The 55555-nt window shown below is 65.5% G+C and carries 59 protein-coding genes (2 of these 59 running past the window's edge); 19 read left to right on the forward strand and 40 right to left on the reverse strand.

Features of this window, described 5'->3' with window-relative positions:
• Positions 1-813 carry the start of a cytochrome c oxidase subunit I gene (ctaD, locus tag GGR00_RS06785; protein WP_055978306.1) on the reverse strand. The gene continues 837 nt to the left of window position 1, outside the view, so the window shows 813 of its 1650 coding nt (coding positions 1-813); its start codon is at positions 811-813; its stop codon lies off the left edge, out of view.
• Between the two features lie 36 nt (positions 814-849).
• Positions 850-1716, reverse strand: a complete 867-nt coding sequence (coxB, locus tag GGR00_RS06790) for a cytochrome c oxidase subunit II (RefSeq protein WP_055978305.1) — start codon at positions 1714-1716, stop codon at positions 850-852.
• Between the two features lie 381 nt (positions 1717-2097).
• Here coxB and GGR00_RS06795 point away from each other — a divergent pair, with 381 nt between their 5' ends.
• Positions 2098-2610 (forward strand): invasion associated locus B family protein, encoded by a 513-nt coding sequence (locus tag GGR00_RS06795; protein WP_184698730.1) that lies wholly within the window; start codon positions 2098-2100, stop codon positions 2608-2610.
• Between the two features lie 33 nt (positions 2611-2643).
• Here the strand turns inward: GGR00_RS06795 and GGR00_RS06800 are convergent, their stop codons facing one another.
• On the reverse strand, positions 2644-2886 hold the full coding sequence (locus tag GGR00_RS06800) for a hypothetical protein (RefSeq protein ID WP_156381306.1): 243 nt from the start codon (positions 2884-2886) through the stop codon (positions 2644-2646).
• An 89-nt stretch (positions 2887-2975) separates the two neighbouring features.
• Positions 2976-4487, reverse strand: coding sequence for a S8 family peptidase (locus tag GGR00_RS06805; protein ID WP_055978302.1), 1512 nt, complete (start codon positions 4485-4487; stop codon positions 2976-2978).
• A 199-nt stretch (positions 4488-4686) separates the two neighbouring features.
• Here GGR00_RS06805 and tldD point away from each other — a divergent pair, with 199 nt between their 5' ends.
• Positions 4687-6096 (forward strand): metalloprotease TldD, encoded by a 1410-nt coding sequence (gene tldD, locus GGR00_RS06810; protein ID WP_184698732.1) that lies wholly within the window; start codon positions 4687-4689, stop codon positions 6094-6096.
• Positions 6097-6177: 81 nt separating this feature from the next.
• Entirely contained in the window at positions 6178-7206 is a 1029-nt protein-coding gene (locus tag GGR00_RS06815) for a DUF4274 domain-containing protein (protein WP_184698734.1), read from the forward strand.
• A 19-nt stretch (positions 7207-7225) separates the two neighbouring features.
• On the opposite strand, the gene GGR00_RS06820 is transcribed toward GGR00_RS06815, so the two are convergent.
• From GGR00_RS06820 to GGR00_RS06855, 8 genes are all read right to left on the reverse strand, one after another.
• Positions 7226-8467 carry a class I SAM-dependent RNA methyltransferase gene (locus GGR00_RS06820; RefSeq protein WP_184698736.1) on the reverse strand — a complete coding sequence of 414 codons (1242 nt, stop codon included), beginning with the start codon at positions 8465-8467 and terminating at the stop codon, positions 7226-7228.
• Positions 8464-9237 carry a TlyA family RNA methyltransferase gene (locus GGR00_RS06825; protein WP_377863266.1) on the reverse strand — a complete coding sequence of 258 codons (774 nt, stop codon included), beginning with the start codon at positions 9235-9237 and terminating at the stop codon, positions 8464-8466. The genes GGR00_RS06820 and GGR00_RS06825 overlap by 4 nt, the downstream gene beginning before the upstream one ends.
• A 136-nt stretch (positions 9238-9373) precedes the next feature.
• Positions 9374-11287: a 1-deoxy-D-xylulose-5-phosphate synthase gene (gene dxs, locus GGR00_RS06830; protein WP_184698740.1), complete on the reverse strand. Its 1914-nt coding sequence runs from the start codon at positions 11285-11287 to the stop codon at positions 9374-9376.
• A gap of 107 nt (positions 11288-11394) precedes the next feature.
• Complete coding sequence (locus tag GGR00_RS06835; RefSeq protein ID WP_184698742.1) at positions 11395-12315, reverse strand: pirin family protein; 921 nt, start codon at positions 12313-12315, stop codon at positions 11395-11397.
• Between the two features lie 44 nt (positions 12316-12359).
• Positions 12360-12626: a DUF2277 domain-containing protein gene (locus GGR00_RS06840; RefSeq protein WP_055978296.1), complete on the reverse strand. Its 267-nt coding sequence runs from the start codon at positions 12624-12626 to the stop codon at positions 12360-12362.
• Between the two features lie 84 nt (positions 12627-12710).
• On the reverse strand, positions 12711-12962 hold the full coding sequence (locus GGR00_RS06845) for an exodeoxyribonuclease VII small subunit (protein WP_055978295.1): 252 nt from the start codon (positions 12960-12962) through the stop codon (positions 12711-12713).
• Positions 12963-12965: 3 nt separating this feature from the next.
• Entirely contained in the window at positions 12966-13892 is a 927-nt protein-coding gene (locus GGR00_RS06850; protein ID WP_184698744.1) for a histone deacetylase family protein, read from the reverse strand.
• Between the two features lie 144 nt (positions 13893-14036).
• On the reverse strand, positions 14037-14648 hold the full coding sequence (locus GGR00_RS06855; RefSeq protein WP_246441291.1) for a TetR/AcrR family transcriptional regulator: 612 nt from the start codon (positions 14646-14648) through the stop codon (positions 14037-14039).
• A 151-nt stretch (positions 14649-14799) separates the two neighbouring features.
• On the opposite strand from GGR00_RS06855, the gene GGR00_RS06860 reads away from it, so the two are divergent.
• The gene (locus GGR00_RS06860) at positions 14800-16020 is read left to right on the forward strand and encodes an MFS transporter (protein WP_184698746.1); all 1221 of its coding nucleotides are present in this window, start codon (positions 14800-14802) and stop codon (positions 16018-16020) included.
• Between the two features lie 105 nt (positions 16021-16125).
• Positions 16126-17340 (forward strand): MFS transporter, encoded by a 1215-nt coding sequence (locus tag GGR00_RS06865; protein WP_055978292.1) that lies wholly within the window; start codon positions 16126-16128, stop codon positions 17338-17340.
• A gap of 43 nt (positions 17341-17383) precedes the next feature.
• On the opposite strand, the gene GGR00_RS06870 is transcribed toward GGR00_RS06865, so the two are convergent.
• From GGR00_RS06870 to aroC, 3 genes are all read right to left on the reverse strand, one after another.
• A complete protein-coding gene (locus GGR00_RS06870; RefSeq protein ID WP_184698748.1) occupies positions 17384-18367 on the reverse strand; it encodes a hypothetical protein in 984 nt (327 codons plus the stop codon).
• A 78-nt stretch (positions 18368-18445) separates the two neighbouring features.
• Entirely contained in the window at positions 18446-19543 is a 1098-nt protein-coding gene (ribB, locus tag GGR00_RS06875) for a 3,4-dihydroxy-2-butanone-4-phosphate synthase (protein ID WP_055978290.1), read from the reverse strand.
• A gap of 93 nt (positions 19544-19636) precedes the next feature.
• On the reverse strand, positions 19637-20734 hold the full coding sequence (gene aroC / locus GGR00_RS06880; protein ID WP_184698750.1) for a chorismate synthase: 1098 nt from the start codon (positions 20732-20734) through the stop codon (positions 19637-19639).
• Positions 20735-21024: 290 nt separating this feature from the next.
• Here aroC and GGR00_RS06885 point away from each other — a divergent pair, with 290 nt between their 5' ends.
• The gene (locus GGR00_RS06885) at positions 21025-21273 is read left to right on the forward strand and encodes a DUF1344 domain-containing protein (RefSeq protein WP_055978286.1); all 249 of its coding nucleotides are present in this window, start codon (positions 21025-21027) and stop codon (positions 21271-21273) included.
• 18 nt (positions 21274-21291) lie between these two features.
• Here the strand turns inward: GGR00_RS06885 and GGR00_RS06890 are convergent, their stop codons facing one another.
• From GGR00_RS06890 to GGR00_RS06905, 4 genes are all read right to left on the reverse strand, one after another.
• The gene (locus GGR00_RS06890; RefSeq protein WP_055978284.1) at positions 21292-21879 is read right to left on the reverse strand and encodes a histidine phosphatase family protein; all 588 of its coding nucleotides are present in this window, start codon (positions 21877-21879) and stop codon (positions 21292-21294) included.
• A gap of 19 nt (positions 21880-21898) precedes the next feature.
• Entirely contained in the window at positions 21899-22717 is an 819-nt protein-coding gene (gene fabI / locus GGR00_RS06895) for an enoyl-ACP reductase FabI (RefSeq protein ID WP_184698752.1), read from the reverse strand.
• 108 nt (positions 22718-22825) lie between these two features.
• Entirely contained in the window at positions 22826-23767 is a 942-nt protein-coding gene (locus GGR00_RS06900) for a DnaJ C-terminal domain-containing protein (RefSeq protein ID WP_184698754.1), read from the reverse strand.
• 89 nt (positions 23768-23856) lie between these two features.
• Positions 23857-24255, reverse strand: a complete 399-nt coding sequence (locus tag GGR00_RS06905; RefSeq protein ID WP_343065525.1) for an RT0821/Lpp0805 family surface protein — start codon at positions 24253-24255, stop codon at positions 23857-23859.
• Between the two features lie 108 nt (positions 24256-24363).
• Here GGR00_RS06905 and pdxH point away from each other — a divergent pair, with 108 nt between their 5' ends.
• Complete coding sequence (gene pdxH, locus GGR00_RS06910) at positions 24364-24981, forward strand: pyridoxamine 5'-phosphate oxidase (protein WP_184698756.1); 618 nt, start codon at positions 24364-24366, stop codon at positions 24979-24981.
• A 33-nt stretch (positions 24982-25014) separates the two neighbouring features.
• On the opposite strand, the gene GGR00_RS06915 is transcribed toward pdxH, so the two are convergent.
• Both GGR00_RS06915 and GGR00_RS06920 read right to left on the reverse strand, forming a co-directional pair.
• The gene (locus tag GGR00_RS06915; RefSeq protein ID WP_184698758.1) at positions 25015-25764 is read right to left on the reverse strand and encodes a crotonase/enoyl-CoA hydratase family protein; all 750 of its coding nucleotides are present in this window, start codon (positions 25762-25764) and stop codon (positions 25015-25017) included.
• Positions 25765-25790: 26 nt separating this feature from the next.
• Positions 25791-27569 carry an acyl-CoA dehydrogenase family protein gene (locus GGR00_RS06920; protein WP_055978270.1) on the reverse strand — a complete coding sequence of 593 codons (1779 nt, stop codon included), beginning with the start codon at positions 27567-27569 and terminating at the stop codon, positions 25791-25793.
• Positions 27570-27895: 326 nt separating this feature from the next.
• Here GGR00_RS06920 and GGR00_RS06925 point away from each other — a divergent pair, with 326 nt between their 5' ends.
• On the forward strand, positions 27896-29092 hold the full coding sequence (locus GGR00_RS06925) for a glycoside hydrolase family 25 protein (protein ID WP_082496645.1): 1197 nt from the start codon (positions 27896-27898) through the stop codon (positions 29090-29092).
• A 22-nt stretch (positions 29093-29114) separates the two neighbouring features.
• Here GGR00_RS06925 and purD read toward each other — a convergent pair whose 3' ends face one another.
• The 3 genes from purD to GGR00_RS06940 form a co-directional block, all read right to left on the reverse strand.
• Positions 29115-30392: a phosphoribosylamine--glycine ligase gene (gene purD / locus GGR00_RS06930; RefSeq protein ID WP_055978269.1), complete on the reverse strand. Its 1278-nt coding sequence runs from the start codon at positions 30390-30392 to the stop codon at positions 29115-29117.
• Positions 30393-30502: 110 nt separating this feature from the next.
• On the reverse strand, positions 30503-30775 hold the full coding sequence (locus tag GGR00_RS06935) for a Txe/YoeB family addiction module toxin (RefSeq protein WP_055978267.1): 273 nt from the start codon (positions 30773-30775) through the stop codon (positions 30503-30505).
• Positions 30775-31026 (reverse strand): type II toxin-antitoxin system Phd/YefM family antitoxin, encoded by a 252-nt coding sequence (locus GGR00_RS06940; protein ID WP_055978446.1) that lies wholly within the window; start codon positions 31024-31026, stop codon positions 30775-30777. Before GGR00_RS06940 ends, GGR00_RS06935 begins: the two co-directional genes overlap by 1 nt.
• Before the next feature lie 101 nt (positions 31027-31127).
• Here GGR00_RS06940 and ubiA point away from each other — a divergent pair, with 101 nt between their 5' ends.
• Positions 31128-32111, forward strand: coding sequence for a 4-hydroxybenzoate octaprenyltransferase (gene ubiA / locus GGR00_RS06945; protein WP_055978262.1), 984 nt, complete (start codon positions 31128-31130; stop codon positions 32109-32111).
• Here ubiA and GGR00_RS06950 read toward each other — a convergent pair whose 3' ends face one another.
• From GGR00_RS06950 to GGR00_RS06960, 3 genes are all read right to left on the reverse strand, one after another.
• Positions 32112-32678, reverse strand: a complete 567-nt coding sequence (locus GGR00_RS06950; RefSeq protein WP_055978260.1) for a DUF6101 family protein — start codon at positions 32676-32678, stop codon at positions 32112-32114.
• Between the two features lie 168 nt (positions 32679-32846).
• Complete coding sequence (locus GGR00_RS06955) at positions 32847-34277, reverse strand: FAD-binding oxidoreductase (RefSeq protein ID WP_055978257.1); 1431 nt, start codon at positions 34275-34277, stop codon at positions 32847-32849.
• A gap of 15 nt (positions 34278-34292) precedes the next feature.
• Positions 34293-35231 carry an L-threonylcarbamoyladenylate synthase gene (locus GGR00_RS06960; protein ID WP_156381314.1) on the reverse strand — a complete coding sequence of 313 codons (939 nt, stop codon included), beginning with the start codon at positions 35229-35231 and terminating at the stop codon, positions 34293-34295.
• 200 nt (positions 35232-35431) lie between these two features.
• Here GGR00_RS06960 and GGR00_RS06965 point away from each other — a divergent pair, with 200 nt between their 5' ends.
• Entirely contained in the window at positions 35432-35824 is a 393-nt protein-coding gene (locus GGR00_RS06965) for a hypothetical protein (RefSeq protein ID WP_055978253.1), read from the forward strand.
• Positions 35825-35947: 123 nt separating this feature from the next.
• Here the strand turns inward: GGR00_RS06965 and glyS are convergent, their stop codons facing one another.
• The gene (gene glyS / locus GGR00_RS06970) at positions 35948-38239 is read right to left on the reverse strand and encodes a glycine--tRNA ligase subunit beta (RefSeq protein WP_184698760.1); all 2292 of its coding nucleotides are present in this window, start codon (positions 38237-38239) and stop codon (positions 35948-35950) included.
• Positions 38240-38440: 201 nt separating this feature from the next.
• Between glyS and GGR00_RS06975 the strand changes: the two genes are divergently transcribed.
• The gene (locus tag GGR00_RS06975; protein WP_156381304.1) at positions 38441-38614 is read left to right on the forward strand and encodes a hypothetical protein; all 174 of its coding nucleotides are present in this window, start codon (positions 38441-38443) and stop codon (positions 38612-38614) included.
• Positions 38615-38660: 46 nt separating this feature from the next.
• Here GGR00_RS06975 and GGR00_RS06980 read toward each other — a convergent pair whose 3' ends face one another.
• From GGR00_RS06980 to GGR00_RS06990, 3 genes are all read right to left on the reverse strand, one after another.
• Complete coding sequence (locus GGR00_RS06980) at positions 38661-39605, reverse strand: glycine--tRNA ligase subunit alpha (RefSeq protein WP_184698762.1); 945 nt, start codon at positions 39603-39605, stop codon at positions 38661-38663.
• 117 nt (positions 39606-39722) lie between these two features.
• On the reverse strand, positions 39723-41726 hold the full coding sequence (locus GGR00_RS06985) for a tetratricopeptide repeat protein (protein ID WP_055978248.1): 2004 nt from the start codon (positions 41724-41726) through the stop codon (positions 39723-39725).
• A gap of 180 nt (positions 41727-41906) precedes the next feature.
• Positions 41907-42923: a polyprenyl synthetase family protein gene (locus tag GGR00_RS06990; RefSeq protein ID WP_055978246.1), complete on the reverse strand. Its 1017-nt coding sequence runs from the start codon at positions 42921-42923 to the stop codon at positions 41907-41909.
• Positions 42924-43074: 151 nt separating this feature from the next.
• Here GGR00_RS06990 and GGR00_RS06995 point away from each other — a divergent pair, with 151 nt between their 5' ends.
• The 6 genes from GGR00_RS06995 (at position 43075) to moaB (ending at position 46741) form a co-directional block, all read left to right on the forward strand.
• Positions 43075-43299 carry a putative signal transducing protein gene (locus tag GGR00_RS06995; protein ID WP_055978242.1) on the forward strand — a complete coding sequence of 75 codons (225 nt, stop codon included), beginning with the start codon at positions 43075-43077 and terminating at the stop codon, positions 43297-43299.
• Positions 43296-44096 (forward strand): tRNA1(Val) (adenine(37)-N6)-methyltransferase, encoded by an 801-nt coding sequence (locus GGR00_RS07000; RefSeq protein WP_055978240.1) that lies wholly within the window; start codon positions 43296-43298, stop codon positions 44094-44096. The genes GGR00_RS06995 and GGR00_RS07000 overlap by 4 nt, the downstream gene beginning before the upstream one ends.
• Positions 44097-44168: 72 nt before the next feature.
• Positions 44169-45032 (forward strand): S49 family peptidase, encoded by an 864-nt coding sequence (locus GGR00_RS07005; RefSeq protein ID WP_184698764.1) that lies wholly within the window; start codon positions 44169-44171, stop codon positions 45030-45032.
• Positions 45033-45116: 84 nt separating this feature from the next.
• Complete coding sequence (locus GGR00_RS07010) at positions 45117-45302, forward strand: NfeD family protein (RefSeq protein WP_055978237.1); 186 nt, start codon at positions 45117-45119, stop codon at positions 45300-45302.
• 10 nt (positions 45303-45312) lie between these two features.
• On the forward strand, positions 45313-46179 hold the full coding sequence (locus tag GGR00_RS07015) for a 4-(cytidine 5'-diphospho)-2-C-methyl-D-erythritol kinase (RefSeq protein WP_055978235.1): 867 nt from the start codon (positions 45313-45315) through the stop codon (positions 46177-46179).
• A 10-nt stretch (positions 46180-46189) separates the two neighbouring features.
• On the forward strand, positions 46190-46741 hold the full coding sequence (gene moaB / locus GGR00_RS07020) for a molybdenum cofactor biosynthesis protein B (protein ID WP_055978233.1): 552 nt from the start codon (positions 46190-46192) through the stop codon (positions 46739-46741).
• A gap of 2 nt (positions 46742-46743) precedes the next feature.
• On the opposite strand, the gene GGR00_RS07025 is transcribed toward moaB, so the two are convergent.
• Positions 46744-47247: a glycosyltransferase family 2 protein gene (locus GGR00_RS07025; RefSeq protein WP_184698766.1), complete on the reverse strand. Its 504-nt coding sequence runs from the start codon at positions 47245-47247 to the stop codon at positions 46744-46746.
• A gap of 147 nt (positions 47248-47394) precedes the next feature.
• Between GGR00_RS07025 and GGR00_RS07030 the strand changes: the two genes are divergently transcribed.
• Both GGR00_RS07030 and GGR00_RS07035 read left to right on the forward strand, forming a co-directional pair.
• Positions 47395-48549 carry a PA0069 family radical SAM protein gene (locus GGR00_RS07030; protein ID WP_184698768.1) on the forward strand — a complete coding sequence of 385 codons (1155 nt, stop codon included), beginning with the start codon at positions 47395-47397 and terminating at the stop codon, positions 48547-48549.
• A 146-nt stretch (positions 48550-48695) separates the two neighbouring features.
• Positions 48696-49346, forward strand: coding sequence for a ribonuclease HII (locus GGR00_RS07035; protein ID WP_055978227.1), 651 nt, complete (start codon positions 48696-48698; stop codon positions 49344-49346).
• A 134-nt stretch (positions 49347-49480) separates the two neighbouring features.
• Here the strand turns inward: GGR00_RS07035 and GGR00_RS07040 are convergent, their stop codons facing one another.
• From GGR00_RS07040 to GGR00_RS07075, 8 genes are all read right to left on the reverse strand, one after another.
• Positions 49481-49960, reverse strand: a complete 480-nt coding sequence (locus GGR00_RS07040) for a F0F1 ATP synthase subunit B (RefSeq protein WP_184698770.1) — start codon at positions 49958-49960, stop codon at positions 49481-49483.
• 10 nt (positions 49961-49970) lie between these two features.
• Positions 49971-50573 carry a F0F1 ATP synthase subunit B gene (locus tag GGR00_RS07045; protein WP_055978223.1) on the reverse strand — a complete coding sequence of 201 codons (603 nt, stop codon included), beginning with the start codon at positions 50571-50573 and terminating at the stop codon, positions 49971-49973.
• 60 nt (positions 50574-50633) lie between these two features.
• Entirely contained in the window at positions 50634-50858 is a 225-nt protein-coding gene (locus tag GGR00_RS07050) for a F0F1 ATP synthase subunit C (protein WP_055978221.1), read from the reverse strand.
• Between the two features lie 71 nt (positions 50859-50929).
• Positions 50930-51679: a F0F1 ATP synthase subunit A gene (locus GGR00_RS07055; protein ID WP_184698772.1), complete on the reverse strand. Its 750-nt coding sequence runs from the start codon at positions 51677-51679 to the stop codon at positions 50930-50932.
• Between the two features lie 38 nt (positions 51680-51717).
• The gene (locus GGR00_RS07060) at positions 51718-52128 is read right to left on the reverse strand and encodes an AtpZ/AtpI family protein (protein ID WP_055978444.1); all 411 of its coding nucleotides are present in this window, start codon (positions 52126-52128) and stop codon (positions 51718-51720) included.
• Positions 52129-52368: 240 nt separating this feature from the next.
• On the reverse strand, positions 52369-53574 hold the full coding sequence (locus GGR00_RS07065; protein ID WP_184698774.1) for a cell wall hydrolase: 1206 nt from the start codon (positions 53572-53574) through the stop codon (positions 52369-52371).
• Positions 53575-53700: 126 nt separating this feature from the next.
• On the reverse strand, positions 53701-55137 hold the full coding sequence (gene der, locus GGR00_RS07070) for a ribosome biogenesis GTPase Der (protein WP_184698776.1): 1437 nt from the start codon (positions 55135-55137) through the stop codon (positions 53701-53703).
• Between the two features lie 10 nt (positions 55138-55147).
• A protein-coding gene (locus tag GGR00_RS07075; RefSeq protein WP_184698778.1) for a tetratricopeptide repeat protein crosses the window boundary here: on the reverse strand, positions 55148-55555 show its 3' portion. Its footprint extends 258 nt past the window's final position; only the last 408 of its 666 coding nucleotides appear in the window; the start codon falls outside the window, past its right edge — the gene reads right to left on this strand; it ends in the stop codon at positions 55148-55150.

Genomic DNA, 55555 nt, shown 5'->3' on the forward strand with positions numbered 1-55555 from the left:
GAACAGGTGCTGGAACAGGATCGGGTCGCCGCCGCCTTCAGGAGCGAAGAAGGCCGTGCCGAAATTGCGGTCGGTCAAGAGCATGGTGATGCCACCAGCCAGAACCGGCAGCGACAGCAGCAGCAGGAAGGCGGTGATCAGCACCGACCAGGCAAACAGCGGCATCTTGTGCAGCGTCATGCCCGGAGCGCGCATGTTGAAGATCGTGGTGATGAAGTTGATCGCACCGAGGATCGACGAGGCGCCGGCAATGTGCAGCGACAGGATCGCGAGATCCATCGCAGGCCCGGGCTGGCCCGAGGTCGAGAGCGGCGGATAGATCGTCCAGCCGCCACCCACGCCGTGAGCACCCGGCGCGCTCGGCATGAAGGCCGAGATGACGAGCAGGATGAAGGCCGGCGGAAGCAGCCAGAACGAGATGTTGTTCATGCGCGGGAACGCCATGTCAGGCGCGCCGATCATGATCGGGACCATCCAGTTGGCGAAGCCGCCGATCAGCGCCGGCATGACCATGAAGAAGATCATGACCAGGCCGTGGGCCGTGGTGAAGGCGTTGAACATGCTCTTGCCGGCATCGATCGCAGCGTCGCCTTCGACGCCGTAGACCATCGAGGCCAGGCCGTGGAAAATCTGGATACCCGGCTCAGCCAGTTCCCAGCGCATCATGACGGACAGGAAGCCGCCGACGCAGCCTGCCATGATCGCGAAGATCAGGTAGAGCGTTCCGATATCTTTGTGGTTGGTCGAGTACACCCACCGGACCCAGCCCTTCGGCTTGTGGTCGTGATGGTCGTGAGCTGCAGCGCCTGCCATGTTCCGCTCCGTTCCCTGATCCTATTTCGCCGCGGCTCAGTTGCCGGCGGCCGCGACCTTGGCCGCACCGTCCGTCTCAGCCATCAGCGCCTTGTTGGCACCCGGCAGGTCGGTCCTCGCGGCAGCCAGCCACGTCGTATACTGTGCGTCGCTGACGACGCGGATTGCGATCGGCATGTAGGCGTGGTCCTTGCCGCAAAGCTCGGAGCACTGGCCGTAATACAGGCCTTCCTTGTCAGCCTTGAACCAGGTCTCGTTGATGCGACCCGGGACGGCGTCGACCTTGATGCCGAAGGCCGGCATGGCGAAGGCGTGAATCACGTCCGATGCGGTGACCAGCACGCGAACGACCTGACCAATTGGAACGACAACTTCGTTGTCGACGGCGAGAAGGCGCGGATAGGCACCCTTGTCTTCCTTGCCGGCAGCCGCGCGGTCACCCTCGGCGAGCATCGCCGCGTTGAACGAAAGCGGCTCTTCCGTCTGGTATTCGTAATCCCAGTTCCACTGGTTGCCCGTCGCCTTGATCGTCAGCTTCGGCTCCTCGACGGGCGAATACTGCGCGGTCAGAAGCTGGAAGGACGGGATGGCCAGGAACAGCAGGATGACAACCGGACCGACGGTCCAGACGACCTCGATCAGCGTGTTGTGGCTGGTGCGCGACGGCACTGGATTGGCGCTCGCCCGGAACCTGATGATGCAATAGGCCAGCAGGATCAGGACGAAGAGCGTGATCGGAACGATGAACCACAGCGTGTAGCGCTCGAACCAGGTGATCTGCTCCATGATGCCGGTCGCGGCCGGCTGGAATGTGGTCTGCCACTCTACCGGCTGCGCCGCATAGGCCACGGCGCTGGCAAAGGAAGCAGTCGCCGCGACGGCGCTAGCAAGGATTTTTCTCATCACCCTCTGTATCTCCCATTTCCATGCGGTCTTGGCCGCAAGGACATCGTGCCGCTCCGGGACGGGAATCCCAGAGACGTTCGGAGGTTCAAACCATACTCTCTTTGTAACCGCAAGGAAGCAGAGGCGGAACTCATGCGGCATTTTTGCGCGCAGGCGGCAAGGCTGGCGCTTGGGCCCGTTTGGCGCTAGTTGATGGACGCATCAGGGTGGGCCAGCCGCCCGCAGGGTGCTGGCACGCGCTCAAAAGTCGTCGCAATTCGAGCAAAATTGAACTCGAATGTCTGGAAAACCTATGATTGCGGGATGGCGAAGGCGCCCTCTTGTTATTTACTAGCTGCCGGCACGACCTAAATTGTCGTGATTCGCAATGGAGCCGTCATGAAGTCTGGGCTTTTGAAAACCTTGGCCAAGGTGTTGGTCGCCGCTGTCTGCCTGGCCCCCATGCAGGCCGGCGCGCAGCAGAGCGGCACGGTCAAGTCCACCCATGGCGCGTGGTCGATCATCTGCGACACGCCTGCGGGCGCCACCAACGAACAATGCGTGATGATGCAGAACGTCATCGCCGAGGACCGCCCCGAGATGGGTCTCTCGGTGGTCATCCTGCGCACTGCCGACAACAAGGCCGAGATCCTGCGCGTGCTCGCGCCGCTCGGCGTGCTCCTGCCCAACGGCCTTGGCCTCAATGTCGACCAGAAGGACATCGGCCGCGCCTATTTCGTGCGCTGCTTCCAGGACGGCTGCTATGCGGAAGTGATCCTCGACAAGCCGTTGCTCGACACGCTGAAGGCCGGCAAGGCCGCCACCTTCATCGTCTTCCAGACGCCCGAGGAAGGCATCGGCATCCCGGTCGACCTCAACGGCTTTGGCGAAGGCTTCGCCGCGCTGCCCTGATGCGGAGCGGCACGGCGCTGCCGCGCCAGCGCCTCAACGTGGCTTGAACGGCGAGATCGGCTCCATCAACTGGGCCTCGGGCATCGTTTCGACTTCGAGGCCGTGCTGGCTGGCATAGCTGCGCAGAGCCTCGGTCGCCGCAGGTTCGGACACCTCGACATCGATCATCGACCGCGAGCGCGACGTCACCGAGATGCCGGGCAGGCTGTCGATCTCGCTTGCCACTTGGGCTGCGTCCTTCGCAGCCTTGCCAATGATCAGAACCAGCTTTTCCACGCGCGAGCACTCCAGCGTCACGATCGGCCTCGGATCGTCGCCCGAGGATATAGGGCGCCGCTTCGCAAGCGCAACCGGGCGGGCAGCCGTCAGATGATCATGCCGCCGCCCTCGCGGACTGCGCCAAACCCATGCTTGCGAAGGCTGGCGAACGCCAGTTGCCTCATGGCCTGGTGGCGAGCCCTGTTGCCCGGCATCGCAAGGATGGCGGGGTTGGCCGACAACATCCGCGCAATCGCACCCGTCATTGCCGGACATGCCATCGACGTACCGCTCATCGGCGCATATCGGTCGCCCGGCACGGTGGAAACCACGCCTGCCCCCGGCCCGATCAGGTCTATCCTCGTCGGCGCATGCCCCTCGTTGGAAAAGCTGGCGAAGAAATCGTCGCGATCGGGGTCTCCGCGGTCGCTCGACAACGTCCAGCGGTCATATGCATTGGCGGGCATGCCGGGCTCCCAGCCAAGCGCCGAAACGGCAATGGCATCCCGGTGCCGTGCCGGAAACGCCACGAAGCGCCGGAAGTCGTTGCCGGCCGCGGCAACGACGAGGACGCCCTGCTCTGCCGCATTCTCGATTGCCAGCGACAGCACGCGATCGTCCTGGCTCGGATTGGCGTCCCGCTCGAACTTCAGGCTGAGGTTGATGACATGGCATCCGTCCGCAACGGCCTGCTCGATCGCCCGGTGGATCTCGAAATTCCTGGCGATACCTGTGTCCGGGTCATCGAACACCCGGTAGCTGCGAATGCGCGCGCCCGGCGCAACACCGCCGTACCCGTTCGCGCCATTGCCGGCGATGATGCCTGCGACATGCGTGCCGTGGCCGATCGACGAATCTTCGTCGCCATCCACGTTGGGCAGGTCCACATGTCGATCGACACCGCTGTCCACGACCCCGACCACCACGCCTTTGCCGCTGCCTGCAGGTCCGGGCGGAAGAAAATGCCGGAGGCTGTCGGCTGCGCTCGTCAGATCGATTGGATCCAGCACGATGACGCTGCCCGACGGCAGGTCCGCCTTTCGCCGAAAATGTCCCCAATGTCCGGCAAAGCCAGGCTCGACGGCAAGCATCGCGTCCATCACCGCCGGTGCCCTCAGGCCGAATCTCACGATGCCGGCGCTGTCCGAAACGGCCGTCAGCTGCTGGCCGCCGTTCTTCAGCCCCAATGTCGCAACCGCATTGCTGACGGGATTGCCGTTACCGGCCGACTGGAGAGCGATGCTGAAGAACTCGGCCCCGGACGGACCGAGGCTTCCGGTCAGGCGAAGACGACCGACACGAACATCCGCCACGGCCATCGTGTAGTTCACCACGGGATGGAAGGTTCCACCCACGGCGGCCGGCGCCGGTCCCACGATCGATGTCCTGACCAGCGTGACGCCGCTTTGCGGAACGACTTCCAGAACCTCCAAGCCACGTGTCGTCAGCTCATCGGCCACGGGCATGGGCCTGACGGTTACCGGCAGTGCGAAACCTATGCCTCCGGCCGGAGCCGCCAGAAAATCCAGTTCCGTATCAATGGCCACCACCTTCTCCAGCGCGACCACCACATCCTCGCCGCTGGAGCGCTGATCGGGAATAAAGACGTACTCTTCCATTTGCTCCCCCATTTGGCGCGATCTGATTGAGCGCAGCGGCCAGAATACTCTTATTGATTGTATTTCTCAATTTACACATCTCTAGCTTGTAGGCCTGGATACGAGGCATGGCGTCCCTCGCCACTCCGCATCAGGCTAACGATTGCGATGACGGCCAAGCCGCCCTACATCAGGTTCAAACCTCTCCGGGATCCCTGCCATGAACCTCGTCAGCCAGTTCGACATCACCGAAGACCGCGTGCGCAAGCTCGTCGCCGATACGATCGAGGGCGCCGACGATGGCGAGCTGTTCCTCGAATACCGCGAGGGCGAGGCGCTGATGTTCGACAATGGCCGGCTGAAGACGGCCAGCTTCAACACCGACCAGGGTTTTGGCCTGCGCGCGGTCGCCGGCGAGGCCACCGGCTATGCCCATTCCAGCGAGCTGTCCGAAGCGGCCCTGCTGCGTGCCTCCGACGCCGTCTCCGCGGTCAAGGGCGGCTATTCCGGCACGCTCGCCGCCGCCCCTGCACGCACCAACCGCCATCTCTACGGCGAGGAAAACCCGATCTCCTCCCCCTCGTTCGAGGCCAAGGCCAAGCTCTTGCAGGAAATTGACGCCTGGCTGCGCGACAAGGATCCGCGCGTCCGCCAGGTCACGGCGTCGCTTGCCTCGTCGTGGCAGCATGTCGAGATCCTGCGCGGCGACGGCCAGGTGGTACGTGATATCCGTCCGCTGGTGCGCATGAACGTTGCCGTGGTCGTCGGCGACGGCGACCGCCAGGAAAGCGGTTCTTATGGTGCTGGCGGACGCAAGAGCTTCGATGAATTCCTGACCGAGGACAGCTGGCAGACCGCCGCCTCGGAAGCCCTGCGCCAGGCGCTGGTCAATCTCGAGGCGATCCCCGCCCCTGCCGGCACCTTCGACGTCGTGCTGTCGTCCGGCTGGCCCGGCGTCATGCTGCACGAGGCCGTCGGCCACGGTCTCGAAGGCGACTTCAACCGCAAGAAGACCTCGGCCTTCGCCGGCCTGATGGGCCAGCAGGTCGCTGCCAAGGGCGTGACCGTCGTCGACGACGGTACCATCGCTGAGCGCCGCGGCTCGATCACCGTCGACGACGAGGGCACGCCGAGCGGCCGCAACGTGCTGATCGAGGACGGCAAGCTGGTCGGCTACATGCAGGACCGCCAGAACGCCCGCCTGATGGGCATGAAGGCGACCGGCAACGGCCGCCGCGAATCCTACGCGCACCAGCCGATGCCGCGCATGACCAACACTTACATGACCTCGGGCGACATGACCCCGGAAGAGATCATCGCCTCGGTCAAGAACGGCATCTACGCCGTCTCCTTCGGCGGCGGCCAGGTCGACATCACCTCGGGCAAGTTCGTGTTCGGCTGCACCGAGGCCTACATGATCGAGGACGGCAAGGTGACCCAGCCGATCAAGGGCGCGATGCTGATCGGCAACGGCCCGGACGCGATGCACCGCGTCACCATGGTCGGCAACGACATGAAGCTCGACACCGGCATCGGCATGTGCGGCAAGGCCGGACAGGGCGTGCCGGTCGGCGTCGGCCAGCCGCATCTCAGGATGAACCAGATGACGGTCGGCGGCACGCGCGTCTAGTCAGGCACCTTGCCAGGCTAAACGAGTATTCAATGATTGAATGATAGCAACGGCGGCATCACAGCCGCCGGAGCTTGCCGAATGCTTGACAGCTTGCCGATCGAATTCTGGTATGCTGTCGTTGCTGTTAGCACGGCGATGTTGGTTCACCGGGCATATCGCCGGCGCAAGACCAATACCTCGCTGGCAGCGCTTCCCGAAGCCTTTCGGCGCGGCGCCACCATGCTCGCAGGATCGCCGCAGGCAGCAGACGCAGCAGCACGCGCGGACTTCCTCATCCCCTGGGCGATCCAGCAGGTGCGTGGCAATGACGAGCCGGTCGATCCGACTGCCCTGACGAGCCGGGAACTGCGCCTGGCGGAACTGGTTCATGCAGCGCTCGTTCTGGACGAACCGGCCTTCAAGGCGGCTTGCGGCCAGGTGTCGGCAATCGAAAGCAAGATCCTCGAATCGGTGCGCGGAATGGCGGCCCAGGAGCCACGCGTGACGCTGGAGCAATTCAAGGGCGACAGGCTGCAGGAAAGAGTTCGAAAGGCGCTGGCGCCGCGGCCGCCCTTGCCCACGGCATCGGCGGCGGCGGAACGCGGCGAGGCCCCTCCCCGCCGTTTCAAGCAGGTGTCGGAATTGCTGGACTGGCTGCCGGACAACAGCGCCCCCGATCTCTGGCATCTGCTGGTTGCCAACCTGAACTACGACTACGAAGACACGCTCAAGGTCGTGCATTGGATCGTCAGCCAGCCCGACTGCGATCGGGCGACGGCGGCGCTGGCCCTCTTCCTGATCAATGCCGATGCCTATATCGGTTACGAGACCCTCGAAGCCTGCGACGGCTGGGATCGCCACTACTGGTCGATAGCACGGACGATCTGCGAACGATCGGAAGCAGGCCTCTATCCCCGGTCGCGCTTCAACCTGACCTGTGTGAACGTCGACAACGACCAGACCGGCACGTTGGACATGTTGCTGCGCTGCGCGAGAGATCTGGTCGAGCGCGGCAAGAGGGTGCCATGGCCGATGCCGGTCAGGCTCCTGTCGCAACCGTTCGAAGGGCGCGATGCCATGTCGGCGACCTATCTGGTCAACGACGACACGCTTTACCACCGCGCCTAGGCGTTCGCATCGAGCGGGCTCAGCGCCGCTTCTTCGGCTTCTCCAGCAGCGCCACCGCCTCGACGTGGTGCGACCAGAGGAACTGGTCGATCGGCGTCACGCTCTTCAATGCGTAACCGCCGTCGATGAGGATGCGGAGATCCCGCGCCAGCGTCGCCGGGTTGCACGACACCGCAGCCACATAAGGCACGTCGGAGCGGGCGATCTGCTTGCACTGGTCCTCGGCGCCGGCGCGCGGCGGGTCGAAGGCGACGCCGTCGAAGGCGTTGAGTTCCTTGAAGGTCAGCGGCCGGCGATCGAGGTCGCGGCGCTCGACGGTCACGCGCTTCAGGCCCGACGCGAAGCGGAAACCACGATCCAGAGCCGCCAATGCCGGCGCGTCGCCCTCGACGGCATGAACCTCCGAATTTGCCGCCAGCCGCAGCGAAAAGGTGCCGCTGCCGGAGTACAGGTCGGCGACCTTCTTGGCCTTGCGCAGATGGCCGGTGACGAGCGAGGCCATCGCCTGCTCGGCTTCGCCGACAGCCTGGACGAAACCGCCGGTCGGCGGCGTCACCGTGGCTGTGCCGAAGGTCAGCATCGGCTTGACCGGCTCGACGATGATCTCGCCGTCGATCGAAAGCCTGGCGATCTTCGACTTGATGACAAAATCGGTGGCGGCGCGGCGGATCGCCTCGGTCGGCTTGCCGCAATCGCTGGCGGCCACGTCGAAGCCGGATTCGGTCGCGGTGACCAGGAACCTGAAGGGTTTCGACGTGTTGGAGATGATGCCGGCGAGGTGGCGCAGGGTGCCCGCCGCCTCGACGATGGCCGGCAGCAGCACCGGGCACTCCTCGATATCGACGAGGGTGTGGGAAAACGCCTTGTTGTAGCCGAGATGCATCCCGGTCTCGGTGTTGCGGGCGGTAAAGGCGGCGCGCCTGCGGCTGTGCGGCGGACAGGCGACGAGCTCGCCGACCGCAGTTTCGATGCCCCTCGCCTTCAGCGCATGCGCCACCAGCCCGCGCTTCCAGTCGCGATAGGCCCGGTCCTCGAGATGCTGGATGGCGCAGCCGCCGCATTCGGTGAAATGGCGGCAGGCGGGCTCGATCCGCTGTGGCGAGGCCTCGATCACGGCGAGCAATTGCGCGCGATCCTTTTCACGCGCAGCGGTCACCGTCTCGCCAGGCAGCGCAAAGGGAATGAAGATGTGGCCGCCATTGGCATCGACAACGCCGTCGCCATGCGCGCCCAGCCGCGCAATCTCGAACCGTGCAGTCATCGATCTTTCACTCCAGCGAGCAGGTATTCACGATTGCCGTCGGCGCCTTCGAGCGGCGACGGGCAGATGCCGAGCGCCCGCCAGCCCGGAATGGCGTCGAGCCAGATGCGCAATTCGTCGGCAATGCGCGGGCCGTCGTCGGCATTCCTCAGCAGGCCGCCCTTGCCGATCGCATCGCGCCCGGCCTCGAACTGCGGCTTGACCAGAAAAACACCCCTTGCGCCCGGCGCTGCCAGGTCGAGCGCGTTGGGCAGCGCCAGACGCAGCGAAATGAAGCTCACGTCAGAGACGAGAAAGTCCGGCTGCCTTCCGCCGAGGTCGTCAGCGGCCAGGTGACGCGCATTGAGGCCTTCGAGGCAGGTGACGCGCGGGTCCCACCTCAGCTTCTCGTCCATCTGGCCGTATCCGACGTCGATTGCCACGACATGGGCCGCACCGCGCTCCAGCAGCACCTGCGTGAAGCCACCCGTCGAGGCGCCGATGTCCAGTGCCGTGCTGGCAGCCGGATCGAAGCCGAAATGATCGAGCCCGGCGATCAGCTTCAGCGCGGCGCGGGAAACATAGGCCTGCGCCGGATCGTCGACCTCGATGGCAACACCGACCGCAACCGTTTGTCCGGGCTTCTTCGCCGGCTGGCCGTCGACCGTCACGGCGCCGCGCCCCACCGCGTCGCGGGCGCGCGAGCGGCTGGCAAAAAAACCGCGGCTGACGAGCAATTCGTCGAGCCGCAGGCTGGCTCCGGAGCGCTGCGCGTCCGATTGGACGCGCACTGGTGCTCCAACTTCCTGAACCTGCGTATCGTGCTTTCCGGAAATCGATTCCGATTTCCGGGCCGATGCGCGGCCTTGCCTCGAGGTTTCCATGGCTTTCAATGGCGAATGCGCGCCCCGAAGGCAAGCGCCCCGATCAGGCGCGCGCCGCTTGGGCCGACTTGCCGAGTGCGGCAAAGACCGCACGCACGATGCCGGCCGAATCGAGGCCCGCATCGACATACATCTTGTCGGGATTGGCATGGTCGACGAAGCTGTCGGGCAGCGTCAGCGGACGCACCTTGAGGCCGTTGTCCAGCAGGCCGTTGCGGGCGAGGAAATCGAGCACCTGGCTGGAGAAACCGCCAACCGACCCCTCCTCGACCATGACCAGCACCTCGTGCGAGCGCGCCAGGCGGCGGATCAGGTCCTCGTCGAGCGGCTTGGCGAAGCGCGCATCGGCCACCGTCGTCGACAGGCCGGCAGCGCCCAGCTCTTCGGCCGCGAGCAGGCAATCCTTGAGGCGCGTGCCGAAGGACAGCAGCGCCACCTTGGTGCCTTCCCTGACGATCCGGCCCTTGCCGATCTCCAGGACTTGCCCGCGCTCGGGCATGTCGACGCCGACGCCATTGCCCCGGGGGTAGCGGAACGAGATCGGACCTTCGTCGAACTCGGCCGCGGTGCGCACCATGTGGCGCAGCTCGGCCTCGTCGGCGGCCGCCATGACGACGAAATCGGGCAGCGACGCGAGATAGGCGGTGTCGAAGGCGCCGCAATGGGTCGGGCCGTCGGCACCGACGAAGCCGGCGCGGTCGATGGGGAAACGAACCGGCAGTTTCTGGATGGCGACGTCGTGGACGACCTGGTCGTAGGCGCGCTGCAGGAATGTCGAATAAATAGCCACGAACGGCCGCATGCCTTCGGTGGCGAGACCTGCGGCGAAGGTCACCGCATGCTGCTCGGCGATGCCGACGTCGAAGGTGCGCGAGGGAAACGCCTCGCCGAACAGGTCGAGGCCGGTGCCCGACGGCATGGCGGCGGTGACGGCGACGATCCTGTCGTCCTCGCGGGCCTCCTGGACCAGGCTCTCGGCAAACACCTTGGTGTAGCTCGGGGCATTCGCCGGCGCCTTGGCCTGGGCGCCGGTGATGACGTCGAACTTGTTGACGCCGTGATACTTGTCGGCGGCTGCTTCCGCCGGGGCGTAGCCCTTGCCCTTCTGGGTCACGACATGGATCAGCACGGGGCCGGTTCCGTTGTCGCGGACATTCTTCAGCACCGGGATCAGGTGCTCGAGATTGTGTCCGTCGATCGGGCCGATGTGGAAGAAGCCCATCTCCTCGAACAGCGTTCCGCCGGTGACGAAGCCGCGAGCATGCTCGACGGCGCGGGTGATGGCGCGGTCGACGCGGCGGCCGAGATAGGAGGTCAGCTTCTTGCCGAGCTCGCGCACGCCGGCATAGGTGCGGCCCGAGGCGAGGCGCGCCAGATAGGCGCTCATCGCGCCTGCAGGCGGGGCGATCGACATGTCGTTGTCATTGAGGATGACGATCAGCCGGGCGTCGAGCGCACCGGCATTGTTCATCGCCTCATAGGCCATGCCCGCCGACATCGCTCCGTCGCCGATGACGGCGATGACGTTGTTCCTGCCGCCGTTGAGATCGCGCGCCACGGCCATGCCGAGGCCGGCCGAGATCGAGGTCGAGGAGTGCGCGGCGCCGAAAGGATCGTATTCGCTCTCGGCACGCTTCGTGAAGCCGGAAAGCCCGTTCTCCTGCCGCAACGTGCGGATGCGGTCGCGGCGGCCGGTCAGGATCTTGTGCGGGTAGGCCTGGTGGCCGACGTCCCAGATGATGCGGTCGTCGGGCGTGTCGAAGACGTAGTGCAGCGCGACCGTGAGCTCGACCACGCCGAGGCCGGCGCCGAGATGCCCGCCCGTCTGGGACACGGCGTCGACCAGCTCGGCCCGGAGTTCGCTGGCCAGCTGCGGCAGCTGGGCCTCGTCGAGCGCGCGCAGTTCGGCCGGTAGCCGGACCTTGTCGAGAAGGGGAGTTTCAGGTTTTGCGTTCATCAAACAGCACTAACATCCATTAACCCACGGCAGATACGACCGCCGACCCGGAAAGTAAATGCGCGGCGGTGACGCGGCCGGGCCAGGATCGTGCTTCCAAGGCGATCCTACCCCTCGGGCAGCGGGATGAATTCTTCTTCATCACCGGGAACGATATCGAAGCGGCCGGTCTTCCATTCGTTCTTGGCCTGCTCGATGCGCTCCTTCGACGACGAAACGAAGTTCCACCAGATGTAGCGCTTGGAACCGAGCGACGCGCCGCCGAAGAGCATGAAATGTGCGCCGGTCTCGGACGAAATGACGATCTCGTCGCCCGACTTGAACACCAGCAGGCGCTCGATCGGGAAGCGGTCGCCCAGGATGTCGATCTCGCCGCCCAGCGTGTAGATGGCGCGTTCCTCGGCATCGGCCGGAATCTTGATCCTGGCCCCCGGCGCAAGCGAGATGTCGGCGTAAAGCGTATCGGAGGCGGCCCGGACCGGCGAGCGCAGGCCCTTGAAATCGCCGATGATGAGCCGTCCGCTGACACCGTCGGCGGCAAATTCCGGCAGGTCGGCGCTGACGGTGTTCTCGAACAGCGGCGCCACCTCCTCCTTGCCGTCGGGCAGCGCCAGCCATGTCTGCAGGCCCGACACCGACATCGGCGCGCCGCGCAGCTCCTCGGGCGTACGCTCGGAGTGGACGATGCCGCGGCCGGCGGTCATCAGGTTCACGTCACCCGGCGCGATCACCATTTCGGTGCCGAGCGAATCCCGGTGCCTGATCTTGCCGTCGAACAGGTAGGTCACGGTCGCAAGCCCGATATGCGGATGCGGCCGCACGTCCAGGGCATGGCCGGCGCGCAGGATCGCGGGGCCCATGCGGTCGAAGAAGATGAACGGCCCGACCAGCCGGCGCTTGGCCGTCGGCAGCGCGCGACGGACCTCGAAGCCGTCGATGTCCTTTGCATTGGGCACGACCATCAGTTCGATCTGGTCGCAGGAAAAGGCGTCACCCGGGGTCGGATCGGCGGCTGGGAAGAAGCTCATGACGGTATCCTAGAGTTACGGGAGCGCTGCTGTCACCACTGGTGTCAGGCAAATCTCAGCGCCGAACGTGCCTTTGCCTTGGCGGCCTCTTCCTCGCGGTTGCGCGGATGCTGGTGGGTTTCCATCTCATGCAGCATGTCGTGCGCAGCTTCCGCGATCCTGTCGACCGCCCGCGTGAAAGCCTCCTCGTTCTTCTTCGACGGCTTGGTCGAACCGCTCAGCTTGCGGACAAACTGCAGGGCGGCGTCGCGGATCTCGTCATGCGTCGCCGGCGGCTCGAAATTGAACAATGTCTTGATGTTGCGGCACATCGCCTGCTCCCGGGTTCTATCAACCGTGTGGGTTCCCCATAACTGGGCGCAACGTGCCGCAAGGTCAAGCCATTCGGCCGCCGATCACTCCGCGTCGAGCGGCTCGGTGCCGACCGGCTTGCCGTCGCGCGACAGGCGGATCTTCTCGACCTTGTCCTCGGCCGCCTTGAGCAGACGGTCGCAATGCGCCTTCAGCGCCTCGCCGCGTTCGTAGATCTTGATCGACTGGTCGAGCGGCACATCGCCACGCTCGAGGTCATCGACGATCTTCTCCAGGGCGGCCAGCGCCTGCTCGAAGCTCATCGCCTTGATTTCGTCATTGGGCTCAGCGGCCATGGTTCATCCTTTCATGAGGCGGGTCACGTGGGCGGCGACCGAGAAGGCCAGCCCTTGAAGGTCATAGCCGCCCTCGAGCAGGCTGACGAGGCGGTTCGACGAATGCCGCGCGGCACGGTCCATCAGTTGGCCCGTCGCCCAGTCGAAATCGGCTTCGGTAAGGTTGATCTCGGCCAGCGGGTCGCGATGATGCGCGTCGAACCCGGCCGAGATGATGATCAGGTCCGGCGCGAAATTGTCGAGCGCCGGCAGCACGCGCGAGCGGATGGCGTCGCGGAAATGGTCGCTGCCGGTGTCGGGCGACAGCGGCGCGTTGACGATGTTGCCGACGCCGGTCTCGCCCTTGGCGCCGGTGCCCGGAAACAGCGGCATCTGGTGGGTCGAGCAGTAGAGAACGCTCGGGTCGTCCCAGAAGATGTCCTGGGTGCCGTTGCCGTGGTGCACGTCCCAGTCGACGATGGCGACACGCTCGGCGCCATGCTTCTTCTGGGCGTAGCGCGCGGCAATGGCCGCGTTGTTGAACAGGCAGAAGCCCATCGCCGTGGTCTTCTCGGCATGGTGCCCAGGCGGGCGCGAAGCGACGAAGACGTTGTCGGCCTTCTTGGAGAAGACGTCGTCGACCGCCGCGTTGGCGGCACCGATCGCCGTCAGCGCCGCCTGCCAGCTCTTGGGGCTCAGCACGGTGTCGCCATCGATCCGTTCCATCCCCTCTTCCGGCACCTGCCGGCGGATGCCCTCGACGAAAGGCTCGGGATGGACGTAGAGAATCGTCTGCTCGTCGCCTTCGGGCGCCTCGACGCGGTCGAGCCTTTCGAACGGTTCGTCGTCGAGCACGCGCTGGATGGCGCGCAGCCTGTCGGGCCGCTCGGGGTGGCCGGCGGGCGTCAGGTGTTCGAGATAGATCGGATGGGTGTAGAGCCGCGTGGTCATCGCCCCACCTTATCAGCTATGGCCGGCCAGACCACGTGATTGCCGACGAAGCCTGGGGAAAAATAGGCGGGCTTCAACGCACCCTGACACCGCGACGCAATCCCGGTGCCGACGCAGGGGCGCACGTGGACCGGGATGCAGGCATCAGCCGGGGCACTTGTTGTCCACCAGCAGTCCCTCCATCAGCGCGCGAAACGCCTTCACCGCCTTTTTCGACGTCGCGCCAGGGTCATCGGAGTTGGCGATCCACTGCGCCGCATAAAGCGAAGCGCCACTGATCAGCCGCGCCATGGCCTCCGGGTCGATATCGCGGATGACCCCCTCTTCCTTCAGCGCGGCGAGGTTGGTGGTTATCGACATGATACAGGCGTTGGCGTTGGGCCATTGCGCCGGATCGCCGAGGACTCCGGGACCGTCGCGCAGCATGATGCGCTGGATTTCCGGCTCCAGCGCCATTTCGACGTAAGCGATGTTTTCGTCGACGAAACCCTGCCAGCGCGTCGTGGCCTTGGCCGAGATGACGTTGAGACGCACCGACATCTCCCGGTCGATCTGGGCCACGACGGCCTCGAACAGACCCTTCTTGTCGCCGAAGTGGTGATAGAGCGCGCCGCGGGTGAGCCCGGCATCGGCGGTGAAATCATCCATCGATGCGTTGGCGTAGCCCACCGTGGCAAAGGCCCGGCGTGCGGCCGCCGTCAGCTTGGCACGCGTTTCGGCAACCATCTCGCTTCGCGGCTTGTGCGCAGTCTTCATCGCCACTTCCTTGCCGGCCTCTCACATACGTTGCGTATATTTATTCGCATACGCGACGTATATTAATTGACATACGCGGCGTATGCAATTATTTCGTTCACATACGCCGCGTATGTAAGTGGCGCATCCTCGCATTTCCAGGAGTGCTCCAATGCACAATCCGTATGGTGAAATCTTCAGTGTCCCGGGGGCCAAGGGCTTCGCGGCGGCTGCCTTCTTCGCCCGCCTGCCGATCGCCATGGCGCCCATCGGCATCGTCGCGATGCTGTCGCAGACGCACGGCGAGTATTGGCTGGCAGGCGCGGTCTCCGCCACCTTCGCCTTGGCCAATGCCTTTGCCGCCCCCCAGATCTCGCGCCTGATCGACCGGCGCGGCCAGACTGCCGTGGCCGTGCCCGCCACGGTCATCTCGGTCCTCGCCTTCGCCACCTTGCTCCTTGCGACGCGCCATGACTGGCCAAGCTGGACGCTGTTCGTCTCGGCCTTCCTCGCCGCGGCCATGCCAAGCGTGCCGGCCATGGTGCGGGCCCGTTGGACCGAGATCTTCCGCGACCGACCCGAGCTCAACACCGCCTTCGCCTTTGAATCGGTCGCCGACGAAATGGTCTATATCGCCGGCGCTTCGATTTCCGTCGGCCTGAGCGTCGCCCTGTTCCCGGAAGCCGGCATGGTGGTCAGCACGCTGCTGCTGGCCTTCGGCATGGCAGCCTTCATCCTGCAACGCTCCAGCGAACCCAGGGTCAGGGCGCCCGAACTTGCGAGCGGCGGCTCGGCGATCATGCTGCGCCCTGTCCAGATCATCACGCTGGCGCTCATCTTCGTCGGTTCGATCTTCGCCACCGCCGAGATCAGCGCCGTGGCGATCACCAAGGAACTCGGCCAACCCACCGCCGCCAGCCTCGTCATCGGCGTCTACGCTGCCGGTTCCCTCGTCGTCGGACTTATCGTCGGCGCCCTGAACCTCAAGGCACCGAAGCAACGCCTGCTCGCCATGGCGATCGCCGTCGTCGCGCTGACGACGCTGCCCTTGCTGGTCGCCGACACGGTTCCCCTGCTCGCGCTCGCCATCTTCGCCAGCGGCATTGCGATCTCGCCCACCTTCATCATGGCCTTCGGCCTGATCGAACGGCGGGTGCCCGAGGCCATGCTGACCGAAGGCATCACCTGGGTGATGACGGGCATTGGCATCGGCATGGCTCTGGGCGCCTTCGTGGCCGGCTGGGTCGTCGACAATTTCGGCGCGCAGAACGGCTTCTGGGTTTCCGTGGCCGCCGGCACGATCTCGTTCGCAGTCGTCCTGCTGGGTCAGAAAGCACTCGCGGACGAGCACGAAGTAGAGTTGCCGCGTGCTGCTCCACAAGCAGCGGAATGAGCCAACATTTTCTCAGGCATGCCCTTCCGGCTGCACCAACGAGTCGCCATATCAGGCGGCTCGACTGGCTTTGAAATCTCAGTTATCTCCGCCCCGGTGACATCAATGCGCAATCCATACTCTGAAATCTTCAAGGCACCGGGGGCCAAGGCGTTCTCCGCCGCCGGCTTCGTCGCGCGCCTGCCCATGTCCATGGTCACGCTCGGCATCGTGACCATGCTGTCGGAAACCCACGGCGAATACTGGCTGGCCGGCGCCGTGGCCGCCGCCTTCGCCCTGTCGAGCGCGGTCATTGCGCCGCAGGTCGCCAGGCTGATCGATCGCTACGGCCAGGTCCGCATCCTGCTGCCGAGTGCTGCCCTGGCTGTGGCAGCACTGTCGGGACTGATGCTCGCGACGCGCTACGGCGCGCCCAACTGGGTGCTCTTTGCCTTCGCCATTGCCGCAGGCGTCACGCCGATCATGGGCGCGATGGTGCGCGCGCGCTGGACCGAGATCTACCGTGACACACCCCAGTTGCACACCGCCTTCGCCTTCGAATCGATCGTGGACGAGGTGATCTTCATGGCCGGCCCGATCGTCGCCATCGGCCTCAGCGTCGGCTTCTTCCCGGAGGCAGGCCCTCTCGTTGCGACCGTTTTGCTGGCCCTGGGCAGCCTGCTGTTTGCCGCGCAGCGCTCGACCGAGCCGCCCGTGCATGCGCAGGACCGCAGCGACGGCAAATCCGTGATCTGGCTCGGCCCGGTCCAGATCCTGGTGCTGACCCTGATCGCCATCGGCGCCATCTTCGGCACCGCCGAAGTCACAGCCGTGGCCTTCGCCGAGGCCCAGGGCAACAAGGCGTCCGCAGGCTTTGCGCTGTCCGCCTATGCCGCCGGCTCGCTCATCTCCGGCCTCGTCTTCGGCGCCATGAAGCTCAAGATGCCGCTCGCCCGGCAGCTCCTGATCGCGATCGCGCTTGCCGCCCTGACGACGCTGCCGCTGATGGCCGTCGACAACGTCACGATGCTTTCCGTCGTCCTGTTCCTCGCTGGCGTTGCAGTGTCGCCGACCATTATCCTGACGATGGCGCTGGTCGAGAAGATCGTGCCGTCGACGAAGCTCACCGAGGGAATGACCTGGGCCGTTACCGGCATCAGCATCGGCATGGCCGCGGGCTCGTCGGCGTCGGGCTGGATGATCGACAATCTCGGGCCCAACAGCGGCTTCATGGTGTCGCTGGTGGCGGGCTTCATCGCGCTGGTGATCACCTTCCTCGGACAGCGTCCGCTGCGGCAATCGGTGCGCATGGCACCGGCAATCACCCAGCCGGCGGAATAGAAGCGGCGCGGTCCGCGCGCCTTGGCGCGCGGACCGGTCTCTATCAGGTGCTCTTCGGCGTGCCGTCCCAGCGCGACGCCTCGCCCGAACCGAAGGCCTTTTCCTTCAGCTCCCGGAACTTCGAAGACGTCTCCTCCAGCTTGCGATCCCATTCCGGGTTGGGCACCTGGCCCTCGATGACCCTGAAATAGACCTGCATCAGCGAGGCCACGGCGAAAGGCTCGATCAGCGCCGACTTGAACGCCCAGGCAAAGACGATCGCCAGCACGAAGGCCCAGCCGCCAAGCTGCCCCGGCATGAAGTAGAGGATGGCACCTGCCGGCGCGAGCATGAACAGGAAGATCAGCAGCGACACGACCCAGACGACCAGCGACAGCCAGACGGCGTTCTTGACCATGGTCTTGCCGTTCTGCGCGTAGAGCACCACGCCCTGGCGCGCGCTCTGCCATGGCGAGGTGCTGCCGATGCGGATGTTGTAGCCGAGGATGATCTCGTCGACATAGGTCAGCGACATGCGGATTACGGTGTTGATGAACCTGACCACCCCGTCGAGACCCGGGATCGGCAGGAAGGCGGCGATGCCGCCGATCAGGCCGGTGATGGTGCGGATCACGCCCTTCACCAACTGGTCGAGCACGAACAGGATGCTTGCCTCGCTGAAGCGCTCGTTGACGACTTCGCGGGCGTAGGCGATCTGGTTCCGGCCGCCGGGGATGTCGCGCCCGTCGATGAGATGGACCATCACGGCGATGTGCCCGGCCTTGACGATGTAGAGGATGTATTCGCGGATCCAGTAGACCGCGACCGACACCACGCCGAAGCCGGCGATGCCGCCCCACAGGGCGAACGAGACCGGGCCTTCGGGGTCGGTCGCGATGTGGCCGACGCCGTAGCCGACGCCGGCGCCCGCCCCCATCGCCACGATGTAGGCGAGCGTGATGCCGAAATAGACGACCATGCGCAGCACGATGAACGGCCAGGTGCGCGCCATGATGGCCAGGCTTTGGCCTATGCTGAAATCCCACATACCCGACTCTCCCCCAAGAGAGGTCAAAAGAATGCGCCGCGGCGAGCGGAAGTCAATCACCTCCGGAAGGGGTGAAAATCAGCGGATTTCGGTCTTGGCGATACGGATGCCGAAGCCTTCGAGACCGACATAATGGCGCTCGCGCGAGGCCACCAGGTTGATCGACGAGATGCCGAGATCCTTGAGGATCTGGGCACCGAGGCCGATCTGGCGCCATTCGTCTTCACGATGGCGGGCTTCTTCATGATCCTCGCGCTCGGCCGAAGGCCGGTTGCGGCCGAGGTTGGAAACGCCGACCGATCCTTCGCGCAGGTAGACGATGACGCCGCGCTTGCATTCGCCGAAGGTCTTCATGATGTCGCCAAGGCGGTTGCTGGTGCCGAACACGTCGGTCACCACGTCCTCGGTGTGCAGGCGCACCGGCACTTCCTCGCCGTCGCGGATGTCGCCGAAGACGATGGCGAGATGGTGCATGACGTCCCACGGCAGCGTGTAGGTGATGGCCTTCGCGGTGCCGGCGGGGGTCTCGATGTCGAAGGTGTCGACGCGCTCGATCAGCGTCTCCTGGCGCTGGCGATAGGCGATCAGGTCGGCGACGGAAACCTGCTTCAGCGCGTTCTTCTCGGCGAAGGCCTGGACCTGCGGACCGCGCATGACGGTACCGTCATCGTTCATCAGTTCGGAAATCACGCCGACCGGCGGCAGGCCGGCAAGCTTGCACAGGTCGACCGCCGCCTCGGTATGGCCCGAGCGCATCAGCACCCCGCCCTCGCGCGCGATCAGCGGGAAGATGTGGCCCGGCCGGACGAAGTCGGCGCCGCCGACATTGCCGTTGGCGAGGTTGCGCACGGTCAGAGTGCGGTCCTCGGCCGAGATGCCGGTCGAGGTGCCGTGCTTGAAATCGACGCTGACGGTGAAGGCCGTCGTGTGGGCGGAATCGTTGTCGGCGACCATCGGTGCGAGGTTGAGCCGGCGGGCGTCTTCCTTGAGCATCGGCGCACAGACGATGCCGGAGGTGTGGCGCACGATGAAGGCCATCTTCTCGGCCGTGCAATGGACGGCGGCGACGATCAGGTCGCCCTCGTTCTCGCGCCCGTCGTCGTCCATGACGACCACGATCTCACCGCGCTCGAAGGCTCTCAGCGCTTCGACAATCTTCTTCTGGTCGTATGGCATGGTTGCTCGCTTCGCTCGTTCCGGCGAATGGGGAATGGTGAGTAGCGAATAGAGGCAAACGGCACCATTCGCTACTCACTATTCGCTATTCGCTCATCTTCCCGTCTGTCCTCGATGGCGCAGATAGTGGTCGGCAATGGCGCAGGCGACCATCGCCTCGCCGATGGGCACGGCACGGATGCCGACGCAGGGGTCGTGCCTGCCCTTGGTCATCACGTCGACCTCCTTGCCATCCTTGTCGATCGACTTGCGCGGCGTCAGGATCGACGAGGTCGGCTTGACCGCGAAGCGCGCGATCACCGCCTGCCCCGTCGAGATGCCGCCCAGTATACCGCCGGCGTGGTTGGACAGGAATATGGGCTGGCCGTCATTGCCCATGCGCATCTCGTCGGCATTCTCCTCGCCGGTGATGCGCGCGGCTTCGAAGCCGTTGCCGATCTCGACGCCCTTGACGGCGTTGATCGACATCAGGTTCGAGGCGATGTCCTGGTCGAGCTTGCCGTAGATCGGCGCACCGAGCCCCGCAGGCACGCCCTCGGCGACGACCTCGATCACCGCGCCGACCGACGAGCCCGACTTGCGGATGCCGTCGAGATAGTCGGCGAAAGGCTGGACCGAAGAGGCATCGGGCGTGAAGAACGGGTTCTCGGCGCTGCCGATGAAATCCCAGTCCCAGTTGGCCCGGTCGATCGACCTGGTGCCCATCGACACCAGCGCGCCGCGCACCACGAGACCCGGCACGATCTTGCGGGCGATGGCACCGGCAGCGACGCGGGCGGCCGTTTCGCGCGCCGAAGAGCGTCCGCCGCCGCGATGGTCGCGCAGGCCGTATTTGACGTCGTAGGTGTAATCGGCATGGCCCGGGCGATATTGCCGGGCAATATCGCCATAATCCTTGGAACGCTGGTCGACATTCTCGATCATCATCGAGATCGGCGTGCCGGTGGAAATCAGCGTCTCGCCATCGTCGTCCAGGATCACGCCCGACAGCACCTTGACCTCGTCGGGCTCGCGGCGCTGGGTAACGAAACGCGACTGGCCCGGCTTGCGCTTGTCGAGCTCGTCCTGGATGTCCTTCAGCGTGAAACGAATGCCGGGCGGGCAGCCGTCGACGACGCAGCCAAGTGCGGGCCCATGGCTCTCGCCCCAGGTGGTGACGCGGAACAGATGGCCAAAGGTATTGTGCGACATGGACAGGCCCTTTCCGGCGGCTTGCCGGGGTATGGGGCCTTCTAGCGCATGGCCCCGAAAAGTAAAATTCCTTTTCGGAAAGGACCGTGCGCCAACCCGCGGGGATGGCGCGTCCTTGCGCCTCCGCAACGACGTGCGGGGTGCGATCGTCTTTTTAGTGGTGGTCAAACCGTGATCGTGGGCGATTTAGTTTTGACACATTCGGTTGGTTTCTGCTTCCCTCCGACCGCCCGTAAATCGTCGCCTTTCGGGGGAGAGGCGTGAATGAACGTGAAAGAAAGAGGACGATAATGCGTACCCTTATTGGCGCAGTTACCGCCGTTCTGATGATCTCCGGCGCCGCGCTGGCCGCAGAGGCCGAAGGTCAGGTCAAGTCGGTCGACAAGGACAAGTCGGTCATCACGCTCGACAACGGCAAGTCATACAAGCTTCCGGGCGAATTCGACGTCGACAACATCAAGCCCGGCATGGAAATCCTTCTGGCCTACGATGTGGTCGAGGGCGAGAACCTGATCACCGACATGGAACTGCCGCAGTAGGCACCGAAATCGCGGCTGCTAGATCCAATCCAGCCGGCCGCCTTCGAGTTTCAGCACGCGGTCCTGGGGAACCTCCAGGGCCGCGGCTCTGTTTTTGGGCAGATCTTCGACAAGGCGGAAGATGGCGCGGATGACGCCGCCATGGGTGACGCACACGGTCGGCTGCACGACCTCCTCCAGCCACGGACGGATACGGGCCGTCAACATCTCATAGCTCTCAGCATCCTTGCCGGGCGGCACGAAGTCCCACTTGTCGTGCAGGCGCGCTGTGCTGGCGCCGGGCTGGCGGATTTCGAGCTCGGGAAAGGTAAAGCCCTGCCAGTCGCCGAAGTTCACTTCGACCAGGCGGCTGTCGGTGCGATAGGCCGAGGGATCGAGCCCCATTGCCTTGCGCACGCGCTCCATCGTCTCGCGGGTTCGCCGCATCGGGCTCGCCACGAAATCGAAAGCCTCGGGATCGCCGACGAACTCGGCCAGGCGACGGCCGTTGCCGTCGGCCTGTTCGCGGCCGATCGCATTGATGTCGGTGTCCGCCTGCCCCTGCAGGCGCTGCTCGGCATTCCAGGGCGTCTGGCCGTGGCGCACGAAATAGGTGAGCGGGGTCATGTCAGGCTGGTACTGTATGTCAGTCCTTGACGGTCGCGATGTCGGGCGCATCGACCGCCTTCATGCCGACGACATGATAGCCGGAATCGACGTGATGCACCTCGCCGGTGACACCGCGCGACAGGTCCGACAGGAAGTACAGCCCGGAATCGCCGACTTCCTCGATGGAGACCGTACGGCGCAGCGGTGCATTGTACTCGTTCCACTTCAGGATGTAGCGGAAGTCGTCGATGCCGGAAGCGGCAAGCGTCTTGATCGGGCCGGCGGAGATCGCGTTGACGCGGATCTTCTTCGGGCCGAGGTCGACGGCGAGATACTTCACGCTCGCCTCGAGCGCTGCCTTGGCGACGCCCATGACGTTGTAGTTCGGCATCACCTTCTCGGCGCCGTAATAGGTCATGGTCAACAGCGAGCCGCCATCGGTCATCAGCTTCTCGGCGCGCTGGGCGACAGCCGTGAAGGAGTAGACCGAGATGTCCATGGTGCGCAGGAAGTTGGCGTGGCTGGTGTCGACGTAGCGGCCGGTCAGTTCATCCTTGTCGGAGAAGCCGATGGCGTGGACGACGAAGTCGAGCTTGCCCCACTTCTTCTCCAACGTCTCGAAGCAGGCGTCGATGGTCGCCATGTCGGTGACATCGCAATGGCCGCAGACGAAGGCGCCGATTTCGGCGGCCAGCGGCTCGACACGCTTCTTCAGGGCATCGCCCTGATAGGTGAAGGCCAGCTCGGCGCCCTGGTCGGCGCACGCCTTGGCAATGCCCCAGGCGATCGATCTGTTGTTGGCGACGCCGAGAATAAGGCCGCGCTTGCCGGCCATCAGGCCCTGTCCACCCGCCATATGAGCGCTCTCCGATGCAAGAATTGTTTCGCAGAGCCTATCGCATAGGCAACTCATGCCTTCAAGCTTTGATACGCCGATGGCCGGCGACGTCGCGCCGGCCGGCTGTCAGCCGTTGGACTTGCGCATCAGCTCTTCGAGCGCAGCATCGCCAGCCTCGGGCAGCATGACGCGGACATGGACATAGAGATCGGCCTTGCCGCCGGTCTTCTCGGGCAAGCCACGCCCCTTGATGCGCAGGACCTTGTCCGAGCTCGACCAGGCCGGAACGTTGACGGCAAGGCGCCCGGTCGGGGTTTCCACGGCAAGCTTGGCGCCGAGCACGGCATCGCGCAACGGGACCGGCAGGTCGGCGTGAAGATCCCTGCCCTCGACGCGATAGCGCGGATGGCGGCGGAACCTGATCTTGACGAGCGCGTCACCCGCGCCGCCCAGACCCTGCTCGCCCTGGCCCTTGAGCCTGATGGTCTGGCCGTCCTCGACATATTCCGGCAGCTTGACCGCCATCTTGCGTCCGTCGGGAAACATCGCCGTGACCTTTGGCGCGGTCGCGGCTTCCTCGATCGTCACGTCGAGCGTGACGTTGACGTCGCCGCCCGGCTGGGCGCGCTGGCCACCGCCCATGCCGGCGCCCGCACCCGCTCCCGAGCCACGCTGGCTGAAGGAATCACCGAAGATCTGGCTGAATATGTCGCCGGCATCGAAGGACGCGCCGCCGGGGCCACCGGAACGGAACTCGAAGCGCGAGCCGCCAGGCCCGGCCTGCTGGCGGCGAAAGCCGCCGAACGGATCGCCGCCCGCGGCACCTTCGAAGCCATGGAAGCGCTGCTTGCCCTCGGCATCGATCTCGCCGCGGTCGAACGCGGCCTTCTTCTTCTCGTCGCCGAGAATCTCGTAGGCCTGGTTGGCGGCGGCAAAACGTTCCTTCGCCTTCGGATCATCCGGATTCTGGTCCGGATGATGCTTCTTGGCGAGCTTGCGAAAGGCCGCTTTGATGTCCTTGGCCGAGGCGTTCTTGGCAACGCCCAGCACCTCATAGGGGTCGCGCATGCGCAATTCCACAACAGAGAAGAGGGTTGGTTTCCTCCTATATGCGCTCGGCTAGGAAGAAATTCCAGAGGCAGGCTTGCCGCAAAGCGTCAGGCCGGCTCGAAAGCCACCATTTGCCAGGCGCCGGCACCGGCGGCACACACCTCGCCCTTGTACAGGCCGACGCCATCGAAGCTTTCGCGCGAGGCGGCGAATTGCCGGCACAAGACGCCACGTCCGGTGCTTTCCACCAGCGCGCTGATCGCACCGCGCGATCCGGTCTCGGCATTGGCCCAGGGAATTGCCTGTCCCTGCAGGCCTTCGACGTCGGCGGAAGAGACCGCGTTGCGGATCGTCGCCTCGTCGGACAGGCGATTCGCATCGTTGCTGCGGCTGGCATCGTCCGGCACCTTGCTGGTCAGAAGCGTGCGGTCGACCTCGGCCTTCTCCAGGCTGAAGCCGCCAACGCCACAGGCGCTGATCGTCGTCAGGCTCAGCAGCAGCAGCACCTTGAAGGATCGGAACCCGAATTGTGGGAGGCAATGGCCCTCAAAGGCTTGCGCGAAGCGCGACAATAGGCATTCTCCCGGTCGTAAATGGCAGGTCGAGTAAGAGCTATGACGGACACAGAGTTAAAAAGCGGTGACTTCACCGAGAGCGCGGAGCCTTATCGGCTGTTTGCAGCGTGGCTGAAGGACGCTACCACCAGCGAACCGAACGATCCCAACGCGGTGGCGCTGGCAACCGTCGACACCGACGGACTGCCCGACGTTCGCATGGTGCTGCTCAAGGGCTTCGATGAACAGGGCTTCGTCTTCTACACCAATTTCGAGAGCGCCAAGGGCCGCGAGATCCTGGCGACGATGAAGGCCGCCATGTGCTTCCACTGGAAATCGCTGCGCCGCCAGGTGCGGGTGCGCGGCCCCGTGGAGATCGTCACCGACGCCGAGGCAGACGCCTATTTCGCCTCGCGCCCGCGCGGCAGCCGCATCGGCGCCTGGGCCTCGAAGCAGTCGCGCCCGCTCGAAAGCCGTTTCGCACTGGAGAAGGCGGTCGCCGAGTACACCGCGCGCCACGCCATCGGCGAGATTCCGCGGCCCGCCCACTGGTCCGGCTTCCGCATCCGGCCGAGCCAGATCGAGTTCTGGCACGACCGTCCGTTCCGGCTGCACGACCGCATCGTGTTCACCGCCAACGCCAAGGGCGAGTGGGACAAGGACCGGCTCTATCCCTGAGTTTCTGCTCTCCCCCGTCCGGGCGGGACAAACTCACTTCTTGCGCGTCATGAAGGCGACGAGTGCGGCGCGTGCCTCGTCCGACTTGAGCCGGGCGCGGAAGTGCTCGCCTTCCACCTTGATGCGGGCAAAAAGCTCCGAGCGGTCGCCGCGCATCAGGTCGCGGGCGATCTTCAGCGCTTCCGGCGGCTTGGCGGCGATGTCGCGGGCCGCCGCCAGCGTTGCCGCCTCCAACTCGTCTTCCGCCACGACCTTGTAGATCAGCCCGGCAGCGAGCGCCCGTTCTGCCGCGAACCCCTCGCCCAGGCCGAGCAGCGCAAAAGCGCCCTGGCGCCCAAGCACCTGCGGCGCGAGCAGGCTCGACCCCGCCTCCGGCACCAGGCCGAGATCGACGAAGGGCGTGCGAAACACCGTGCGCGGCGTGGCGAAGGTCAGGTCGCAATGCAGGTTGATGGTCGTGCCGATGCCGACGGCGATGCCGTCGACGCCCGAAACCACCGGCTTTTCGGTCCTGGCCAGGGCGAGCAGGAAATCCCACACCTCGCCGCCGCCTTCGCCACCGGTGGCGATCGTCATGAAGTCGGCCAGGTCGTTGCCGGCCGAGAACGCGCCGGGCACGCCGAGAAAGACGTGGACGCGCACGGCCTTGTCGGCATCGCCGGCGGCAAGTGCCGACGCCATCTCGGCATACATGGCGCGGGTGATCGCGTTCTTCTTGTCCGGGCGGTTCATCCGGATGATCTGCACGGCATCCTGCCGTTCGATGACTATATGGTCGCTCACGTCAGACTGTTCCTCGTCCCAAAATCTTATGCCGAAACCAGCGCCTTGGCGGCTTCGCGCAGGCTCGCCGCGCCGCCGGTGACGCGATCCTTGAGTGCGGCGGTCTCGCCGAGCAGGTTCTCGGCGAAGAACCGGCACAGCGCGATGCGCCCGGCATCGCCCTCGGCAAGGGCGGCGCGTGCCAGGTAGGCGCCGCCGGCAGCCAGCGCGAACAGCCTCAGATAGGGCGTGGCGCCGGCCAGGGCGTCGTCGGAGCGGCCGTCCTCGAGCAGCTTCTGCAGGAAACGCGTCGTCTGCTGCAGGTCGTCGAGCGCCTGCTCCAGGCAGATGGCGCTGCGGCCGTAGTCGTCGCTGTTCAGTGCCGCAACCGCATTGGCGACCGCGTCGAGCTCGCCGACATAGTCGAAGACATGGTCGCCATTGCCGAGCGGCAGCTTGCGGGTGACGAGGTCGATCGCCTGGATGCCGTTGGTGCCCTCGTAGATCGGGGCGATGCGGGCATCGCGCAGCAGCCGCGCCGCGCCCGTCTCCTCGATGAAACCCATGCCGCCATGGACCTGGACGCCGAGCGAGGCGACGTCGACGCCGACATCGGTGGCAAAGGCCTTGGCGACCGGGGTCAACAGATTGGCCCGGTCCTGCCAGTGCGCCTTGGCTGTGCCTTCCGAGACGCTCGCCATGTCGATGGCATGGGCGCAGGAATAGGCGATGGCGCGCGCGCTCTGGGTCAGTGCCTTCATGGTCAACAGGTTGCGCTGCACGTCGGGGTGATGGACGATCGGCGCCATGCCTTCGCCGCTGTAGCCCGAGGCCTTGCCCTGGCGGCGGTCATTGGCATAGGCGAGCGCCTTCTGGAACGCCGCCTCCGCCACCGCCACGCCCTGCATGCCGACGGCGAGGCGGGCATTGTTCATCATCGTGAACATGCAGGCGAGGCCACGGTGCTCCTCGCCGATGAGCCAGCCGACAGCGCCGGGCTCGCGGTCCTTTGCGAAACCGTCGCCATAGATCATGGTGCAGGTCGGCGAGGCATGGATGCCGAGCTTCTCCTCGAGCCCGGAACAGAACACATCGTTGCGCGCGCCTGGCCTGCCGTCGTCGTCGAGCAGGTATTTCGGCACCAGAAACAGCGAGATGCCGCGCGTGCCGGCGGGTGCGTCGGGCAGCCTGGCCAACACCAGGTGGACGATGTTGCCGGTCAGGTCGTGCTCGCCATAGGTGATGAAGATCTTCTGGCCGAAGATGCGGTAGCTGCCGTCGCCGGCACGCTCGGCGCGGGTGCGCAGCGCGGCAAGGTCAGAGCCCGCCTGTGGCTCTGTCAGGTTCATGGTGCCCATCCATTCGCCGGAGACGAGCTTTTCGAGATAGGCCGCCTTCAGGTCCTCCGAGGCGTGCTTGTCGAGCGCCTCGACCGCGCCCATGGTCAGCGTCGGGCCGAGGCCGAAGGCCATCGAGGCTGAATTCCACATCTCAAGCGTCGCGACGCCGAGCATCGTCGGCAGGCCCTGGCCGCCGAATTCCTCGGGACCGTTGAGGCCGTTCCAGCCGCCTTCGATCCAGTGCCGGTAGGCCTCCTTCCAGCCGGGCGGCATGGTCACCGCCGCGTCCTTGAGCCTGGCACCGGCCTTGTCGCCGACCTCGTGAAGCGGCGCCACCTCGTCGGTGGCGAAGCGGCCAGCCTCGCCCAGGATGGCGTCGACAAGGTCCTCGCCGAGGTCGCCGAAGCTTCCTGCATCGAGCGCGGCCTTCAGCCCCGCGACATGCTTCAGCGCAAAGGCAATCTCTTCCACCGGGGCGCGGTACATGACACTTCCTCCTGGTCATCCGGCGCGGCCCGCCGGCCGCCTTGCGCGACACACTATCCGCCTTCTTCCGCCGAGGGGAAGTGACTTTTTACGTAAACGTCAATTTTTTGTGCAGCTTTGAACTAAAGTCTGGCGCTGCCAAGGGCGGTGCAACAATCCGATTCAGCAGTGCTCGCCGGCGCGCTACCGCAAGCGCGAGGCAGACGGCAATCCGCCGAGCCCACCCGCGCCGGATCCGTCCTCCCGCAGGCAACCCCGTCCAACGAGGGCAAATAGCCGCCATTGCAACCGCTGGGCGGTGGAGCTTCATCAGCTTTTCCTTAACCATGACGGTTCACGATCGGCTATCGGTCATCGGGGATCGCCGCTTGAGGGGATTGGCGTCTAGATTTCGCAGGCTCGCGCTTTCAGCGATTGCCGCCGCGTGCGCCACGTTCCCGGTAACGACCCACGCCTCCGACTTCTCCGAACCTTGGAAGAAGGTCGACCGGGCGCTGGTCATCGACGCCTACGAATACAACTCCATCGACTGGCAGAAGCTCGCCGGCGACAAGCGCATTGTCGGCTTCATCAACAAGGCCTCCGACGGGTTGCCGCCACCCTACTCCTGCTCCGGCGAGGAAACCGCCTACAGGCTGTGCAAGGCGCTGTGGAAACGCCATGCGGTGGCGCGCGAACTGTTCCACACCCGCAGGACCGTTGCCAAGGCGCTCGGCCTCAAATGGGGCGCCTACCACCTCGCCCGCCCCGGCAATCCGATCGAGCAGGCTGAGAACTTCCTCGACTTCGCCGAGCCCGGTCCCGACGATTTGATGGCGCTCGACATCGAGGAGAACGACCCGACGAAATGGATCTCGCTGGAAGATGCGGAAATCTTCGTCCGCCACATCTTCCTGCGCACCGGCCGCTATCCGATCCTCTACACCAACGGCACGACCTCGCGGTACATCGCCGACAACCGCTACCGCTACCGGCTGCTGTCGCGACTGCCGCTCTGGTATGCCCGCTACAAGCCCGAGATCGGCATCCATTTCCCGAAGGGCAACTGGCAGACCTACACGCTGTGGCAGTTCTCGGCACAGGCCAATTGCGGCATCCGCCGCTGCCCCTATCGGGTCGCCGGCACGCCCAACGACATCGACGTCAATGTCGCGCCGATGAATGCCGAAAGCCTGCGAAAAGCCTGGCCGTTCGGCAAGCTGATCGAAGCGACCGACGAGTTCGTCGCATCGGTGCCGGTGCCGATCGCCCGCGAAAAGGGTCTCAAGGGCGAAAGCCGCATCACCTACGCCTCGGTCGCCTACCCGGTGCGCCTCGATCTTCTGGCGGAAGCGCTGCGCTCAAGCTGGGACAGGGCAGTTCTCGGTGCCGTGCCGGCTATCCAGCCGCCCGCACGCCGTTATGCCCACGGTATGGCCGAATATATCGCCGCCAGGCTCGACACCCGCCCCGATGTCGGCCGCAAGATCGACTTCGACCCGGTTTCCACCGCCTCGACCGAGATGGACAGCGCCGGGCGTTAGCCCAAGGGACGGAATCAGTCGCCTAATTGCCCTGTTCGCGGGCCACCGCGAGCCAGCCGATGTCGCGGCGGCAGAAACCGTCCGGCCAGTCGACCAGGTCGACGGCGGCATAGGCTTTGGCCTGCGCCTCGCTGACCGTGCGGCCGGTCGCCGTGACGTTCAGCACGCGGCCGCCATTGGCCACGATGTCGGCGCCCTGCACGGCGGTGCCGGCATGGAACACACGGGCGCCGGAAGCTTCGGCCTTGTCGATGCCGGCGATGACCGAGCCCTTTTCCGGCGTGCCGGGATAACCCTTCGCCGCCATGACGACGGTCAGGGCGGCCTCGTCGCGCCACCGCGCCGAGACATGGGCGAGCTGGCCATCGGCGGCGGCATTGAGCAGCACCAGCAGATCTTCCTTCAGCCGCAGCATCAGCACCTGGCATTCGGGATCGCCGAAGCGGGTGTTGTATTCGATCAGCCTCGGCCCCTTGTCGGTCAGCATCAGGCCGGCGAACAGCACGCCGGCAAAGGGCGCGCCCATCTCGGCCATGCCGCGCATCGTCGGCTCGACGATCTCGCGCATCGTCTGGTCGATCAGTTCGGGTGTCATCACGGGAGCCGGCGAATAGGCGCCCATGCCGCCGGTGTTGGGGCCGACGTCGCCGTCGCCGACGCGCTTGTGGTCCTGGGCGGTGCCAAAGGGCAGCGCGGTCTTGCCGTCGCAGAGGCAGAAGAAGCTCGCCTCCTCACCGGTCATGAACTCTTCCACGACCACCGATGCACCGGCGCCGCCGAAGGCGCCGTCGAAGCAGCCGTCCACGGCGGCCAGCGCTTCGTCCAGCGTCATTGCAACCGTCACGCCCTTGCCGGCGGCAAGCCCGTCGGCCTTGATGACGATCGGCGCGCCCATCTTCTCGACATAGGCGCGGGCGTCGGCGGCATTGTCGAAGCGGCCATAGGCGGCGGTCGGAATGCCGTAGCGGGCGCAGAGGTCCTTGGTGAAACCCTTGGAACCCTCGAGCTGGGCCGCAGCCCTGGACGGGCCGAACACCCGGATGCCAGCGGCGCGCAGGTCATCGCCGATGCCGGCGACCAGCGGGCCCTCGGGGCCGACGACGACGAGGCCGATGGCCTTGTCCTTGCAGAGGGCAGCGACCGCGGCATGGTCGGCGATATCCAGCGCCACCAGTTCCGCCTCCTGGGCGATGCCGGGATTGCCAGGCGCGGCATAAAGCTTGGTCAGCATCGGCGATGCCGCGATCTTCCAGGCGAGTGCGTGCTCGCGACCACCGGAACCGATGAGCAGGACATTCATGCGCTTGACCTCTTGCCGATGCGGAATTTGATGCACCCGCTAGTGGCCGAGAGAGACGAGGTCAAGGAGAGAACGCGTTTCGCCCGCCATCAACCAAGAGTCAGGACCGGCTACCGGTCATAATGGTAGCGGCAGGCGGCGATCTCCAAGGCCTGCGCATCGCCCTTGCCTGTCACCCGATAGACGAGTCGATGTTCCCGCGTGATGCGGCGCGACCAGAAACCGGAATAGTTGCCGGAAAGCGGTTCCGGCTTGCCGATGCCGACGAAGGGCGAGCGCCTGGCATCCTTGATGAGCTCATTGATACGGTCGCAAACGGCTTTGTCTGCCTGCTGCCAAAACAAATAGTCAGACCAGGATGCTTCCGAAAAAATGATGCGCATCACTCGATGAGATCGCGTTCGACGCCGGAACCGGCATTGAGTTCATCAATGGAGCGCTGGAGATGTTCGGCGTTGGCGCGAGAGCTCAGCAAATGCAGTGTTTCGCGCAACCCTTCAAGCTCAGACAGGGCCATGACCACCACAGGCTCGTGATTCTGCCTGGTCACCACCAGTTCGATCCGGTCCGCCTCGACCTTGTCGAGATACTTGGCCATGTTGGCGCGCAGTTCGGTAAGCGTTACATGGGTCATATCGGCCTCCTCGATCACTTCTGTACATATATACGTACAGAAGGCCAACAACAAGTTCGACGCGACTTGACGCAGGATTTGACGCCTGCCACTCCATTTTTATGGAAACCATTCAGTCAAAAGCCGGCCAGGGCCGGGTCGCCGACGCCCCCAGCGGACATTGGGTTTACCGCGCCCTGCCGCGAGGCCTCTGGCCCTATGCGCAGCTGGCGCGCTGGGACCGGCCGATCGGCTGGGTGCTGTTGCTCTGGCCGTGCTGGTGGTCGGCGGCGATGGCGGCAAGCGCCTATGCCCGCCCCGGCGACAGCCTGATGTCGCTGCTGCCCTCGCCGTGGTTCCTCGTCCTGTTCCTCGTCGGCGCCGTCGCCATGCGCGGCGCTGGCTGCACCTACAATGACATCGTCGACGAAGGCATCGACGCGCAGGTCGAGCGCACCCGCTCGCGGCCCCTGCCCTCCGGCCAGGTCACCCGCCGCCAGGCCTGGACGTTCCTCGTGCTGCAGGCGCTGGCCGGCCTGGTCGTGCTGCTGCAGTTCAACAGCTTCGCCATCCTGCTCGGCATCTCGTCGCTGGTGATCGTGGCGATCTACCCGTTCATGAAGCGCATCACCAACTGGCCGCAATTCGTGCTTGGCCTCGCCTTCTCCTGGGGCGCGCTGATGGGCTGGGCGGCCGAGTTCGGCGACCTCGACGCCCCGGCGGTGCTGCTCTATTTCGGATCGATCATGTGGGTGATCGGCTACGACACGATCTACGCCCACCAGGACAAGGAAGACGACGCGCTCGTCGGCGTGAAGTCGACGGCCCGCTTCTTTGGCGAAAACACCAAGTCGTGGCTGGTCGGCCTCTATGCCGGGGCGCTGATGCTGTTCGCCACGGCCTTTGCCATCGCGCAGGTGCCGATGCCGGCGCTGGCAGGACTGGTTGCCGCCGGCATACATATGGCGAGGCAGATCACTTCGCTCGACATAGACGATCCGGACCAGTGCCTGCGGCTGTTCAGGTCGAACGGCCAGGTCGGCTGGATCATCTTCATCGGCCTGCTCTGCGGCGGCGCCTGGGTGGCGCTGAAGCCGCTGATCTGATCACGCCCGGGCGATGATTTCTTCGCCGTCGATGACGAGGCGCACACCGAGCGTGCCCGACTTGCGACGGGCGAGGAAACGTGGCCGGCGCATGCGCGACACGCGGCCCTTGCGGCGGTCCTGCGGCGGCATGGTCTTGATCGCCGCACCAAGCGACTCCTCGAGCGTGCGGGCAACGCCGTCCGCCTCGATCAGAAGCATCGGCAGGTTGTAGAAGTCGGCCCAGGCGCGCCAGTCGGCGGCAACGTCGTCGAGGTCGTGGGCAACCAGCAGGGGCACCGACAGCATCGGGTCGTTGTGCAGCAGTTCGAGCGTCACCGTGACGTTGAGGTTCTCGTCCTCCATGGCACGCGCGGCGACACCGCGGAAGGCGCGGGCCGGCAGTGCGATGATGGCGGGGAGCCCGCTCTGCGCCAGCACCCGGCGAATGACGGCGCCGCGGTGGTCGATGGTGAAGGTGACGTCGCCAAGGTCGTCACGCGTGGCGTAGCTGACCATCTGCGGCAAGCGGAACGGGTCGAGGCGCATGTTGCGTCCCGCCCAGACTGGCTTCAGTCCGGTGTTCATATTGTGCCTTCCTGTTATCTCCTGAGAGCCGGTTTCCGGTCTCTCCGGACCAGTTTTCCCGGTCTCGTTGGGAAGGACACTAGCGGGGCCTCCTTACCGCCCCGCTTAAGAAATTCGGTTAAATTTTGCTGATCGCGGCGATGGTTATCGGAATGCCACCAGAGACGTTCAAATCGTCTTGCCGGGGTTCATGATGCCGGCAGGATCGAACGCCGACTTGACCCTGCGCATCAGCTCGATGGCGTGCGGCGGAGCGGTGGCGATCAACTCGTCGCGCTTGAGCTGGCCGATGCCGTGCTCGGCCGAGATCGAGCCGTTCATGCTGCGCACCACGTCGTGCACGGCCTTGTTCATGTCCCGGTACAAAGCGAGGAACGCCGCAGCTTCCATGCCCGCCGGCTGCGAGATGTTGTAGTGCAGGTTGCCGTCGCCCATGTGGCCGAAGCAGACCACACGCGCCTCGGCGCACACTCCGGCCACGACCACCGCAGCCCGTTCGATGAAAGCCGGGATGCTGGCGATGGGCACCGATATGTCGTGCTTGATCGAGGCGCCTTCCGGCTTCTGCGATTCCGGCAGCATCTCGCGCAGGCGCCAGAACTCGTTCGCCTGGCCGAGGCTCGCGGCAATGACCGCATCGCCGACCTGGTCCGCCTCGAAGCCGGCCGACAGGATGTCCTCCATCAGCGTGCGCGCATCCTCGGCCGAACGGCCGGACGAGATCTCCATCAGCACTTCCCAGGCCCAGTCGCCCGAGAGCGGTGGCCGCGCATCGGGGATGTGGCGCATGGCAAAGCTCATCGGGGTGCGGCCGATGAGCTCGAAGGCGGTGAGCGCGCCGCCTCCAAGCTCCTGCGCGGTGTTGAACAGCGCCAGCGCTGCCTCGGCCGACGGCAGGCCGACCCAGGCGACTTCGCGCCCCTTCGGCTTCGGATAGAGCTTCAGCACGGCGGCGGTGATGACCCCGAGCGTGCCTTCCGCGCCGACGAACAGGTTCTTCAGGTCGTAGCCGGTGTTGTCCTTCTTCAGCTTGCGCAGGTCGTCGAACACCTCGCCGGTGGGCAGCACCACCTCGACGCCGAGGCAGAGCTCGCGCGCATTGCCATAGGCAACCACGCCGGTGCCGCCGGCATTGGACGACAAATTGCCACCGATCTGGCAGGAGCCTTGCGACGCCAGCGACAGCGGGTAGAGCCGGTCGACCTCGTCGGCCGCCTTGTGCAGCACATCGAGCACGACACCGGCTTCGGCGATCACCGTGTTGGAAACAGGATCGATCTCCCTGATGCGGTTGAGCCGCGACAGCGACAGCACGACCTGGCCGCCCGATCGGTCTGGAACCTGGCCGCCGACGAGCCCGGTGTTGCCGCCCTGCGGCACGATCGGCGTGCGCGTCTCCGAGGCAAGTTTCATGATCGCGCTCACCTCCGCGACGCTGCCTGGCCTGAGCACCAGCGACGTCACACCGGCAAACAGGCCGCGCGGCTCGTGCACATAGGGCTCGATATCGGCCTCGGCGCGAACGGCGTAGCGTGCGCCAACGATGGCTGCGAAGCGCTCAGCGAGCGCGGGATCGAGGCCGGGAAGATCTTGCGTCATCTCTTGAAGCTAAATTCAGACGTGGAGATTGTCACGCGGTGCCGCCGCGCGCGCCAGCCGATCGTTGATCGCTTCGCCAAGCTCGTCGGACGGCACGGGCTCGACGGCGATCGATGCGGCACCGCTGCGGTCTAGCGCCTGAAGGTGGGCGAAGAGGTTCGTCGCCGCCTCGCGCAGGTCGCCCGTCTCGGACAGGTTGAGGAAGGCACGCGCCTGCTGCCAGCCTTCGGCGCGCTCCGGGCCGAAACCGAGCAACGCCTCGCCTGCCCCGACCTTGCCGACATTCAGCCGCAGCGCCGCACCCGGCGCATAATGCGAGGCGAGCATTCCCGGCGCTTCGATGCCGGCGGTGGCACCGCGCAGCAACGGCGCGCCGGCCAGCGCCTCGATTTCGCTGGCCGCGACACCGCCCGGGCGCAGCATGCGTACCTTGCCGTCCTCGACCTTGACGATCGTCGACTCCAGCCCGACCGGCGTTGAGCCGCCATCGACGACAAGCGGGATGCGGCCGCCGAGGTCGCTCGCCACGGCCTCGCCGCTGGTCGAACTGATCTTGCCCGAGGTGTTGGCGCTCGGGGCCGCCAGCGGCCTGCCGAGCCTTGCGATCAGCTTGCCGCCGAAGCCCATCGGCATCCTGAGCGCGATGGTGTCGAGCCCTGCGGTGACCAGCGGATGGATGCCCGCTTCGGGCCGCAATGGCACGACCAGCGTCAGCGGCCCGGGCCAGAATTTCTCGGCCAGATTTCGCGACAGCGGATCGAACACGCCGATGCGCTCGGCCATGGCCATGTCGGCGACATGGGCGATCAGCGGGTTGAAGCGCGGCCGGCCCTTGGCCTCGAAGATGCGGGCGACCGCCTCGCCATTGGTGGCGTCGCCGGCAAGGCCATAGACTGTCTCGGTCGGGATGGCGACGACTTCGCCCGCGCTGAGCAAGGCCAGCGCCGCGTCCATCGCCTTGTCCGCTGCGATCAGTTCCGCCACGTCATAGCTTCCAGTTGAATGCCCCGGTCCCTAGCCCGCATCAGGCCGAGCGACAAGGCCGAGGTCCAAGATTTCAGCCATTGCCTAAAATGCGCGGCATCTTCGCAAGCCGGCTGCAACCGCCGGCGAGATAGATTGCCCTCAAAGGTTGATTCAAGTCTGAGGGCTAAATGCGCCTGTTTGCTGCGTTTCTTGTTGCCGCCGTTTCCGGGTCGGCCCATGCGTCGTCGATCGTCACCGTCAGAGGCGATGCGGCCAGCCCGTCCTCGATCTCGGTCGGACTGCCGCAATCGGCGTCCCGCTCGATTGTCGCGATCGGCATGCCGGACATCGATACAGGCAAGGTCGCGGCGGTCGACGCCAAAAGCTCCGGCCCGCAACTGGCCCCCGAACTGATGGTCATTCGCGGTGGCGAAGTCGGCAGCGCTTCACCGGAGCCGGCACTGGCCTCGCCAGATGCCGCCACGCCAGCGCAGCAGGCGGCCGCCGGAGACCAGGCTGCCGTTCCGGCCTCGCCCGATGCAGCAGTCGATCCAGCGACTGTGCCCGCAGAAACGCAGTAGCCCGGCCCGACACCTCCCAGTCGACGCGCAGCACCATCCTGCACGGCGATCAGTTGATCGAGGCCCACCGCAACAGCGTCAAGGTCCCCCTGCGCGACGGAGGGCGGCCTGCGCCGCCCTGCCTCAGCCGGCGATCTTGGAGAAGTCGGCGACCTGGTCGGTCGCCGCGCGGATGCGGGCGAGCAGCGCCAGGCGATTTGCCCGCACGGCCAGATCCTCGTCATTGACGAGAACCTTCTCGAAGAACGCATCCACCGGTTCGCGCAGCACGCTCAGCGCGCGCATGGCGCCGGAAAAGTCTTCATTCCGTATGGCTTGGCCGGCTTCGCTGATGGCCTGATTCATCGGCGCGAACAGCGCCTTCTCCGCGTCCTCGCGGAACAGGCCGGGGTCGACGGCATCGGCGACGGCCGTGCCCTTCTTCTCTTCGGCGGCCAAGATGTTGGCCGCACGCTTGGTGCCGGCCAGCAGGTTCTTGCCGTCTTCGGTGTCGAGGAACTGCCCGAGCGCCTCGACCCGGCGGGTGACGGCCAGGAGGTCGTCCGCCTCGGGCGTGATCACCGCGTCGATCAGGTCGTGGCGGGCGCCGAGCTCGCGAAGATAGACCTTGAGGCGGTCATGGAAGAACGCCAGCAGGTCGGCCTTGAGCGCGCCGGCAGCCGCGATGACGTCCCGGCGCAGCTCGGCCTCGTAGGCGGCGAGCGCGTTGTCGACGTCCTGCTCGCCATCGACGTCGCCGCTGTCGATCGCCGCCTGCGAGGCTTCGAACGCCGCCAGCCGGCGCTGGACCGAGCCTTCCTCGAGCTGCGCAAGGGCCGCGTCGAACAGACCCTGCAACGGCAGGCTGCCGCGTGCCGACAGGATGATCCTGACGATGCCCAGTGCTGCGCGGCGCAGCGCGTAGGGGTCCTTCGAACCCGTCGGCTTCTCATCGATGGTCCAGAAGCCGACCAGCGTGTCGAGCTTGTCGGCCAGCGCCACCGACACCGAAACCGGGTCGGCCGGCACCCGGTCGGAGGGGCCCTGCGGCTTGTAGTGCTCCTCGAGGGCGGCTGCGACCGACGGGCTCTCGCCCTGCAGCAACGCATATTTGCGGCCCATGGCGCCCTGCAATTCGGGGAACTCGCCGACGACCTCTGTCTGCAGGTCGGCCTTGGCGAGCACGGCGGCGCGGTCTGCCAGCTTCGGCTCGGCGCCGACCAGCGGCGCGATGGCGCGGGCCAGCTCGCGGATGCGCTGGACGCGCTGGCCTTGCGTGCCGAGCTTGGCGTGGAATGTCACGCCGAGATGGTCGAGGCGGGCCATGCGCTGGTCGAGCGGCTTGTTGAGATCCAGGCCGAAGGCTTCGGCCGACGATTTCAGCGTATCGAGGTCGGGCAGGTCGCCCTGGTCGGTGTTCCAGAAATAGAGCGCATCCGACAGGCGTGCGCGCACGACCTTGCCGTTGCCATGGGCGATTTCCTTGCCGCCATCGGTGGCCTCGATGTTCGAGGTCAGGATGAAGTGGTTGGAGAGCGCATCCTCCTGGCCCTGCGGCCGCGTCACGAAGCACTTCTGGTTGGCGCGGATGGTCAGGCGGATGACCTCGGCGGGGATTTCGAGGAAGGCGTCCTCGAAGGTGCCCATCAGCACCACCGGCCATTCGACCAGGCCCGAAACCTCTTCCAGCAGCCCCTCGTCCTCGACCAGTTCGAGCCCGCTGGCAAAGGCAAGGTTGCGCGCGTCGGCGACGATCATCTCCTTGCGGCGGTCGGCGTCGATGACCACCTTGGCCGCCTCCAGCTTTGCCGCGTAATCGTCGAAGCGGCGCACCGTGATCGCGCCAGGCGCGTGGAAGCGATGACCGTATGTGACGTTGCCGGAGCGGATGCCGTCGACCTCGAAGTCGATCACCACAGGCTCTTCAGTCTCGGGGCCGAAGGTGCAGACGATCGACTGCAGCGGGCGCACCCAGCGCAGGCTGCCCGGCTTGGCCGAGGCCGGGCCCCAGCGCATCGACTTCGGCCAGGGGAAGCTCTTGACGATCGCCGGCATCAGCTCGGCGACGATTTCTTCGGCCGCACGGCCTGGCTTGGAGATGTGGGCGACGTAGAAATCGCCCTTCTTGGGATCGCTATGGACATGCGCCTCCGAGATCGAAGCCAGTCCGGCGCTGCGCAGAAACCCCTGGATCGCGGCTTCCGGCGCCTTGGTGCTCGGGCCCTTGCGGTCCTCGCGGATGTCCTTGGAGCGAGCGGTCAGCCCCCTGATGTCGAGCGTCAGCCGGCGCGGCGTCCAGTATTCGCGCGCCGCCTCATAGGTCAGCCCCGCCTCGACCAGACCGTCGGTCAGCATCTTCCTCAGATCGCCCGCCGCCTTACGCTGCATGCGCGCGGGGATTTCTTCGGAACGCAACTCTAGAAGCAGATCGGGCATCGGACGGGCTCACGCGGGAAATGGTCCGCGCGGCATAGCAACTCAGCCGCCCGCTGTCACCTTCCCGAACGCGTTCGGCAAAATTCCGTCGAGGTGTCGGGGCGTGGCCGGCGAATTCGTCCTTGGAATGAAGATTTCCATGAACCGAACGCTGCGCTGGAGCGACCCACGCTCAGACAGACACCTATTGGCAAAACGACGATGAAAACCGCCTCCGCCCTGCTCCAGATCCTCAGCCTCAGCGCCCTGCTCGCCATGCATGTGGCGGCGCCGGCCGAGTTCAGGATGCCCGGCGTGCGCAAGGCGCTGCAGACGATCAATGGCGAACCGCTGCAGCCACGCCTTCCGGAAGGGCTGGAACTCGCTGCAGCCTGATTGCCGCTTCGCGGCGACCTCCCCCATCAAGGGGGAGGTAAATAGCTCAAGCCGCCAGGCCGCCGACTTCCGTCAACAAGAAAGCTTCGCCGCAAGCCTTGGACAAGTTGCGGACGCGCAGGATGTAGCTCTGGCGTTCAGTGACCGAGATCACGCCGCGTGCGTCGAGCAGGTTGAAGACGTGGCTCGCCTTGATGCACTGGTCGTAGGCCGGAAACACCATCTTGTGCTGGGCCAGGTTGCCGCCCTCGGCGGGCGCGCCGGCGGCCAGCAGCGCCTTGCACTCGGCTTCGGCATCCTCGAAGTGCCTGAGCAGCATCGCCGTGTTGGCGTGCTCGAAATTGTGCCTGGAATATTCCTGCTCGGCCTGCAGGAAGACCTCGCCATAGGTGACCTTGTCATCGCCTTCGAGGCCGTTGAAATTGAGGTCGTAGACATTGTCGACGCCCTGCACATACATCGCCAGCCGTTCGAGGCCGTAGGTCAGTTCGCCGGCCACGGGCGCGCATTCGATGCCGCAGACCTGCTGGAAGTAGGTGAACTGCGACACCTCCATGCCGTCGCACCAGCACTCCCAGCCAAGGCCCCAGGCGCCCAGCGTCGGGCTTTCCCAGTCGTCCTCGACGAAGCGGATGTCATGCACCAGCGGGTCGATGCCGATCGCCTTCAGCGAGCCGAGATAGAGCTCCTGCAGGTTGGACGGGTTCGGCTTCAGGATCACTTGGTACTGGTAATAGTGCTGCAGGCGGTTGGGGTTCTCGCCATAGCGGCCGTCCTTCGGACGGCGCGACGGCTGCACATAGGCCGCGTTCCAGCGCCGCGGACCGAGCGCGCGCAAGGTCGTCGCCGGGTGGAAGGTACCGGCGCCCACTTCCATGTCGTAGGGCTGCAGGATGATGCAGCCCTGCGCGGCCCAGAAACTGTGCAGCGTCAGGATCAGCCCCTGGAACGAGCGGCTGGGGTGCATGTGGGCAGGCATGGTGTCGGTCACGGGCAACGCTCGATCATTGGCGCGCCCCGCAGCAAAACGGGGCCAGAGAGGCCCCGTCCTATTCCGCCCGAAGATATGGGTCAAGCAGCGGCGCTCAGCCGCCGCCAATGCTGCCGGTCAATTGCCGGGCAGGCGCAGTTCCTGTCCGGGCGCCAGGCGGGCCGGATCGCCGCGCAGTTCGGGATTGAGATCGAGCAGTTCGCGGTAGCGGTCGCCATTGCCCAGCACCTCGTTGGCGATCGACCACAGCGATTGGCCACGCTGCACCTTGTAGGCGGCAGGGATGGCCTGGACCACGGGCTCTGTCGCCGGCGTCTCCAGCTCGCTCTTCTTCTGGCTGTCCGTTGCAGGGGCTGCCGGCTTGACCACCGGCGGCTTTGCCGGGGCTTCGAGGGCCGTCGGCTTCTCCGGCATCGGCGGCATGCCTTTCGCCAGCTTCTGCTCGACGTCGGCCAGGACATTGGGCTCCGGCTTCATGTCGCGCGCATGGCTCCACTGGAACGTCGCTTCGAGCCGGCGCCCGGCGCGCCAGTAGGCATCGCCGAGGTGGTCGTTGAGAACCGCATCGTCGGGCTTGAGCGAGACGGCACGCTCCAGCTCGCGCACGGCATCGTCGAAACGGCCGAGGCGATAATAGGCCCAGCCGAGCGAATCGATGATGTAGCCGTCGCTCGGACGCAGGTCGGCGGCCTGCTTGATCATCCCGAGGCCCTCCTCGAGATTGATGTTCATGTCGACCCAGGAATAGCCGAGATAGTTGAGCACCTGCGGCTGGTTGGGGAACAGCTTCAGCGCCTCGCGGAAGTTCGGCTCGGCTTTCGGCCATTCCTTGAGCCGCTCATAGGCGATGCCGCGCTGGTAGAAGACGTTCCAGTTGACGTTGGTCGGCGTCTTCAGCACGCCGACAGCCTTGTCGTAGACATCGGCTGCGGCGCGGTAGTTGTCGGTCGCCGCATAGACGCCGCCGAGCGCGAGATAACCGCGCATGTCTTCGGGATTGGCGTCGACCAGTGCCTTGAGATGCTTGATCGCCTCGTCGTGGCGCTTCAGGTCCGCAAGGTTGAGGCCGAGTTGCAGTTCCGACAGCCGCTTGAGCGGCGAGGATGCGGGCACGCGGCGATAGAGTGCGATCGCCTGTTCGCCGTCCTGCTGCTGTTCGGCAATCGCCGCGAGCTGCACCAGCAACTCGTCGCTCTCCGGCTTCAGCGCCAGCGCGTATTGCAGGTACAGCCGGACGAACGGCTCGCCGCCGCCGCGATTGAGCGCGGTCGACAGGTTGAGCAGGATTTCGGCGGCACCGTCGTTCGGGCCGGAGACCAGCGGCGCAATCTTCTCGCCCTTGGTGATCTTTTCCCGCAAGGACGAAATCGGCAACTTGCCCGGCGCAAACTCGTCGGCGCGGTCGAGGACCGCCAGCGCTTCGGTCTTCTTGCCACCGCGCGCCAGGAAGCCGGCATAGGCCTCGGCGGCACGCATCCAGGTTTCGGGCGCGGCGCTGCCGGCGCCGAGATTGTCGATCGCCGCCTTGTAGATCTCGCCGGCCTTGTCCTTCTGGCCGGCAGACTCGGCGATCAGCGCACGATGGTAGGTCTTGAACAGGTCGTACCATTCGGGTCCCTCGAGCTTGTCGAGGAACTGCAGCCCGTCGCCGGCCTTGCCTTCGCCCTGCTTGGCCCAGCCGGTCATCACACCGGTGATCAGGCGGTCGAGGTCGGATTCGAGCGCCAGCTTGAGCCAGTTCTGGGCGGCTTCGTAATCCTTCTTGCGAAACGTATCGACGGCCAGCGCCAGCCGCGAGAAGCGCTCGACGTCGGGGACCGTCTTCAGCATCTGGGCATAGGGCAGCGATTCATCGAAGCGGCCCTGCGCGATCAGCGCCAGCATCACGCTTTGCTGCAGGGCGGTGTCTTCGGGATCGAAGGCCAAAGCGCGCTTGTAATAGGCGATGGCGCTGTCCAGGTCGTCGTCGGCTTCGGCGGTACGCGCCGCCAGGTAAGCGCCGGAAAACGAGCTGATTTCAACCGGCTCGGTGATCTCTTTGGCATATCCGGGCTGGGTCAGGGCGGTAAAGCCCGCCAGAGCCGCAAGGCCCAACAGCCAGATCGCGCGTCGCTGCCGCATGAAAGTCCTTCCTAGTGAGGTCCCACGGTCATCATGACACCCGTAAGCCGGGTCGCAACCGCTTGTCTGCGCCAAGCATGGCCTTTTTGGGGTCGCGCATCAATCCGCAGCCGCTTCACAATCCGACAGCCGGTCCAAGGTTTGCACAGCCGGCGGCGGATGCGCGAACCAGGGCCGGCCTCAGACGACGCGGCTGATGCAGAAATCGATGACGTCGAGCAATGCCGACTTTTGCGGCGTCTGTTCGAGCGGGGCGAGCGCGTCGCGGGCAATCTCGCCGAAATGGCTGGCGCGTCCGATCGTGTCGGCAATCGCACCGTGCCGCACCATCAGGCCGACGGCCTTCTCCAGGGCGGCGTCGTCGGTGGCGCCATCCTCGATCGCGCTTTTCCAGAATGCGCGCTCGGCAGCGGTGCCACGACGGTAGCTCAGGATCACCGGCAGGGTAACCTTGCCCTCGCGGAAGTCGTCGCCGACATTCTTGCCGAGGTCCTTGGCCGAACCGCCATAATCCAGCGCATCGTCGATAAGCTGGAAGGCAAGGCCGAGATTCATGCCATAGGAGCGCAGTGCCGCCTTGTCGTTCTTCGAGGCGCCGGCGATCACCGGGCCGACTTCGGCGGCAGCAGAAAACAGCGCCGCGGTCTTTGCCTTGATGACGGCGAAATGCTCGTCCTCGGTGGTTTCGAGGTTCTTGGCGGCAGCCAGTTGCATGACCTCGCCCTCGGCGATGATCGATGCGGCGGACGACAGGATGTCGAGCGCCTCGAGCGAACCGACCTCGACCATCATGCGGAACGCCTGGCCGAGCAGGAAGTCGCCGACCAGCACGCTCGCCTGGTTGCCCCAGATGGTGCGGGCCGTCTTCTTGCCGCGACGCAGGTCGCTTTCGTCGACGACGTCGTCATGCAGCAGCGTTGCTGTGTGCATGAACTCGACCGACGTGGCCAGCCTGACGTGGTTTTCGCCGGAGTAGCCGAACATCTGGGCGGCTGCCAGGGTCAGCATCGGCCGCAGGCGCTTGCCGCCGGAGGAGATGAGATGGTTGGCGACCTCCGGGATCATCTCGACATCGGAGCCGGCCTTGGAAAGGATCAGCTCGTTGACCCTGGCCATGTCGGCCGAAGTCAGGTCGATCAAATCCTTGATCGACGCAGCGTCCCGCTTTCCCTTCTCGATGTTGAGAACGACACCCAAGGCCTACACTCCCAGTTTACACAGGCGCGTGGTCGCGCGCGTAGCTCTTAGGCGATTCTAAGGCGGCATGCACTCTACCCGCAAGTGGCGAATTGGCGCGGTGCAACACGCGGCGTTTACTTCACGGCCTCAAACTGCGAATTTCCCCGGCATGATCGAACTCATCCGCACCAACGACGCCGTCATCATCTCCTTCGTGGAATCGCTGCTGCGCGATGCCGGCATCGGCTGCTTCGTCGCCGACCAGAACATGAGCGTGCTCGACGGTTCGATCGGCATCCTGCCGCGCCGCATCATGATCGACGAGGACGACGCCGACGAGGCGCGCCAGTTGCTGACGGATGCCGGCATCGAGCACGAAATCCGCCAGAAGTGACAGCCGAACCGCCGCCAGCCCCGGACGTGGATCTGCCGCCGCACACGGTGGACGCCTTCCACCGCGGCGAGTTCTGGCTGGTCCAGCCGAAGGACAACGGCCACCGCTCCGGCATGGATGCCTTGACGCTCGCCGCTGCCGTACCGGGCTCATTCGCCGGCCGGCTCGCCGATTTCGGGGCCGGCGCCGGTGCTGCCGGCCTTGCGGTCGCCTCGCGCTGCAAGCAGGCAGAGGTGGTGCTCGTCGAGCTCACGCCTGAAATGGCGGCCTTTGCCGACGCCACGCTTGCCCATCCCGGCAATGCGCAGCTGCGCCAACGCGCCTCCGTGCTCGTCGCCGATGTCGGCCTTTCGGGTAAGGCACGCACCCAGGCCGGGCTTGCCGACGGCTCGCTCGACTTCGTCATCATGAACCCGCCCTTCAATCCGCCGCATCACCGGCCGACGCCGGACGCGCTGAAGCGGCAGGCGCACGTCATGGACGACGGGCTGTTCGAGAACTGGATCCGCAGTGCCGCCGCAGTCGTCAGGCCGCGCGGCGGGCTGGCCATCATCGCCCGGCCGGAACAGTTGGCCCCCATCCTCGGCGCCCTGGACGGGCGTTTTGGCAAGGTCGAGATCGTGCCGGTCCATCCCCGCGCCGACGCCGCCGCGATCCGCGTCGTCGTGCGCGCCGTCAGGGCCTCGCGGGCGCCGCTGGCGCTCTGCCCGCCGCTCGTGCTGCGCGATGCGGACGACAGGTTGTCGCAACGCGCCGATGATATAAGCAACGGCCGCTCGTCGCTTTTCGGCGACTGAGCAACGCCAAAGCATTGCGGATGTCGCAGGAATGCATACATCCCGCATGACACAGACCGGAGAGACCGAAACGTGAAGAAGCTGTTGCGCCGCCTGCTGCCGAGATCGATGCGTGGCGGCGAGGTCGTCATTCCCGTGCTCAGGCTGCAGGGCGCGATCATGTCGGGCGGCGGCCAGTTCCGGCCGACCCTTTCGCTGGCAACCACTGCCGGCCTGATCGAGAAGGCGTTCGCCATTCCCGGCCCGGCGGTCGCCATTTCGATCAACTCTCCCGGCGGCTCGCCGGTGCAGTCGCGGCTGATCTACAAGCGCATACGCGACCTTGCCGCCGAGAAGAACAAGAAGGTGCTGGTCTTCGTCGAGGACGTCGCCGCCTCGGGCGGCTACATGATCGCGATCGCCGGCGACGAGATCATCGCCGACCCCTCGTCCATCGTCGGATCGATCGGCGTGGTGTCGGCTTCCTTCGGCTTCACCGACCTGATCAAGAAGATCGGCGTCGAGCGGCGCGTCTACACGGCGGGCGAGAACAAGGCGACGCTCGATCCGTTCCAGCCGGAAAAGAAGGAAGACATCGAGCGGCTGAAGAAGCTGCAGCTCGAAGTGCACGAGACCTTCATCGACCTGGTCAAGGACCGTCGCCGCGGCAAGCTCAAGGACGACCCGGACCTGTTCACCGGCCTGTTCTGGTCGGGCAAGAAGGGGCTGGAGCTCGGCCTGGTCGATTCCCTCGGCGACATGCGCACCGTGCTCAGGGACCGCTACGGCGCCAAGGCCGAACTCAAGCTGATCACCGCGCCGCGCGGCCTGTTCGGCCGCCGCCTCGGCCTCGGCTCTTCGACTTCAGGCTTTGGCCCCGATGTCGCCGGCGCCGTCGCCTCGGGGCTGGTGGATGCGGCGGAAGAGCGCGCATTGTGGAGCCGCTTCGGCCTTTGAAAAAGCCGAAACCGCGGACTATCATCGGGGAATGACCCCGGCTGGCCGGAAACGCACCCGGCAACCGAAGGGAGGAGAATGACGATGCCTCAGCTCATCTTTTTCGCGCTTGTCGGCGTGGTCGCCTATATCGGCTATCGCTCCTTCATCAGGGAGGCCGAGCGGGTGACGGCCAAGGTGCGGCGCAACGAGCGCCAGCGCGAGACCGGCGCCTCGGGCACGCTGGTCAAGGACCCCGAGACCGGCGAATACCGGCTCGAGAAGGAATGAACGCCGGCTCGTGACCCTGAACAGCGTTCCGCTCGCCGAACTCGCCCCGGCCAAGATCAATCTCGCGCTGCACGTCACCGGCCGGCGCGCCGACGGCTACCATCTGCTCGAGACACTCGTCGTGTTCGCCGAATTCGGCGACCGCATCACGGTTGCGGCGTCGAGCGAAGACTGCTTCTTCGTCGACGGTCCCTTCGCCGGCGACGTGCCGCGCGATGCCGGCAACCTCGTCCTGCGCGCCCGCGACGCGCTGCGGGCGGCCTATCCCGCCCATGCCGCCCAGCCGGTTTCGATCTCGCTCGAAAAGCACCTGCCTGTCGCGTCCGGCATCGGCGGCGGTTCGAGCGATGCGGCGGCGACGCTGCGCGCGCTGTCCCGGCTCTGGCGCCTCCCGGCCGACGCCGCCGCACTGGCGCGCCTCGCCCTGCCGCTCGGCGCCGACCTGCCGATGTGCCTCGCCGGGCACCCTCTCCTTGCCCGCGGCATCGGCGAAAAGCTCGATCCGGTCCGGCATTTTCCGGCCCTGCCGATGGTGCTGGTCAATCCCGGCATCGCCGTGGAGACGCCAAAAGTGTTCCGCGCGCTGGCCTCGCGCGACAATGCCCCGCTTGCGCCGCTCGACAGTGCCGACACCGTGCTCGACTGGCTCGCCACGAGCCGCAACGACCTCGAGCAGGCAGCGATGTCGATCGAACCGTCGATCGCCGAGGTCCTGGCCGCGCTTCGCAGTTCAGGTGCCGCCTTCGCCCGCATGTCGGGCTCCGGCGCCACCTGCTTCGGCATCTTCGACAGCGCAGCAGCCGCTACGCGTGCGGCAGCGGCGATCTCGAACGCGCATCCCGGCTGGTTCAGCACCGCCACCGTGACGCGGACCTAGGAGCCCAGGAATGGCAAGCGAGCCCCGCCCCTTCGTGCCTGTCCGCATCGCGGTGCTCACCGTCTCCGACACACGCACGCTGGCCGACGACAAGTCGGGCCAGACGTTGGCCGACCGCATCACTGAAACCGGCCACGTGCTCAAGGCACGCGACATCGTCACTGACGACAAGGACAAGATCCGCGAGCGCGTCACCGCCTGGTCGCTCGACCCCGAGATCGACGTCATCATCACCACCGGCGGCACCGGCTTCACCGGCCGCGACGTCACGCCCGACGCGCTGGAGCCTATCTTCGAAAAGCGCATGGACGGCTTCTCGGAGGTGTTCCACCGCATCTCCTACGACAAGATCGGGACGTCGACGATCCAGTCGCGCGCCACCGGCGGCGTGCTCAACGCCACCTTCGTCTTCGTGCTGCCGGGGTCGCCCGGCGCCTGCCGCGACGCCTGGGACGGCATCCTCAAGGCGCAGCTCGACTACCGCCACATGCCATGCAACTTCGTGGAAATCATGCCGCGGCTCGACGAACATCTCAGGCGCGGCGGCACCAAGACAGCCTGACGCTACCGCTGGGCGACGACGATCTCGGCGTCGAGCGTCTTCATCGCCAGCCCGCGGGCGATGCCTTCGGCATCGGCGCCGTTGCGCGCCTGCACCATCGCCTGCTTCCTGGTGATGATCAGCGCCTGCTCCAGTGCCCGGGGCCGTGATGTCACCCGCGCCCAGAACGGTCGGTTGCTTGCCCTCGACCGGGTGAAGCGGGCAGCCATGGACAGCCGGCTCATGTGGCGCACCGCGTCCTCGGTCCAGCCTTCGGCCAGGCGGGCGCCGGGTTCGACCAGCAGCAGCCAGTCACTCTTGGCCTGCGCGATGCCGGCCTTGATGCCGCCGCTGGCGACATAGCCGCAGCCGGCATGCTCGGCGACATAGTGCGTCTGGTCGGTCGAGCCGAGATCGCAGACGATCACCTCGCGCACCACGCCCTCGACGGCAGCACCGACCAGCGAGGCCAGCGTGCGCGCCAGCCCCTCCTCGTCGTCCCTGGTTTCGATCAGAACGCTCAACATCCCTAGCCGCATATCCGAAAGCCGGGCCCAGCGCCAGTTTTGCCGCCGCATAGACAAAGTTCTTGCTTTGTTCTCATTCGCCGAATAGGAATAGTTTCATGCTGGACGAATCGACGGACGGCGCTTTTCCCTCCGGGAGACAGTGAAATGGAACCCATTGCGTGTGCCGATATTGCTGCCTTCAAGGGCGGCGGAGCCGGGATGGCCAATGCCATGGTCGAGGAAAGCGGCCTGCGCATCAACCATGAACGCAGGCGCGGCCGTGGCGCAGGCGTCAATCCGTCAGGGCGCTACGAGCCGGTCAGCCGCCATGTCTTCGACGACGGCTGGAGCACCATCGAAGAGCTGCCGCCGTTCAAGACTGAAGTACAGGTCGAAAAGCCGCGCACCATCATCACCCGCAACGAGTCGCCGGACATCTCCTTCGACCGCTCGATCAACCCCTATCGCGGCTGCGAACATGGCTGCGTCTACTGCTTCGCCCGGCCGACCCACAGCTACATGGGCCTGTCGGCCGGGCTCGACTTCGAGTCCAGGCTGTTTGCCAAGCCCGACGCGGCGCGGCTGCTCGACCGAGAGCTGTCGAAGGACGGCTACCAGCCGCGCACCATCGCCATCGGCACAAACACCGACCCCTACCAGCCGATCGAAAAGAACTGGCGCATCATGCGCGAGGTGCTCGAGGTGCTGGAGGCGCGCAACCACCCGGTCGGCATCGTCACCAAGTCGGCGATGATCGTCAGGGACATCGACATCCTCGGCCGCATGGCCGAGAAGGGTCTGGCCAAGGTGGCGCTGTCGGTGACGACGCTCGACCGCCTGCTGGCGCGCACCATGGAGCCGCGCGCCGCGACCCCGACCAAGCGGCTCGAGGCGATCCGGCAACTCTCAGATGCCGGCATCCCGGTCTCGGTGATGGTGGCGCCGATCATTCCCGGGCTCACCGACCAGGAAATCGAGCGCATCCTCGATTCGGCGAAGGCCGCCGGTGCGACCAGCGCCGGCTACGTCATCCTGCGCCTGCCGCTCGAAGTCAGCCCGATCTTCAAGGACTGGCTGCTGCGCCATTACCCCGACAGCTATCGCCACGTGCTGTCGCTGATCCGTTCGATGCGCGACGGCAAGGACTACGATTCCGAGTGGGGCAAGCGCATGAAGGGCAAGGGCCCCTATGCCTGGCAGATCGGCCGCCGTTTCGAGATCGCCGCCCAGCGCCTCGGCCTCAACTCGGTGCGGACGCCGCTGCGCACCGATCTGTTCGAGGCTGCCCCCAAGGACCAGCAGCAACTGATGCTGCTCTGACCACGGCGCGGGCAGGCCATGCCCGCTGCATGAGATCCCGTCCGGCCCCTCCCCGTGGCCAGTCGACGGTGCCTTCCCGGGCCGCCGCCCCAATCGGCCGGGAAGGTCTTGCGGATAATCGGAGCCGATGCGAGCATCGCCGCACTATGGCTCGCCCGCGTTCCGATTCTCCGCCCCTCTTCGAGTTCATCGACAAGCCCGACTTCGCCTTCGAAACGAAAGCGATCTCGGGAGGGTTGTGGCCATGCGCCGGTCTCGACGAGGCCGGACGCGGACCGCTCGCCGGCCCGGTCGTGGCCGCAGCCGTCGTGCTCGATCCCGACAACATCCCCGCTGGCCTCGACGATTCCAAGCGGCTGACCGCTGCCCAGCGCGAGGCATTGTTCGATGACGTCCTGGCCAAGGCGCTGGGCGTCGCCGTTGCTTCCGTCTCGGCCGACAGCATCGACCGCAGCGACATCCGCAAGGCAAGCCTGGAAGCGATGCGCCGCGCGCTGGCGGGCCTGCCGATGACCGCGAAATCGGCCCTTGCCGACGGCCGCGACGTGCCGCCCGGTCTCGCCTGCACCTGCAAGGCGTTGGTCAAGGGCGACCAGCGTTCGCAATCCATCGCAGCCGCCTCGATCGTCGCCAAGGTGACGCGCGACCGGATGATGTCGGCCTGCGGCTCAAACGACAATCGCTACGGCTTCGAGGTGCATATGGGCTATGCCACCGCCCGCCACCGCGCAGCGATCGTCGAGCATGGCGCTGCGGTGCGCATCCATCGCGTGTCCTTCGCGCCGTTCCGGGACTGACCGCACCCGCACGACACTTCGAGGCTCGCCCGCTCGACCTACCCAGATGCTTCGATCTCCCAAGGCACGTCCCGAAAACAAAAAAGCCGCCGGAAATTCCAGCGGCTTTCTGCATTCTTTTCGGCGTGCTCGACTTAGTTGAGCTTGGCCTTCAGTTCCTGAACCGAACCCTTGAACAGCTCGGCATTGGTCTTCGCGTCAGCCTTGCCGGCCAGAACCTGGCGGGCCGCTTCGACCGCGAGGTCGACTGCATTGGCGCGGACTTCGTTGATCGCCTCGCGCTCCGCCTGGCCGATCTTCTGCTCGGCAAGCGCGGTCCGGCGCGCAACGTATTCCTCGGTCTTCTTGTGCGCTTCTTCAGCAAGAATGCCTGCTTCACGCTTCGCCGATTCGACGATCTCGGAGGCTTCCTTCTCGGCTTCCTTGCGCTTGCGCTGATACTCGGCGAGCAGCTGCTGGGCTTCTTCGCGCAGCTTGCGTGCATCTTCGAGCTCGGCGCGAATGCGGTCGGCGCGGTCGTCGAGCGACTTCGACAGCATGCCCGGCACCTTCAGGTACAGGACAACCCCGACAAAAATAACGAGAGCGACTGTGGCCCAGAATGTTGCGTCCATGGCCTCTCTCCTACTTGCCCGCTGCCTTGACGGCAGCGGCGATGTCGGCCTTGTCGACCTTGCCCGCACCCAGAGCCTGGACGATCGCAGCTGCGGTGTCCTCGGCGATGGAGCCCACTTCCTTCATGGCGTTGGCCTTGATGGTGGCAATGCGGGTCTCGGCAGCGCTGAGCTTCTGGTCAAGCCCGGCTTCGACTTCCTTGCGCTTGGCTTCGGCTTCCGCCTTGGCTGCGTCGCGTGCGTCCTGGCCGATGGCGTTTGCCCTGGCTTTCGCCTCGGCAAGCTCCTGCTCGTATGCGGCCACGGCCGCATCCGCCTCGGACTTCATCCGGGCGGCCTGGTCGAGATCCCCGGCGATGCGATCGCGACGCACCTCGAGGATACCGCCGACACGCGGCAGCACGACGTTCTTCAGGAAAAGATAGAACAGGCCGAAAGTGATCGCGAGCCACAAGAGCTGCGACGGATAGGTCGACGAATCGAAAGGCGGAAACAATCCACCGCCGCCGCCATGCTCCGCACCCGTTTCCGTGTGCGCTGCAGTACCGGCATCGGTTTGAGCTTCCCCAGCCGCAGGCGCGACTTCCTCGGCATAACCCGGCGTGACAAACATCTCTTTCCCCTGTCATCTACCGGCCGCAACTTGCGGCCGGTCAACTCGCCTGCGCGGCTCTTATGCGAAGAGGAGCAGCAGAGCGATGAGGAGCGAGAAGATGCCGAGAGCTTCGGTCACGGCGAAGCCGAAAATCAGGCGGCCGAACTGGCCGTCAGCTGCCGACGGGTTGCGCAGGGCGCCCGAGAGGTAGCTGCCGAAAATGGTGCCCAGGCCGATGCCCGCGCCACCCATGCCGAGGGTCGCGATGCCTGCGCCGATTGCCTTTGCTGCGTCTACTTCCATTGTCCAACTCCTTGTGGATCGAAACTCAGTTGCGATTTCCCGACCGGCGGCGAGCCGCCGACGATTCTTGCTCAGTGGCCCGGATGCAGGGCGTCGTTGAGATACATGCAGGTCAGAACCGCAAACACGTAGGCCTGCAGGAATGCGACCAGGACTTCCAGGCCGGTGATCGCGACCGTCATGAACAGCGGCAGGATCGAACCGACGACACCGACAGCGCCGAATGCGCTGAGCGAGGTGACGAACCCGGCAAAAACCTTGAGGGTGATGTGGCCGGCCAGCATGTTGGCGAACAGACGAACCGACAGGCTGATCGGACGCGACAGGAACGAGATCACTTCGATCAGCACCACCAACGGCACCAGGATGCCCGGCACGCCCTGCGGCACGAAGAGCTTCAGGAAGCCGAAACCGTGCTTCATGAAGCCGTAGACAATGACGGTACCGATGACCAGCAGTGCCAGCGCGAAGGTGACGATGAGATGGCTGGTGACGGTGAAGAAATAAGGAAACAGGCCGATCAGGTTGGCGACGAGCACGAACATGAACAGCGAAAAGACGAGCGGAAAGAACCGCATGCCCTGCGAACCCGCGGCGTCTCTTAGCATCGAGGCGACAAATTCGTAGGACATCTCCGAAACCGACTGCATGCGGCTCGGCACGAGGCCGCGGCTCGACGTCGTCAGGAACAGGAAGGCGCCCGCGGCGATCACGGTGGCGACCATGAAGGCGGCCGAATTGGTGAAGGAGAAGTCGAGGCCGCCGATCTCGATCGGAATCAATTTCGAGATCTGAAACTGATGAATTGGATCGTTGGCCACGTGGCCCCCCTTCGCCTAAATTGCGCCTTGCAGCGCCACTATTTCTTTTCCGGTCCGTCCGACGGCTTGCCAGACGACCTGACACCCGCCTCGGTAACCATTCCTGCCGAACGCAGGACATTGAGCACACCGGCGCCGAAGCCGAGCAGCAGAAACACGATCAGCCCCCAGGGCGACGTACCTGCCATCCGATCGATGATCCAGCCGAGGCCTACACCCACCGCGATCCCGGCGATGAACTCGCTGGACAGCTTGAGCGCCTGGCCGTAGCCGGTCACACCACTCGACCCTGTACTCTTTTCCCCCTCGCGCTCGGCCTGGCGTCTTGTCGCAAGAGTTGCTTCAAGCTGTTGCCGGCGGCGCTCGAGTTCATCGTCGCGAATGTCGTTTTCAGCTCGATTTTCAGGCCGGTCGTTTCCAGTGTCGCCTGGCCCTGATGGCTTGGCCATTGCAAACTCCCGCCCGGTCCGAGCGTATCCGTTCGTCCGCTTCAAAGTCGCCGGCAACATAGTTAGAGGGCCCCGGCCCGTCAAGCCACGGGGGCGCCCATCTAACTAAGTATTTTATATAAGAAAATCATGAGGTTGGCGAAGTGCGACATCCTGCCCGCTGCTCCGTCCGGCGATCAGCGGCCGAATCCCGCGCCAATCGTCCCGCCGGCCCGACTCCACGAGCCAGGCATGAGCGCGTCAGCTCCAGCCGCCGCCATAGGTGCGATAGAAGATGTGCAGGCCGATCTTGGTCATCTTCTTCATGCCGCGGGCCCAGCCCGGATTGACGTAGTTGGCGTAGTAATGGGTCGACGAACCGACCTCCGGGATGAAGATCTTGCCGGCGGTGACCGCCATGGCGACATCCTGAGCCGTCTTGTAGTGCGACGGGCTGGTGACGCGGTCCTTGATGCCGTCGCAGGCGAACGAAAACTGGCAGCGGTTGAACCAGCCGTCATTCTGGTAGACGACGCCGCAGATGCTGCCGGGATAGGCAGGGTTGCGGACGCGGTTGAGGATGACCTGGGCGACGGCCGCCTGGCCGCGCACCGATTCGCCGCGCGCCTCGAAGTAGATGCCGTTGGCGAGGCAGGCCTGCTCGGCCTTGGAGAAGACGCTGGCCGGCAGCGGGTTCTGCAGCCACGCATGATCGCCCTTGCCCATCGGCGGGATGAAGCGGCCGCTCGCCTCGTCCTCGTCGCGCAGCAGCGCTTCGAAGGGCGAAGCCTTGGCATAGTCGGGCTCGGCCGGGGCGTAGGCGGTGGCGAGGATGTCCGGCTTGTCGTTGTTGACCAGCGACGCCAGCATCGGCGGCACGCCGGAGGCCCTGCTCTTCGTTTCCTTGGCGTGGAAGGCGGCGGCGATCTCGACTTCCTTGCCCCGGATGTCGGGCTTGGCGAAGGTCATCTTGAGACTGCTGTCGAGCGCCGGGCGCAGCAACGAGCTGGTGCGCTCGAATACCGAACCGGCGATGAAATTCCTCGGCGGCGCGACCGGCGAGACATTGATGATGCGGCCCTTCTTGTCGACGCGGACGATGCGGTCCTCGTCGGGAAGATCGGATGCGCCGAATTTCTTGCCGCGGAACGAGACGGTGCCGACGCCGGCGATCTTGACGCCCGAGCCCGAGATCGGGCCGGTGACGATACCGTCGACGAAGGGCATTTCGGCGGCATGGACCGAGCCGGCGGCAGCTTTCTCGACGTAGGAGCTCCAGCGCGCCTTTGGACCTTCGAGGCCGGAGACAAGGCTGGTCATGTCCTGGTAGGCGGCGACGGTGGGAAAGCCGAGCCAGATTCCGAGCCCGAGGATGGCGGGCGCCAGGAACGAACGTCTTCCCTCGCGGGCAGCAGCAATTCCCTCGCGGGCAGCAGCAAACCGCCGCTTCACAACTCGTCGATGCACGGAAACTCTCCAGGACGCAACACACCCTACTGGAGATGAAAATGATGCATTAACCTTGATGGAGCGTTAACGGGCGCAACGGTGCCGCCATGCAAGAAGGGCCCGCGATGCGAGCCCTTCGATGCTTCACTTCTTCTTTTTGGCGCGCCCGGCGAACGGGTTGTCCGAGGTGCGCAGCGCCATGCGGATCGGCACGCCGGGCATGTCGAAGGCGTCGCGCAAATTGTTGACGAGATAGCGCACATAAGACTGCGGCATCGCATCGGGGCGCGAGCAGGAGACGACGAAGCCGGGCGGCCTGGTCTTTGCCTGGGTGATGTACTTGACCTTGAGGCGGCGGCCGGCGACGGCGGGCGGCGGATGATGGGCCAGGATGCCTTCGAGCCAGCGGTTGAGCTTTCCGGTCGAGATGCGGCTGTTCCAGACGCGGTGCGTCTTCATGACCGCGTCCATCAGCTTGTCGAGCCCGCGACCGGTTTCGGCCGACATCGGCACCGCCTGCAGGCCACGCGCCTGCGGCAGCAGCCGCTCGGTCTTCTCGCGCAGTTCGGCGAGCGCTTCCTGCGGGTTGTCGATCAGGTCCCACTTGTTGAAGGCGATGACGGGTGCCCTGCCCTCGCGGATGATCAGGTCGGCGATCTGCAGGTCCTGCTTCTCGAACGGGATCGTCGCATCGAGCACGATGATGACGATCTCGGCGAAGCGGATGGCGCGCAGGCCGTCCTGCACCGAGAGCTTTTCGAGCTTTTCCTGGACCTTGGCCTTGCGGCGCATGCCGGCGGTGTCGAACAGCTTGATGCCGCGACCGCGCCAATCCCAGTCGACCGAGATCGAATCGCGGGTGATGCCGGCTTCCGGTCCGGTCAGCAGGCGCTCTTCGCCGATCAGCGCATTGATCAGCGTCGACTTGCCGGCATTGGGCCGGCCGACGACGGCGATGCGCAGCGGCTTGGTCTCGTCGTAGGCGTGCTCGTCCTCGGCGTCGGGATCGGCGATGTCCTCGCCGATCAGCACGTCGCTTTCGGCGATGTCGTCGGCATCGTCCTCGCCGTCGGCAAAGACGCGTTCCTTGCCAAGCGCCTCGACGACGGCGTCGCGCAGGTCGGGCATGCCGAGGCCATGCTCGGCCGAAATCTGCACCGGTTCGCCGATGCCGAGTTCCCATGCCTCGAGCGCGCCGCCCTGGGCGCCGCGCGCCTCGGACTTATTGGCGACGAGCACCACCGGCTTGCCGGAGCGGCGCACGATCTCGACGAAGGTACGGTCGTCAGGGGTCAGGCCGGCCTTGGCGTCGACCATGAAGAAGATGAGATCGGCCTCGTGGATGGCGATCTCGGTCTGAGCCCGCATGCGGCCCTGCAAGGTCGCCGCACCGGCGTCCTCGAAACCAGCGGTGTCGATGACGTCGAAGACGAGATCGTAAAGCTTGGCCGGATGGACGCGGCGGTCGCGCGTCACGCCTGGCGTGTCGTCGACAAGGGCGATCTTCTTTCCCACCAGGCGGTTGAAAAGAGTGGATTTGCCGACGTTGGGCCGGCCGATTATCGCAATCTTGAAAGCCATCGGGCCCGCATCACGACGCGTTGCCGGAACCGCGGATCAGTTCGGCCAGGAGGTTGGAGCGCTGACGCGCGTTGCGCGGGGCGCCTTCATCGGAAGCGATCTGCTCGAACAGCTTGAGCGCGTCGGCGAGCTTGCCTTCCTTCCAGGCGGAGAGGCCGAGAGCCTCGCGGGCGGAATGGCGCAGCGGATTGGTGTCGTTGGTCAGCGCCTCGACGCGGGCCGAGACGTCGGCGTAGGAGCCGTGGTCGACCAGCAGCATGGCGGCGCGCAGGCGGGCGATGTCGCAGATGACGGCAGGGATCGAGCTGTCAGCGGCGACTTCGTCGAAGCCGGCGATGGCAGCCTTGAAGTCGCCCTTGTCGGCCTGGACGGTGGCGGCACGCATGCTGGCCAGCAGCGGATAGGCGCCGTAGCCATC

The sequence above is a fragment of the Aminobacter aganoensis genome, assembly GCF_014206975.1.
Taxonomy (GTDB): Bacteria; Pseudomonadota; Alphaproteobacteria; order Rhizobiales; family Rhizobiaceae; genus Aminobacter; species Aminobacter aganoensis.

Excerpts from the sequence above, each read along its gene's own strand:
- coxB (WP_055978305.1), bottom strand. The coding sequence starts at position 1,716 with ATGAGAAAAATCCTTGCTAGCGCCGTCGCGGCGACTGCTTCCTTTGCC.
- GGR00_RS06795 (WP_184698730.1), top strand. The coding sequence starts at position 2,098 with ATGAAGTCTGGGCTTTTGAAAACCTTGGCCAAGGTGTTGGTCGCCGCT.
- GGR00_RS06805 (WP_055978302.1), bottom strand. The coding sequence starts at position 4,487 with ATGGAAGAGTACGTCTTTATTCCCGATCAGCGCTCCAGCGGCGAGGAT.
- tldD (WP_184698732.1), top strand. The coding sequence starts at position 4,687 with ATGAACCTCGTCAGCCAGTTCGACATCACCGAAGACCGCGTGCGCAAG.
- GGR00_RS06815 (WP_184698734.1), top strand. The coding sequence starts at position 6,178 with ATGCTTGACAGCTTGCCGATCGAATTCTGGTATGCTGTCGTTGCTGTT.
- GGR00_RS06820 (WP_184698736.1), bottom strand. The coding sequence starts at position 8,467 with ATGACTGCACGGTTCGAGATTGCGCGGCTGGGCGCGCATGGCGACGGC.
- dxs (WP_184698740.1), bottom strand. The coding sequence starts at position 11,287 with ATGAACGCAAAACCTGAAACTCCCCTTCTCGACAAGGTCCGGCTACCG.
- GGR00_RS06835 (WP_184698742.1), bottom strand. The coding sequence starts at position 12,315 with ATGAGCTTCTTCCCAGCCGCCGATCCGACCCCGGGTGACGCCTTTTCC.
- GGR00_RS06840 (WP_055978296.1), bottom strand. The coding sequence starts at position 12,626 with ATGTGCCGCAACATCAAGACATTGTTCAATTTCGAGCCGCCGGCGACG.
- GGR00_RS06845 (WP_055978295.1), bottom strand. The coding sequence starts at position 12,962 with ATGGCCGCTGAGCCCAATGACGAAATCAAGGCGATGAGCTTCGAGCAG.
- GGR00_RS06850 (WP_184698744.1), bottom strand. The coding sequence starts at position 13,892 with ATGACCACGCGGCTCTACACCCATCCGATCTATCTCGAACACCTGACG.
- GGR00_RS06855 (WP_246441291.1), bottom strand. The coding sequence starts at position 14,648 with ATGAAGACTGCGCACAAGCCGCGAAGCGAGATGGTTGCCGAAACGCGT.
- GGR00_RS06860 (WP_184698746.1), top strand. The coding sequence starts at position 14,800 with ATGCACAATCCGTATGGTGAAATCTTCAGTGTCCCGGGGGCCAAGGGC.
- GGR00_RS06865 (WP_055978292.1), top strand. The coding sequence starts at position 16,126 with ATGCGCAATCCATACTCTGAAATCTTCAAGGCACCGGGGGCCAAGGCG.
- GGR00_RS06870 (WP_184698748.1), bottom strand. The coding sequence starts at position 18,367 with ATGTGGGATTTCAGCATAGGCCAAAGCCTGGCCATCATGGCGCGCACC.
- ribB (WP_055978290.1), bottom strand. The coding sequence starts at position 19,543 with ATGCCATACGACCAGAAGAAGATTGTCGAAGCGCTGAGAGCCTTCGAG.
- aroC (WP_184698750.1), bottom strand. The coding sequence starts at position 20,734 with ATGTCGCACAATACCTTTGGCCATCTGTTCCGCGTCACCACCTGGGGC.
- GGR00_RS06885 (WP_055978286.1), top strand. The coding sequence starts at position 21,025 with ATGCGTACCCTTATTGGCGCAGTTACCGCCGTTCTGATGATCTCCGGC.
- GGR00_RS06890 (WP_055978284.1), bottom strand. The coding sequence starts at position 21,879 with ATGACCCCGCTCACCTATTTCGTGCGCCACGGCCAGACGCCCTGGAAT.
- fabI (WP_184698752.1), bottom strand. The coding sequence starts at position 22,717 with ATGGCGGGTGGACAGGGCCTGATGGCCGGCAAGCGCGGCCTTATTCTC.
- GGR00_RS06900 (WP_184698754.1), bottom strand. The coding sequence starts at position 23,767 with ATGCGCGACCCCTATGAGGTGCTGGGCGTTGCCAAGAACGCCTCGGCC.
- pdxH (WP_184698756.1), top strand. The coding sequence starts at position 24,364 with ATGACGGACACAGAGTTAAAAAGCGGTGACTTCACCGAGAGCGCGGAG.
- GGR00_RS06920 (WP_055978270.1), bottom strand. The coding sequence starts at position 27,569 with ATGTACCGCGCCCCGGTGGAAGAGATTGCCTTTGCGCTGAAGCATGTC.
- GGR00_RS06925 (WP_082496645.1), top strand. The coding sequence starts at position 27,896 with ATGACGGTTCACGATCGGCTATCGGTCATCGGGGATCGCCGCTTGAGG.
- purD (WP_055978269.1), bottom strand. The coding sequence starts at position 30,392 with ATGAATGTCCTGCTCATCGGTTCCGGTGGTCGCGAGCACGCACTCGCC.
- GGR00_RS06935 (WP_055978267.1), bottom strand. The coding sequence starts at position 30,775 with ATGCGCATCATTTTTTCGGAAGCATCCTGGTCTGACTATTTGTTTTGG.
- GGR00_RS06940 (WP_055978446.1), bottom strand. The coding sequence starts at position 31,026 with ATGACCCATGTAACGCTTACCGAACTGCGCGCCAACATGGCCAAGTAT.
- ubiA (WP_055978262.1), top strand. The coding sequence starts at position 31,128 with ATGGAAACCATTCAGTCAAAAGCCGGCCAGGGCCGGGTCGCCGACGCC.
- GGR00_RS06950 (WP_055978260.1), bottom strand. The coding sequence starts at position 32,678 with ATGAACACCGGACTGAAGCCAGTCTGGGCGGGACGCAACATGCGCCTC.
- GGR00_RS06955 (WP_055978257.1), bottom strand. The coding sequence starts at position 34,277 with ATGACGCAAGATCTTCCCGGCCTCGATCCCGCGCTCGCTGAGCGCTTC.
- GGR00_RS06960 (WP_156381314.1), bottom strand. The coding sequence starts at position 35,231 with ATGGACGCGGCGCTGGCCTTGCTCAGCGCGGGCGAAGTCGTCGCCATC.
- GGR00_RS06965 (WP_055978253.1), top strand. The coding sequence starts at position 35,432 with ATGCGCCTGTTTGCTGCGTTTCTTGTTGCCGCCGTTTCCGGGTCGGCC.
- glyS (WP_184698760.1), bottom strand. The coding sequence starts at position 38,239 with ATGCCCGATCTGCTTCTAGAGTTGCGTTCCGAAGAAATCCCCGCGCGC.
- GGR00_RS06975 (WP_156381304.1), top strand. The coding sequence starts at position 38,441 with ATGAAAACCGCCTCCGCCCTGCTCCAGATCCTCAGCCTCAGCGCCCTG.
- GGR00_RS06985 (WP_055978248.1), bottom strand. The coding sequence starts at position 41,726 with ATGCGGCAGCGACGCGCGATCTGGCTGTTGGGCCTTGCGGCTCTGGCG.
- GGR00_RS06995 (WP_055978242.1), top strand. The coding sequence starts at position 43,075 with ATGATCGAACTCATCCGCACCAACGACGCCGTCATCATCTCCTTCGTG.
- GGR00_RS07010 (WP_055978237.1), top strand. The coding sequence starts at position 45,117 with ATGCCTCAGCTCATCTTTTTCGCGCTTGTCGGCGTGGTCGCCTATATC.
- moaB (WP_055978233.1), top strand. The coding sequence starts at position 46,190 with ATGGCAAGCGAGCCCCGCCCCTTCGTGCCTGTCCGCATCGCGGTGCTC.
- GGR00_RS07025 (WP_184698766.1), bottom strand. The coding sequence starts at position 47,247 with ATGTTGAGCGTTCTGATCGAAACCAGGGACGACGAGGAGGGGCTGGCG.
- GGR00_RS07030 (WP_184698768.1), top strand. The coding sequence starts at position 47,395 with ATGGAACCCATTGCGTGTGCCGATATTGCTGCCTTCAAGGGCGGCGGA.
- GGR00_RS07035 (WP_055978227.1), top strand. The coding sequence starts at position 48,696 with ATGGCTCGCCCGCGTTCCGATTCTCCGCCCCTCTTCGAGTTCATCGAC.
- GGR00_RS07040 (WP_184698770.1), bottom strand. The coding sequence starts at position 49,960 with ATGGACGCAACATTCTGGGCCACAGTCGCTCTCGTTATTTTTGTCGGG.
- GGR00_RS07045 (WP_055978223.1), bottom strand. The coding sequence starts at position 50,573 with ATGTTTGTCACGCCGGGTTATGCCGAGGAAGTCGCGCCTGCGGCTGGG.
- GGR00_RS07050 (WP_055978221.1), bottom strand. The coding sequence starts at position 50,858 with ATGGAAGTAGACGCAGCAAAGGCAATCGGCGCAGGCATCGCGACCCTC.
- GGR00_RS07060 (WP_055978444.1), bottom strand. The coding sequence starts at position 52,128 with ATGGCCAAGCCATCAGGGCCAGGCGACACTGGAAACGACCGGCCTGAA.
- der (WP_184698776.1), bottom strand. The coding sequence starts at position 55,137 with ATGGCTTTCAAGATTGCGATAATCGGCCGGCCCAACGTCGGCAAATCC.